Origin of the sequence: Polyangium sp. 15x6 (assembly GCF_029960785.1) — a bacterium.
GTDB lineage: Bacteria > Myxococcota_A > Polyangia > Polyangiales > Polyangiaceae > Polyangium.
Window position 1 is genome coordinate 1 of the sequence record NZ_JASBQE010000069.1, and the last position, 57,671, is coordinate 57,671.

The 57,671-nt window shown below is 69.5% G+C and carries 46 protein-coding genes (1 of these 46 running past the window's edge); 17 read left to right on the plus strand and 29 right to left on the minus strand.

Annotated features, from left to right (window positions below):
• Nucleotides 1-135 precede the first annotated feature (135 nt).
• The 13 genes from QHF83_RS36315 to QHF83_RS36375 form a co-directional block, all read right to left on the minus strand.
• Nucleotides 136-1,623, minus strand: coding sequence for a hypothetical protein (locus tag QHF83_RS36315; RefSeq protein ID WP_282422624.1), 1,488 nt, complete (start codon nt 1,621-1,623; stop codon nt 136-138).
• Entirely contained in the window at nt 1,620-3,107 is a 1,488-nt protein-coding gene (locus QHF83_RS36320; protein ID WP_282422625.1) for a di-heme oxidoredictase family protein, read from the minus strand. Before QHF83_RS36320 ends, QHF83_RS36315 begins: the two co-directional genes overlap by 4 nt.
• Nucleotides 3,104-4,579, minus strand: a complete 1,476-nt coding sequence (locus tag QHF83_RS36325; RefSeq protein ID WP_282422626.1) for a di-heme oxidoredictase family protein — start codon at nt 4,577-4,579, stop codon at nt 3,104-3,106. Before QHF83_RS36325 ends, QHF83_RS36320 begins: the two co-directional genes overlap by 4 nt.
• A gap of 17 nt (nt 4,580-4,596) precedes the next feature.
• Complete coding sequence (locus QHF83_RS36330; RefSeq protein WP_282422627.1) at nt 4,597-5,619, minus strand: DUF4215 domain-containing protein; 1,023 nt, start codon at nt 5,617-5,619, stop codon at nt 4,597-4,599.
• Between the two features lie 295 nt (nt 5,620-5,914).
• On the minus strand, nt 5,915-7,936 hold the full coding sequence (locus tag QHF83_RS36335; RefSeq protein WP_282422628.1) for a serine/threonine-protein kinase: 2,022 nt from the start codon (nt 7,934-7,936) through the stop codon (nt 5,915-5,917).
• Between the two features lie 96 nt (nt 7,937-8,032).
• Nucleotides 8,033-8,599 (minus strand): hypothetical protein, encoded by a 567-nt coding sequence (locus QHF83_RS36340; protein ID WP_282422629.1) that lies wholly within the window; start codon nt 8,597-8,599, stop codon nt 8,033-8,035.
• Entirely contained in the window at nt 8,596-9,162 is a 567-nt protein-coding gene (locus QHF83_RS36345; protein WP_282422630.1) for a hypothetical protein, read from the minus strand. The genes QHF83_RS36340 and QHF83_RS36345 overlap by 4 nt, the downstream gene beginning before the upstream one ends.
• Nucleotides 9,162-11,267: a DUF3570 domain-containing protein gene (locus QHF83_RS36350; protein WP_282422631.1), complete on the minus strand. Its 2,106-nt coding sequence runs from the start codon at nt 11,265-11,267 to the stop codon at nt 9,162-9,164. Before QHF83_RS36350 ends, QHF83_RS36345 begins: the two co-directional genes overlap by 1 nt.
• The gene (locus tag QHF83_RS36355) at nt 11,246-11,779 is read right to left on the minus strand and encodes a hypothetical protein (protein WP_282422632.1); all 534 of its coding nucleotides are present in this window, start codon (nt 11,777-11,779) and stop codon (nt 11,246-11,248) included. Before QHF83_RS36355 ends, QHF83_RS36350 begins: the two co-directional genes overlap by 22 nt.
• Nucleotides 11,780-11,837: 58 nt before the next feature.
• The gene (locus QHF83_RS36360) at nt 11,838-12,281 is read right to left on the minus strand and encodes a thioredoxin family protein (protein WP_282422633.1); all 444 of its coding nucleotides are present in this window, start codon (nt 12,279-12,281) and stop codon (nt 11,838-11,840) included.
• A 152-nt stretch (nt 12,282-12,433) separates the two neighbouring features.
• Complete coding sequence (locus tag QHF83_RS36365; protein ID WP_282422634.1) at nt 12,434-13,720, minus strand: zinc-ribbon domain-containing protein; 1,287 nt, start codon at nt 13,718-13,720, stop codon at nt 12,434-12,436.
• 294 nt (nt 13,721-14,014) lie between these two features.
• Complete coding sequence (locus tag QHF83_RS36370) at nt 14,015-15,823, minus strand: sigma-54 dependent transcriptional regulator (RefSeq protein ID WP_282422635.1); 1,809 nt, start codon at nt 15,821-15,823, stop codon at nt 14,015-14,017.
• A gap of 220 nt (nt 15,824-16,043) precedes the next feature.
• A complete protein-coding gene (locus QHF83_RS36375) occupies nt 16,044-17,849 on the minus strand; it encodes a hypothetical protein (protein ID WP_282422636.1) in 1,806 nt (601 codons plus the stop codon).
• Nucleotides 17,850-17,938: 89 nt separating this feature from the next.
• Here QHF83_RS36375 and QHF83_RS36380 point away from each other — a divergent pair, with 89 nt between their 5' ends.
• The gene (locus QHF83_RS36380; RefSeq protein WP_282422637.1) at nt 17,939-19,525 is read left to right on the plus strand and encodes a hypothetical protein; all 1,587 of its coding nucleotides are present in this window, start codon (nt 17,939-17,941) and stop codon (nt 19,523-19,525) included.
• A gap of 19 nt (nt 19,526-19,544) precedes the next feature.
• On the opposite strand, the gene QHF83_RS36385 is transcribed toward QHF83_RS36380, so the two are convergent.
• Nucleotides 19,545-21,713, minus strand: a complete 2,169-nt coding sequence (locus tag QHF83_RS36385) for a PilZ domain-containing protein (protein ID WP_282422638.1) — start codon at nt 21,711-21,713, stop codon at nt 19,545-19,547.
• Between the two features lie 337 nt (nt 21,714-22,050).
• On the opposite strand from QHF83_RS36385, the gene QHF83_RS36390 reads away from it, so the two are divergent.
• The 4 genes from QHF83_RS36390 (at nt 22,051) to mfd (ending at nt 27,707) form a co-directional block, all read left to right on the plus strand.
• Nucleotides 22,051-22,419 carry a DUF2325 domain-containing protein gene (locus tag QHF83_RS36390; RefSeq protein WP_282422639.1) on the plus strand — a complete coding sequence of 123 codons (369 nt, stop codon included), beginning with the start codon at nt 22,051-22,053 and terminating at the stop codon, nt 22,417-22,419.
• Between the two features lie 33 nt (nt 22,420-22,452).
• A complete protein-coding gene (locus QHF83_RS36395; RefSeq protein WP_282422640.1) occupies nt 22,453-22,833 on the plus strand; it encodes a hypothetical protein in 381 nt (126 codons plus the stop codon).
• A gap of 111 nt (nt 22,834-22,944) precedes the next feature.
• A complete protein-coding gene (locus QHF83_RS36400) occupies nt 22,945-23,922 on the plus strand; it encodes a hypothetical protein (protein ID WP_282422641.1) in 978 nt (325 codons plus the stop codon).
• Nucleotides 23,923-23,957: 35 nt separating this feature from the next.
• Nucleotides 23,958-27,707, plus strand: coding sequence for a transcription-repair coupling factor (gene mfd / locus QHF83_RS36405; RefSeq protein WP_282422642.1), 3,750 nt, complete (start codon nt 23,958-23,960; stop codon nt 27,705-27,707).
• 6 nt (nt 27,708-27,713) lie between these two features.
• On the opposite strand, the gene QHF83_RS36410 is transcribed toward mfd, so the two are convergent.
• The 5 genes from QHF83_RS36410 to QHF83_RS36430 all read right to left on the minus strand — a co-directional run bounded on the left by QHF83_RS36410 (nt 27,714) and on the right by QHF83_RS36430 (nt 33,576).
• On the minus strand, nt 27,714-30,332 hold the full coding sequence (locus QHF83_RS36410) for a HEAT repeat domain-containing protein (protein ID WP_282422643.1): 2,619 nt from the start codon (nt 30,330-30,332) through the stop codon (nt 27,714-27,716).
• Between the two features lie 3 nt (nt 30,333-30,335).
• Nucleotides 30,336-30,785 (minus strand): hypothetical protein, encoded by a 450-nt coding sequence (locus QHF83_RS36415; protein ID WP_282422644.1) that lies wholly within the window; start codon nt 30,783-30,785, stop codon nt 30,336-30,338.
• Nucleotides 30,782-31,441 carry a hypothetical protein gene (locus QHF83_RS36420; RefSeq protein ID WP_282422645.1) on the minus strand — a complete coding sequence of 220 codons (660 nt, stop codon included), beginning with the start codon at nt 31,439-31,441 and terminating at the stop codon, nt 30,782-30,784. The genes QHF83_RS36415 and QHF83_RS36420 overlap by 4 nt, the downstream gene beginning before the upstream one ends.
• Nucleotides 31,438-32,508, minus strand: coding sequence for an amidohydrolase family protein (locus QHF83_RS36425; RefSeq protein ID WP_282422646.1), 1,071 nt, complete (start codon nt 32,506-32,508; stop codon nt 31,438-31,440). The genes QHF83_RS36420 and QHF83_RS36425 overlap by 4 nt, the downstream gene beginning before the upstream one ends.
• A gap of 72 nt (nt 32,509-32,580) precedes the next feature.
• Nucleotides 32,581-33,576 carry a beta-ketoacyl-ACP synthase III gene (locus QHF83_RS36430; protein WP_282422647.1) on the minus strand — a complete coding sequence of 332 codons (996 nt, stop codon included), beginning with the start codon at nt 33,574-33,576 and terminating at the stop codon, nt 32,581-32,583.
• Nucleotides 33,577-33,636: 60 nt separating this feature from the next.
• On the opposite strand from QHF83_RS36430, the gene QHF83_RS36435 reads away from it, so the two are divergent.
• Complete coding sequence (locus QHF83_RS36435; protein ID WP_282422648.1) at nt 33,637-34,347, plus strand: hypothetical protein; 711 nt, start codon at nt 33,637-33,639, stop codon at nt 34,345-34,347.
• A gap of 348 nt (nt 34,348-34,695) precedes the next feature.
• On the opposite strand, the gene QHF83_RS36440 is transcribed toward QHF83_RS36435, so the two are convergent.
• The 5 genes from QHF83_RS36440 to QHF83_RS36460 are packed head-to-tail and all read right to left on the minus strand — an operon-like array spanning nt 34,696 to nt 41,737.
• The gene (locus QHF83_RS36440) at nt 34,696-36,402 is read right to left on the minus strand and encodes a radical SAM protein (protein ID WP_282422649.1); all 1,707 of its coding nucleotides are present in this window, start codon (nt 36,400-36,402) and stop codon (nt 34,696-34,698) included.
• Nucleotides 36,399-38,213, minus strand: a complete 1,815-nt coding sequence (locus QHF83_RS36445) for a radical SAM protein (RefSeq protein WP_282422650.1) — start codon at nt 38,211-38,213, stop codon at nt 36,399-36,401. Before QHF83_RS36445 ends, QHF83_RS36440 begins: the two co-directional genes overlap by 4 nt.
• Before the next feature lie 29 nt (nt 38,214-38,242).
• Nucleotides 38,243-38,638 carry a hypothetical protein gene (locus QHF83_RS36450; RefSeq protein WP_282422651.1) on the minus strand — a complete coding sequence of 132 codons (396 nt, stop codon included), beginning with the start codon at nt 38,636-38,638 and terminating at the stop codon, nt 38,243-38,245.
• Nucleotides 38,639-38,688: 50 nt separating this feature from the next.
• On the minus strand, nt 38,689-40,893 hold the full coding sequence (locus QHF83_RS36455; RefSeq protein ID WP_282422652.1) for an NAD(P)/FAD-dependent oxidoreductase: 2,205 nt from the start codon (nt 40,891-40,893) through the stop codon (nt 38,689-38,691).
• Between the two features lie 22 nt (nt 40,894-40,915).
• Entirely contained in the window at nt 40,916-41,737 is an 822-nt protein-coding gene (locus QHF83_RS36460) for an MOSC domain-containing protein (RefSeq protein WP_282422653.1), read from the minus strand.
• Between the two features lie 92 nt (nt 41,738-41,829).
• On the opposite strand from QHF83_RS36460, the gene QHF83_RS36465 reads away from it, so the two are divergent.
• Both QHF83_RS36465 and QHF83_RS36470 read left to right on the plus strand, forming a co-directional pair.
• Nucleotides 41,830-42,828 (plus strand): COX15/CtaA family protein, encoded by a 999-nt coding sequence (locus QHF83_RS36465; RefSeq protein ID WP_282422654.1) that lies wholly within the window; start codon nt 41,830-41,832, stop codon nt 42,826-42,828.
• A 59-nt stretch (nt 42,829-42,887) separates the two neighbouring features.
• Entirely contained in the window at nt 42,888-43,466 is a 579-nt protein-coding gene (locus QHF83_RS36470; protein WP_282422655.1) for a hypothetical protein, read from the plus strand.
• Nucleotides 43,467-43,505: 39 nt separating this feature from the next.
• Here the strand turns inward: QHF83_RS36470 and QHF83_RS36475 are convergent, their stop codons facing one another.
• The 4 genes from QHF83_RS36475 to QHF83_RS36490 all read right to left on the minus strand — a co-directional run bounded on the left by QHF83_RS36475 (nt 43,506) and on the right by QHF83_RS36490 (nt 48,814).
• Nucleotides 43,506-44,234: a hypothetical protein gene (locus tag QHF83_RS36475; RefSeq protein WP_282422656.1), complete on the minus strand. Its 729-nt coding sequence runs from the start codon at nt 44,232-44,234 to the stop codon at nt 43,506-43,508.
• A 120-nt stretch (nt 44,235-44,354) separates the two neighbouring features.
• The gene (locus QHF83_RS36480; protein WP_282422657.1) at nt 44,355-45,527 is read right to left on the minus strand and encodes an ArsA-related P-loop ATPase; all 1,173 of its coding nucleotides are present in this window, start codon (nt 45,525-45,527) and stop codon (nt 44,355-44,357) included.
• A gap of 233 nt (nt 45,528-45,760) precedes the next feature.
• Nucleotides 45,761-47,215: a hypothetical protein gene (locus QHF83_RS36485; RefSeq protein WP_282422658.1), complete on the minus strand. Its 1,455-nt coding sequence runs from the start codon at nt 47,213-47,215 to the stop codon at nt 45,761-45,763.
• A 1,191-nt stretch (nt 47,216-48,406) separates the two neighbouring features.
• Nucleotides 48,407-48,814: a hypothetical protein gene (locus QHF83_RS36490; RefSeq protein ID WP_282422675.1), complete on the minus strand. Its 408-nt coding sequence runs from the start codon at nt 48,812-48,814 to the stop codon at nt 48,407-48,409.
• 137 nt (nt 48,815-48,951) lie between these two features.
• On the opposite strand from QHF83_RS36490, the gene QHF83_RS36495 reads away from it, so the two are divergent.
• From QHF83_RS36495 to QHF83_RS36515, 5 genes are all read left to right on the plus strand, one after another.
• Nucleotides 48,952-49,341: a hypothetical protein gene (locus QHF83_RS36495; RefSeq protein ID WP_282422659.1), complete on the plus strand. Its 390-nt coding sequence runs from the start codon at nt 48,952-48,954 to the stop codon at nt 49,339-49,341.
• Nucleotides 49,342-49,429: 88 nt separating this feature from the next.
• On the plus strand, nt 49,430-50,158 hold the full coding sequence (locus QHF83_RS36500; protein WP_282422676.1) for a CpsB/CapC family capsule biosynthesis tyrosine phosphatase: 729 nt from the start codon (nt 49,430-49,432) through the stop codon (nt 50,156-50,158).
• A 14-nt stretch (nt 50,159-50,172) separates the two neighbouring features.
• Nucleotides 50,173-51,474, plus strand: coding sequence for a nucleotide sugar dehydrogenase (locus tag QHF83_RS36505; protein WP_282422660.1), 1,302 nt, complete (start codon nt 50,173-50,175; stop codon nt 51,472-51,474).
• 109 nt (nt 51,475-51,583) lie between these two features.
• Nucleotides 51,584-53,089: an XRE family transcriptional regulator gene (locus QHF83_RS36510; protein WP_282422661.1), complete on the plus strand. Its 1,506-nt coding sequence runs from the start codon at nt 51,584-51,586 to the stop codon at nt 53,087-53,089.
• A gap of 28 nt (nt 53,090-53,117) precedes the next feature.
• On the plus strand, nt 53,118-53,690 hold the full coding sequence (locus QHF83_RS36515) for a hypothetical protein (RefSeq protein ID WP_282422662.1): 573 nt from the start codon (nt 53,118-53,120) through the stop codon (nt 53,688-53,690).
• A 297-nt stretch (nt 53,691-53,987) separates the two neighbouring features.
• Here QHF83_RS36515 and QHF83_RS36520 read toward each other — a convergent pair whose 3' ends face one another.
• Nucleotides 53,988-54,710 (minus strand): hypothetical protein, encoded by a 723-nt coding sequence (locus QHF83_RS36520; protein WP_282422663.1) that lies wholly within the window; start codon nt 54,708-54,710, stop codon nt 53,988-53,990.
• Between the two features lie 54 nt (nt 54,711-54,764).
• Here QHF83_RS36520 and QHF83_RS36525 point away from each other — a divergent pair, with 54 nt between their 5' ends.
• From QHF83_RS36525 to QHF83_RS36540, 4 genes are all read left to right on the plus strand, one after another.
• Entirely contained in the window at nt 54,765-55,001 is a 237-nt protein-coding gene (locus QHF83_RS36525; protein ID WP_282422664.1) for a hypothetical protein, read from the plus strand.
• Nucleotides 54,998-55,123 (plus strand): hypothetical protein, encoded by a 126-nt coding sequence (locus QHF83_RS36530; RefSeq protein WP_282422665.1) that lies wholly within the window; start codon nt 54,998-55,000, stop codon nt 55,121-55,123. Before QHF83_RS36525 ends, QHF83_RS36530 begins: the two co-directional genes overlap by 4 nt.
• Before the next feature lie 309 nt (nt 55,124-55,432).
• On the plus strand, nt 55,433-57,217 hold the full coding sequence (locus QHF83_RS36535) for a tetratricopeptide repeat protein (protein WP_282422666.1): 1,785 nt from the start codon (nt 55,433-55,435) through the stop codon (nt 57,215-57,217).
• On the plus strand, nt 57,210-57,671 hold the 5' portion of the coding sequence (locus tag QHF83_RS36540) for a response regulator (RefSeq protein WP_282422667.1). Its footprint extends 36 nt past the window's final position; 462 of the gene's 498 nt are visible here — the first part of the coding sequence; it begins with the start codon at nt 57,210-57,212; the stop codon falls past the right edge of the window. The genes QHF83_RS36535 and QHF83_RS36540 overlap by 8 nt, the downstream gene beginning before the upstream one ends.

Below are 57,671 nucleotides of genomic sequence, written 5' to 3' on the forward strand. Positions count from 1 at the left end.
GTTCGATGAACTGCGCATCGCGCAGTTCATCGACCCCGAGTCCAGCGCTTGCGCTGGTCCGGGTCCAGGGGTGGACAACCCCTGGTCGGGGTCCGGGGTGAAACCCCGGCGCGACGCTGCAGCAGCACCACCCTCTCAGGGTGCGAGCGTCGCGAACAGGACGCGGCCGACGGTCGGCTCGCCCTGGATCCACACGACCGCGGCGCGATCCTTCGGTCCGCCGATGGCCACCTGCGGCGAGAGCGCATGATCTCCCGCGGGCGAGAGGACCTCGATGAGCCCGAAGCCTGCTGCGCTGCCACGCCGCGCCGCCACGCGGAAGTGATCGCCCACCTCCTCGCTCCATGCCACGATCACCCCGCCATCTCGGCCGACGGCGAGCACCGGCGTGATCGCCTGCGTCGCACCTTCGGTCGAGAGCACGAGGGGCCGATCGCCCGGATGAATCCACGTCCCGTCGGGCGCGCGCTCCGCGAGGTGCACCGCGGCCCCTGTGCCCGTGTCCTCGGACCAGGTGACGTACAGGTGACCGAGCGGATCGAACGCTGCGCGCGCATCTCGACACTTGCCCTCGGGTTGCGAGAACGTATCTGCGAGGTCTGCGGGCTGCGTCCACGCGCCGTTCGCGTCGCGCGACGCGAGGTACACTGCGACGCCGCCTTGCCCCGTCTCCTGCGTCCACACCACGACGCTGCGACCGTCCTCGGCGAGGGCGGGCTTCGGGTTGCAGATGGGATCGTTGTCGACGGGCGCGCCTGGGGCCGAGAGATAATCGTCCACGCCTGGCCGGGAAAACGCGCCTTCCGCGCCGTTCCGTTCGCTCATGAACGCCATCAGCTGGCTGCCGGCCGACTGGTACCAGGACACGAGCGCGTCGCCGCGCCCGTTCACCGTCACCTGCGGCGCGTTCGAAAAAAAAGAGGGCGGCGAGAGCACGTCGTCCTCCGCGGACGGCCCTTCCCACGCCTCGCCCGGGCCCTTCCGGCGCGCGAGCGCGACGCCGTAATGGGAACCGTCGTACCACTGGTTCCACACCTGCAGGATCTCGCCCGACGGCCGCGCCGCGAGCCGCGGCTCGTACGCCTTTTCCCCGGAGGACACACGATCCGCGACGGACATCGGATCCGTCCATGTCCCGTCCGGCGCGCGTTCGCTCCGGTAGACGTCGCCCTCGGCGCCCGTGATCGACTGACGCCACGACACGACCGCGTCGCCCGCTTCGCCGCCGATGACGACGCCCATGCCGGCGAAACCGGGCAGCACGGCGCTCGGCTTGCGCAGGGACAAACCTGCGTCCGTCTCCTCGGCGACGACGACCACGTCCGCGCCGGGCACGGTCGCCTCGTCCCACACGAAGAGCCCGCGACCGCGCCCGTCGATCGACGCGTACACGCGGCGCGCCCCGGGGCCGCCGATCACCTGCGAAGCCGCGGGGTACGTCCAGGTGCGGACGCGACAAACGCCCCCGTCGGCCACGCTCCAGGCAGGACAGCAACCGCCTTCGGGCAAGGCGCGCGTGGGGCCGCACGTGCAGGCGACGGGGTCGTCACAGGTGACTTCGACCTCGCCGCATCCGAGTGCGCCGAAGCCGAGGAGGAGCAGAACAGCGTGGAGACGTGTCATGGAACGGAGAGCCGACGAGCCCGGGTGAGCGACGTGAGAAAGACGCGGAGATCGGCGCGCTCGGACTCCGAGAGCGCGGCGAACGCGTCGCGCGCGGCCTGCGCCTCGCCGCCGTGGAGCAGGATCGCGTCCTCGAGGGTCGGCGCGCGCGCGTCGTGCAGGTACGGGCGGCTCCGCGCGATCCCCCAGAGCGGGCGCGTGAGGAACGTGCCCGGACGAACCCCCCGATCCGCCTGCTTCTCGGCGAGCGCGGGGCCCATGTCGTGCCGCTTGAGATCGCTGTAGAGGTAGACCCGCAGCGGGCCTCCGTCGATCGGCGGCGCGATGCGCGGGACGGCCGCGTCCTTTTCGAGATCGACGCGAACGGGAGCGCCGCCCTCGCGGCTCGGGAGCGAATACACGGCGCTCTCCAGCGTGAGCGCGGGGATGTGGCAGCTCGCGCAGCCGAGCGCCTGGAAACGCGCCTCGCCCGCGCCGAGGCGCACGATGTGATCCTGATCCTCGGGCGGATCCGCGATCGGCACCTCCTGCATGGCGAGGAAGAGCGCGAGCGCGGTCACCTGGCCCTCGCGGATCTCGTCCTTGACGCCGTCGCCGTCGGGGTCCGTCCCGCCAAACGCGCCGATGCGCGCGGGCTCGGCGTGCGCGACGAGCCATGTCGATTGCATGCCGTGGTGGACGTTGAGCTCGTCCTCGACGACGTCGCGCAGCGACGCGAAATGCCCCTTCCAGCCGAAGGGTTTGACCACGAGATCGGTGTCGACGCCGAGGAGGCTCGTTCCGTCGATGCCGCCGTCGGGCCGCGCTTCGAGCTCGCCGAACGCGACGCCTTTGGCCACGAGCTGGCTACGCGCGGGTTTGCCCTCGGCCTTCGCCTTCGCGACGAGCGCGTCACGCGCGCGGGCGAGCTCGGCGCTCATCTCGCGGGCGAGGAGCTCGACGAGGCCCGCGCCGACGAGCGAGGGCGGGTTGCGCGCGAGCGCGCTCGATTGTCGATCGCCGTCGCCGGCGAGGTACGTGTTGTCCGCGCCGTCGCCCGCGCCGCCGGGGCCGCCGCGCCAGTGGCACGAATCGCACCGCATGGCGTCGGGGCCGCCGCGGCGACCCTCGTGAAACCGCGTGAGGTGCGGTCGATCCTTGCCGCCGTAGCCCATCTCGGGCGTGAACGTGGCGTGGAAGATCTGCGCGCCGAGCTGGAAGATTTCCTCGGGCGAATGGACGCCCGCTTCGAGGTCGGATTGCTCGATGCGGATCGAGCGCGCGAGGTGGCCGGGATCCGCGGCGTCGAGGAACCGATGCTCGCGCCTGCGCGCGTCACGCGCGAGGGCATCATACGCCTGGCGCTCGAGGTCTGGATCGAGGTTTGTCGTGTACACCCCGAGCGCGCGCGCCGAGCCTTTCTGCGCCGTGGGCACGGGCGCCGGATCGAGCGCGCATGCCGCGAGCGTGGTGACCACGAGCGAGAAGACGAGCGCGCGTTTCATTGCAGCACGTGGACCTTCGGCTCCCGCGTGAGCGAGAGCAAAAAGACGTGGAGGTCCTTCTGGTCCTCGGGATCGAGCGCGCGGAACGCGTCCCGCGCGGCCGCGGCCTCGCCGCCGTGGGCGAGGATGGCCTCGGGGATCGTCGCGGCGCGGCCGTCGTGCAGGTACGGCGCGGTCTCGGCGAGTCCCCAGAGCGGGCGCGTGAGGAAGACGCTGCGCGGAATGTCGAAGGCGCCGTCGTGCGGATCGGCGAGCTCTTCGCCCATGTCGTGCCGCCTGAGATCGCTGTAGAGCTTCACGAGGCTCGTGCCGCGCGGCTTTTCGCCGTCGCGCATCAGATTCAGCTCGACCGGAGGACCACCCGTCGTATCGGGCCACTCGTCCCATCGCACGTTCGCGAGCGGCAGCTCCGGATGATGGCAGCTCGCGCAGCCTGCTTCCTCGAACACGGCCATGCCGTTCGACCAGCGCGCGCGCAGGCCCGGATCGTGCGGCGGCAGGATCACCGGCGTCTCCAGCATCGCCATGTACACCGCGGTCGCCGTCAGGATCCCCTCCTCGATCTCGCGTTGCACGCCGTCGTTATCGGGATCCCACCAGTTCGGCCCCGCGCCGAGGTGCGGCACGTCGGGCTCGACCTGCCAACCGAGCGCGAGCACGTGCGACTGGACGCCGAAATGAATCCGCGCGGCGTCCTCGGTGAAGCGCCGGAGCCGCGCGATCTCGCCCTTCCAGCCGAAGGGTTTGACCACGAGATCCCGATCCACGCCGACGACCGCCGACGTATCGAGCGAGCCGTCCGGATGCGCCGTGAGGCTGCCGAACGAGACGCCCTTCGATTCGAGCGGCACGGTCACGTCGGCGCCGGTATCCGCGGCCTTCGCGAGCGCGTTGGTGCGGGTTTGTCCGAGCTCGAAGGTCATCTCGGCGCCGAGGGCCTGGACGAACCCGAGGCCGAGCACGTGCGGCGCGTTTCGCTGGTTCGCCGAGGAAGCCCGGTCGCCGTCGCCGAGGAGGAATGCGTTCTGCGTGGGAGCGCCCGCGCCGTCGGGCCCGCCGACGGAGTGGCAACCCGCGCACGAATACGTGTCGAGCCCGCCGCGCACGCCCGAATGCACGCGGGAGAGCCCGGGCAAAGGTCGATCGCCGAAGCCGTCCTCGCCGCGGAACTCGTGCGCGAAGAGCGCATCACCGAAGGCGAAGAGCCGTTCGAGATCGTAGGCGCCGAGATCGATGTTCGTCTGCAGCGCGAAGATATGCTCGCGATCCTCGCCCTTCTCGGCGGCCTCGAGGAACTCCTCGACGCGCTCGAGCGTGGCGAGCGAGAGGGCGGCGCCGACGCCCTCGTCGAGATCGGCGGAGGAAGGGGCATCTCCGTGGGGCCAGGGAATGGGCTCCTCGCCCCCGGCGGCCAAAAGGCCGGCCGCCAGGGGGAGGACGAGCGCGAATCCGAAACGGCGGAAGGCGCTCATGACCCGTTTTCCATTCGTCAGGGTTTCTGGCAGACGGGGAAGCAGCACGGGATGTAGCGCTGCACGCCGCCGCAATCGAGGCCGGGGCCGGCGAAGCCGTCCGCGGGATCGCCGCTGAAGCCCGGGTTCGCATCGAGCGTGAACGCGCCCGCGATCGTGCCGGCCGTGTTCGTGACGGTCACGAACTCGCCGTCGTCGATGTGGTTCGTCATGTACGTCCAGTTGTTGCAGCGGCCGCCCGCGCCCACCGGATAGGACGTGCCGCCGATGGTCGTCATCGTGGTACGATTGACCCACGCCGTGATCATGCCGCCGGCCGGGACCTTCGCGGTGATCTTGGCGACGTCGACCGGGTGCGCGGCCTGGTTGTTGAAGATCTCGGCGAGCTGCTCGTAGTCGCAGACGCCCGCCGCGCCGATGGCCTGGCACATCTTCGTGCCGGCCTCGTAACCGAGGCTGCCCATGTAGCTCCACTGCGAGGCGATCGGCGCCGCGGTGAAGTCGTTGAAAATGAGCTTGCCGGCGCAGGGATCGACCGGGGCGTCGGGGCCGGCGTCCGGGAGCTTGCAGTCGTCGGGGCACATGTCGCCGACCTCGTTCTGGCCGTCGTCACAGTCCTCGCCCGACTGGACGATCTTGTCGCCGCAGTACGGGTTCTTGCACTTGTCCGAGCACTCGTCGTCGGGCACGCAGTTGCCGTCGTCGCACTCCTCGCCCGGATCGATGGTGCCATTGCCGCAGACGACCGCCGTGGAGCCGCCTTCCACGCACGTCACAGGGCCGCCGCCGCCGCTGCCGCTGCCGCCGGGGCCGCTCGACCCGCAATCACAGGCCTCGTAGCCATTGCCGGCCGCGTTGCAGACCTGCACGCCCTCGAGCCCGCCGGCGCAGATGCACGCGGCGGTGGATCCGGGAATACAGCCAGCAGGGCCGCCGCCCGAGTTCGAGTTGTCTCCGCCGCTGCATGCCTGGGCGAAAAACGCCGCCAGGCCGAGCGCGGTCAACGGTACGAGAATCGATTTGATAAAGCTATTACGCATGCTCCACTCCCGATGCTTCTCCCCACGACGCCGTCACGCGATGGACCAGCCTCTTAGTTAAACAAGGGCGGTTCGGTGGGTCAACACATAAATGTCGCTGAAAACCCGTTCGAGAAGCGCTCGCCGAACGGCGATTCGCGTACATTCATTCGCAGTCGAAAGGCGCACGCGCACGCGGCACGAATATGCAAATTACCGCAATGCGTCGTGAGACAGCCGACGCACCCGGGGGTCGTACGCGCGAGGTTGGTGCAATGGGCGGGCAGCGCGTCAATCGCGGCTGCCCTGCAAGACTTCACTGGAGCTTGAACATCGCCATCGCGGTCTCGCCGCTCTTGATGGCCACGCTCCTCGATTTCGTGGCGCCGCTCGCAGGCTTGCAGCTCACCGAATAGGTGCCCGGCGAGAGCGAGAGCTTGAGCGTCGACGTGGTGCCCTTGGAGGCGCCGTTCACCGAAAACGCACACGTGCCGCCGACCGCGACCGCGACGAGCGTGCCGTTGCCGCCGGCCGCAGGCGCAGCCGTCGGCGTCGCCGTGGCCGTCGCCGTGGGAGGCGCCTTCGCCGTGCTCGTGGCCGTCGCCGTGGATTTCGGGGTCGCGCCGCTGTTCGGCGTCGTGCCAAAAGGCGCAGTGCCGCCGCCTGCATTGCCGCCCGCCGCCGGCTTGCCGGTATTCGGATCGCCGGCCGGAGGCGTGTTCACCGCGACGGGATCCTCCGCCGGCGGAGGCGTGGTCTCGGTCGTGGCCGGCGGCGGCGCCGTGGCGGCCGGCGCGGCCGTCGTCGTCTGCGGCGGCGCGACGGCCACCGGGCCCGCGCTGTCCGCCGTGGTCCCCTCCCCGCCCTTCTTGTCGCCCCCGACGAGCAGGAGCACGAGGATCACGGGCACGAGCACGGCCGCGGCCGCAAGGCCGCCGAAGAGGATACGTCGATCCTTTTTCGGGGCGAACGGGTTTGGCTCGACCACCCCGGCGGCCGGGCCCGTGCCCGGCGGCGAGATCACGGCCCCGGACGGCGTCGTCGGATCGGGGCGTCCCGCGGCCCACGTATTCTGCGCCGGGCGCGCCCCCGCATCGGGAGCGCCCGAAGGGCCGAGCACCGAGGGCCCCATCCCGCTCGCCGCGCCCCCGAAGACGGGGCCTCCGCCGGCGGGATTCGGGAAAGGAACCGTGCCCGGCGTTCCCGCCTTCGCGTCCTTGGGCGGGCCGGGCGGCTGCGGGACGAAATCGCCGGCGAGGAACATGGTCCGTTCCATTTCGCCAAGCGCCGCGGCCGAGCTCTGGATACGCGTGACGGACTCCTCGTCCTCGATGTCGAGCTCGGTGATCTGGCCACCCCCGGACGCGCGCGGGGGCGGCGTGGGCGCGGGCAAGGGCGGCGGCGGGACGGAGCCGGTCTTCTTGCGTTGCTTGGCCGCGTGGGTGATCGCGCCGATGCGATCGATGATCACCTGCCCCTCGGCCGTGACGTACGGCCGGAGCGCATGCGCGAAGCCGTGCACGTTGGCGAAGCGGCCATCGACGTCCTTGGCCAGCGCCCAGCCGAGGATCTGATCGATCTCGGGCGGCAGATCGCGGCGGAGCTGCGTCGCGGGGCGCGGCTCCTCTTTCGTGATCTGGAGCATCAACATCGCCATCTCGCCCTCGAAGGGCGGGCGCGCCGTGAGCAGGAAGTAGAGGATCGCGCCGAGCGACCAGACGTCGGCCCGCACGTCGATGCTCTTCGCTTTCCGCACGATCTCCGGCGAGGAGTAGGGCGAGAGGCCGAGCATCGTCGTGGCCGTCATCTCGCCCGCCATCGGCGCGGCGACGTCGCGCATGAGCTTCGCGGTGCCGAAGTCGATGACCTTGAGGAAAGGCGCGCCGCCGACGCGCGTGGTCACGAAGAGGTGCTGCGGCTGGAGCTCGCGGAAGATGATGCCGTGCCCGTGCGTCTCGGCGACCGCCTCCGCCGCCTGCAGGATGAGCAAGCAGGCCTCCTGCAAGGGCAAGGGGCCGCGGGTCTTGACGTGCGTGGCGAGGTCCGTGCCTTCGAGGAACTGCCGGACGAGGTAAAACGTGCCGTCCTGCTGGGTGCCGACGTCGATGATGCGCGCGACGTGCTCGGATTCGAGCTTGGCGAGCGTGCGGGCCTCGCGCCGGAATCGCTCGAGCTCCTTGTCGTCGGTCTGGCCGGCAAGCAAGAGGCGGATCGCGACCCGCTGGTCGAACTCGGTGTTGAAGGCCTCGACGAGGACCCCGTGCCCCCGGCCGAGAATGGTCCGGATGCGGTACTTCCCGGCCACGAGGCCGCCCGGGCGAATTTCGTCAGGTCGCATGTTTCGGATCGTGGCGGCGTCGAGGAAAGCCGCGGGGGCATTCTGGCACGTCTCGGGTCTCGGGTGGTACTTCCCGCGATCGCTTCGCGGGATCCCCTACTTCAAGGGCTCGATCGCCGCCGTGCAGGAGGCCGCCACGGTGGCGGCGTCCTTGAAGCCGAGCCAACCGAGGATGCAAAGATCCCCGGGATCCTGCTCGTTCACGATCTTGCCGCCCTTGTGCCGCTCGAGCCCCCGCGCCTTGTTGACGAGCAGGAGCTTGTCGGCCGTGGAGCCGAGATCGTCGACGACCTGCTGCATGGCCGCGGGATCGAGGTTGCACACGGCCGCGTAGTTCGACTCGAGCTCGAGCTGCGTCGTCGCGGCGCCGCCGGAGACGTTGTTCTCCACCGGATGGCGCAGGCCGAGCTGGCCGTAGATGCGCATCGGGCGCGTCGGCTGGCCGTGGCAATCGAGGGTGCCGCAGCGGCGCTCGAGATACGGCGAGACGCTCGCCGTGAAGACGGCCGGGTTCGGACACCCGTACGCTTCGAGCCCCGCCTCGCCCACGCAGCTCGAAGCCCCGAAGCCGAGGCCGAAGAGCCCCGTCGCGAGGACGCCGAGCGCCGCGAGGGAGCGCCGGCCGAGCGCCGCCCGGAGCCGTTCACGCACGTTCCTCTTCACGGCGCACCTCCACCACAGATGGGATCCGTGTCTCCGTCATCGACGAGCACCACGCCGGCCGAGTCTTTGCCGGCGCCATTTCCGGGCCTGTCGTCCGAGGGCAGCTTGTGGCACGCGGCGCACGAGCCCTCGCGGCCGATGATCGAGTTCATGCTGCGCTGGCCGGCCCTCACCTTGAGCGGGAAGGTGAGGTCGGCCCATTTGTCCTTCTCGATGTAGAAGTTGCCGGCCGCGTTCGTGCACGCGAAGCGCGAGGGCCCCGCCGAGTCGAAGATCTCGACCTTCACGTTGGGCGCGGCCGCGAGGGCGCCCATCGAGGTCTCCTTGTACACGGTGCCGGCGATCGCGAACGCAGGCGCGTCGCCCCCGTACGTGGAGTGGCAGGACAAACACGGCTGACCCGGCCGGTGCAGCGCGCTCGGCGACCCGGTCTCCGCGGGCAAACCGTCGATGACCTCCTGCGGGATGGGGTCGTTGCCGTTGCAACCAAGGGCGCCCAGAGAGGACAGGGCGACGGCGAACGAGAGCGCGGCGACGAACCGCCCGCTCGATACGGGGACCATCAATCGACCTCCAGCTCCAGGGTCACGGCGGTGAACAGGCCGAACCGGTTGAAGACGTAGATGTGGTCGAAGTACTGGTTGTAGAGGCCCTCGACCTGGAGCTGCGCCGAGAGCACGCGGGCGAGCGCGTACCTCGCGTTGGCGCCGAGCGTGAAGCCCATGAGCGCGCCGAGCTCGCGATCACTCGTGCGGTACTCGGGGACGCTCCACCCAGTCGCGGTCTGCGTGGCGACATAGGCGCGGTTCCAGAAGTCGACCGACGACTGGATGTTGAAGCGCAGGTGGCTGCCGAGGCGCAGGTCGTCGTTGACGTCGAAGAAGAAGCGCGCGTCCGTGGTGCTCGCCATCTGCCCCCACGTGTCGACGTAGAGGCGTTCGTCGCCGCGGATCGTGGCCTTCTCGAAGCGCTTGGCCGCGCGCCCGACGAGCGCGAAGCGGCTGCGCTCGGTGGGGAGCTGCTCGAGCGGCGCGAAGGGCAAGCGGTTCTGGCTGACGACCTCTCGCGTCGCGCCGAGCGGGATGCGCGAGGCGATCGCCTGCGAGAACATCGGGATGTGGCGGTACGGCTTCGAGGTGTCGCCGAAGACGAGCTCCGCCGTGCCACCGACGACGACGATCGTGCTCGGATCGATCACGAGCGAGACGCCCGCGTCGATCGTGTGCCGCAGGATGTCCTCGCGGAAGACCTCGAACGGCGTGCCCGCGCGGCTCAAGGCGTCGAAGCCGATGTTGTACGCGAGCGTCGGCGTGACCATCTTGCTCTTGAGGTCGGTGCTCACCGCGACGCCCACGCTGCGCGCGAGGTAGTCCGGCTCGACCGAGACCGCGCCGTTCAAGCCGATCTTCGCGGGGCCGACCTTGAAGTCACCGGAGAGCGATCCCGCGTAACGCCGCTCGTTCCACCGCCGCGACGCCGTGGCCACGATGTCGGGCGACGCGGTGCTGACGACGTCGACGATGAAGCTGCCGCCGACCTGCCAGCCCGCGGTCGGGTTCTCGCCGGAGATGTACGCGGCGGGCGACACGACCGTGGTGTTCAGCGTGTCGGTGTAGAACATCGTCTCGACGCCGGCCTTCAGCGTGAAGCCGCGGCCCTTGCCGCCGGTGTCGATACAGCGCTGCATGTCGGCCGGCGTGCGCGCGGCCTGCATGCACTGGAAGACGGCGCTGTTGTTGCCGCCCGCGTTGCCCTGATCGACGTTCACGGTGATCTGCTCGCCGCGATCGAAGGCCTCGGTCGACTTGTACTGCGCGGGGAATTTGCCGCGTTTGCCCTTGGCCTCGATCGTGGCCTTGCCGGGGTTGTGCGGGATCGGCTGCTTGACCTTGTCGGCCGGGACGACGACGCCGTCGATCTTGACCTCGACCTCGCTCCACGAGCTCGGGATCTGCAGCGTGATCGTGGGCGTGTCGATCTGGAGTTTTTCGAGGAGCGCCTTCGCCTCTTCCCCGACGGCCGCGTTGTTCTCTTCCTCGGCGTACTTCGCCGCGATCTGCGCGTCCGCGGCAGCTTCGAGCAAGAGGCCGCCGGCGTCCTGGCACTTCGCGAGCATGAGTTTGCCCGCGGCGAACTCGCTCGACGTCGCCATCTCGGCGATGAGCGTCTGCATGCACCCGCTCCAGTCCTTCTGGGCGAGCGCCGCCTGCGCCGTGGTGACCGACGCCATCTGCTGCTTCGTGGGCGGCTGGCGCGAAGGACCGAGCACCTGCCGCGCCTCGGCGAAGGTCTTCTCGAGGTCCTTCGTGGCCCACTGTTTGTCGAGCTTGACGTTCGCGTCTTCCTTGAGGGCCGACTCGAACGCCTTCTTCGCCGCGTCGAGCTTCTTCTTGCCCGCGCCCTGGATGACGCCGATCGCCATCTGGATCTCGGCGCGCACGCTCGGCTCGCAGGCCTTGCCCTTGCACGCCTTGAGCGCCGCATCGAGCCTGCCGAGGGCCTTGTCGTACTTGCCCTCGACGAACTCGTTCATCGCCTCGGCGACCGCGACGAGGCCGTCAGCGTCCTTGTCCCCCGCGTACGAAGGCCCGGCGTCCGTGAGCCCGACGAGCGCGAAGACGGCCGTCGGCAGCAGGAACGCGCGGATCAGTTGTCGGGCGCGCCGCACTTGATCCACTCCTCGATGGTCGTGTACTCGGTCTGGTTGAGCCGCGCGTCGTCGACGGTGTCGTCGGGATCGACCTTCGGCATGAGCGAGCCGCAGTTCGGCGGCTTCGTGACCCCCATCTCGACACGAAGGTTGCACAGCATCTTCGAGTTTTCCGCTGCTTCACACGCGATGTAGGGCCCGTTCGCCACGGTGAGCCCGAGGAGCTCGGTGCGGAGCGTCTCCGCGTTGCCCGCGGTCAGCGAGATCGTGCCCGCGCCCATGCCGTGACACTGGGCGTCCGCGCACTTGCCCTTGGCCTCGAGGATCGGGACCACGTCGTTCGCGAAGCTCACGGCGCACATGGAGTCGCCCGTGCAGGTCACGCCGCCGGACGACGAGGAAGCCCCCGCGCCTCCCACGACCTCTGCCGGATCGCCGTAAGGCGGGATCTCCTCGGTGGCGCATCCGGCGACCGCCATGGGGAGCGCCGCGAGCGCGGCGAGAAGGAGGATGGATGAGCGATCGAGCATGTTACCGGGCAGGCTCGCCATCATACCCGGGCCCGTGAAAGAGGGACAAGCTCTCCTGTCAGGGATCGGCCGCGGCTCTCCCGATCGCCGCGAGGACCTCCTCCACGGTGCACAGGCCCGAGAGGCGCGCGGCCTCGTGACCCTGCGCGTCGAACACGATCGTCGTCGGCAGGGTGCGCAGGCCGTAGTGCGCGAACCGGAGCTCGGTGTCGGGGGTGTCGGCCGAAAGATCGAGGCGCAACGCCACGATCGGCGTGCGCTGGAGCAGGATGCGCGGATCGGACCAGACTTCCCGCGCCATCGCGATCGAGGCTGCGGACCAGTCGGCCGAGAGGAACACGAGCAGAGGCAAGCCCTCCCGCGCGGCGCGGGCGCGTGCTCGTGTTTCGTCCGTCTCCCACACGAGCGGCCTCGGACGCGACGACGTCGTCGTTTCGCTCTGCCCCGCATCACCGACGGCGACGACGGCGGGCGCGTCGCCGGGGATCGCCACGACGGGCATGGGCTCGGGCGCGCGCGCGGCGCACGCGGCGAGGCATGCCCATACGACGAGGACAAACGCGCGTGGATCGTGTGAGGGTTTGGAAGGACGAACGAGGGGGATTGGGGCGGGGCTCCGCGAGATCGAGCTTCGGGAGCCCCCTCCCGGGAGGTTCACTTGCCCTTGGCAGAGCAGCGCATGGCGCACATGAGATCGCCGGGCGCGCAGCCGCAGGAGCTCGGCTTCGGCGCGGTCTTCGCGGTGGACGCGGGCGCCGTGCCGCCGCCGGTCGTGGTCCCGGTGCCGGCCTTCGTCGTCGCGCCGCCGCCCGCTTTCGTCGTCGCGCCGCCGCCCGCTTTCGTCGTCGCGCCCTTGTTCGCGACCGCGGACGCGCTGGCCGCGGGCGCTTCGGTCTCGGCGACCGAAGGCGTCGGCGCGGGCGGCGCGGTCTCGAGCGGAGGCGGCGTGGTCGCAGGCGCGGTCGACTGCGCCGTCGGTTGCTCCGGCGGCGGATCCCCCTTCATGACCATGAACGCGCCGACGATCGCGCCGACCGCGACGAGCGCGCCGAGGCCGATGAAGAGCGGCGTGCGGTTCTTCTGCGGCTTGGTCTCCTCGGGAATCGGGATCGGCGCTGCAGCGGGCGCCGTGACGGGCGGCGCCGCGAGCTCGAACAGGCCGCCGGAGTCGCCGAGCAAGCTCGCCGCCGCGCTCGCGGCCGGAGGCGACGCCGCGCCTGCGGCGAGCGCCTTCAGGTCGATGAGGCCCGAGTCGTCGGAGTTCGTCGACTTCGACGGCGTCGACGCGAGCGCGCCGAGGCTGCTGAGGCTGCTCGCGGCCGACGACGACGAGGTGGCGGCCCGGTTCGTCAGCGCGCTGAGCGAGAAGAGCGCGGACTGCTCTTCCTTGCCGGCGCCGATGCGCACGGGCGCAGGCGCCGCGCGGGGCGAGGAGCCGCCGATGCCCGAGGCGCTCGTCGACACGTCGGAGGCGCCGTCGGAGCCGAAGAGATCGCGCGCTCCGCCGCGGGCCCCGTCCTTCTTGACGGCGGCTCGCGCGGGCTCGGGCGCAGGCTGCGGCGCGCTCGCGCCTTGCGCGGCCGCGTTGAGCGCGTCCACGATCGCCTGCACCTGCCCGAGGGGCTGCCAGTCGCCCATGCCATCGGCCCAGACGTAGGTGTCTGCGGTGATGACGGAGCTGTTGTAGGCTTGGACGATCTCTTGCAGCGACATCGTTCGCTGATCGCCTTCGGCCACGTTGATCTGGTACGCCCCGCCGTCCGCCGCCGCCTCTTCGGCGCCCGCGGCCGAGGCGGCGTCGGCGTTCGTCGTGGTCGCCCCGCTGCTGTTGACGAGGATCGTCGCGCCGCACTTACGGCACTTGATCTTGACGGTCTTGCCTTGGACCTTCTCGTCCGAAACCGTGTACTTCGACTGGCAAGATTGGCAGGTGATCTTCATGTCGCGTCTGGTTCGGAGGGTCGACTGTTTACCTGGAGTCGGTCTTCGGTCGAAGACTTTACCAGGGCGCCCTGTCGTTTCGGACCTTTCCTGACGTATCAGCCACGAGGAAGACTCGAATCTGCCAAAAATTCGTCTTCACGTGCAATTTCTTGAGACCAGATCCAAAAAAGCGCTTGCAAGCGTGTCGAAAGCGACCCCCGTCGGGAAGCGGGATCGCAGGACAGCGGACGAACCCGACCGGCGAGGCGCCTCGCCGCCGGGTCGGTTCACGCGAGATCATCGAAGAAGGGATCAGGAGAGACAGCGGCTCGCGTCGAGATCGGTCGCGGCGCTGGGAACGCTCGGCGCTTCTTCCGAGGCGGGCGCGGGCGCTTCCTCGGCGCTGTCCTGCGGGCTCTCGGCCTCCTGCGTCTCGGGGGCCTCGTGGCTGCCCACGTGCTCGCCGTACGCCTGGAGCTTCGAGTAGAGGCCGCGACGGCTGATGCCGAGCACGCGCGCCGCGCGCTGCTTGTTGCCACGCACGGCCTCGAGCGTCAGCAGGATCAACTTGCGCTCGGCGTCGGCGAGGCGCGTGCCCACGGGCAAACGCAGCACGAGCGGGTGCTCGCCACGATCGGCGCCCTCGCGAGCCTCGAGATCGTGCGCAGGCGGCGTCGACGCGCGGAGCGGCGTCTGCGCGAACGAAGCGGACGCGGACGGCGGCGGCGGCTCGGCGAGCGAAGGCGGCGACTCGCGCCCCTCGACCTCCGTGATCGCCGGCGGCGGCGTGGTCGTGATCGGCGCAGGCGGCGCGTGGTGCTCCGGCTCCGGGTGCGGCGGGCTCGCCTGGACCTGGAGGTCGTGGTGCGAGCGCCGGCCCGTGCGCCGCTCGATGCGGCCCTGGCCGATCTGGACCTCTTCCGGCGCGACGAGCTCGCCCGCGGCGAAGAGCGCCGTCTGCTCGACGACGTTCCGGAGCTCGCGCACGTTGCCCGGCCAGTCGTGCACGTAGAGCCTCTGGATCGCGCCCTCGGCGAAACGACGCGCGGGCGTGCCGTAGCGCTTCGCGAACTTCACGAGGAAGCGCTCGGCGATCGGCAGGATGTCCTCCACGCGCTCGCGCAGCGGGGGCAGCGTGATCGTGAAGACGTTGAGGCGGTAGTAGAGGTCCTCGCGGAAGACGTTCTCGTCCACGAGATCGAGCAGGTCCTTGTTCGTCGCCGCGACGATCCGGACGTCGGCTTCGATCTCCTTGCGGCCGCCGACGCGCGTGAAGCGGTAGGTCTCGAGGACGCGCAAGAGGCTCACCTGCACGGCGCTGTCCATCGTGCCGACCTCGTCGAGGAACACGGTGCCGCCCGTCGCCGCCTCGAACTTGCCCTCGGCCGAGGAGAAGGCGCCGGTGAAGGAGCCCTTCTCGTGGCCGAAGAGCTCGCTGCCGATGAGCTCGCGCGGGATCGCGCCCGTGTGCACGGGGATGAACGGGCCGTTCTTGCGCGGGCTGCGGTTGTGGATCGCGCGCGCCACGAGCTCCTTGCCCGTGCCGCTCTCGCCCACGATGAGCACCGGCGCCATCGTCGAAGCCACCCGGTCGATCCGGGCGAAGACCTCGCGCATGCCGCGCGATCCGCCGACCATGCCCTCGAACACGAGCGGCCCGGCTGCAGCGTCGTCGTCCTCGCCCTCGGCCTCGCGGACGTTGTCCGAGGACAAGAGCTCGCGCACGAGCGACACGAGCCGCGCTGGATCGAGCGGTTTTTGCAGGTAGTCGGCCGCGCCGAGCTTCAGCGCGTCGACCGCGCTCGACACCGATCCCGACCCCGTCACGACCACGACCGCGGGCGCGGGCGTGGCTGCCTTGGTCGTCTCATCCTCCGTCGGAGGCGTGAGCCGACGCATGAGATCCATGCCGGTCATCCCGGGGAGGTTGAGATCGGTCACGAGCACGTCCGCGGGCGTCCGATGCTGGATCTCGAGGGCCTGCTCGCCGCTCGAAGCGACGAGGACGTCGAGCCCCTCGTGGCGGAGCACGGCCTCCAGGATCGCAGCCTGATCGGGCTCGTCCTCGACGAGCAAGACACGCCCCGTATGGTGCCCGGCCGCCCGGTGCGCGCGGAGCATCGATCCCCTCGCATGCACTGAAGCGCTCGCTCCCAAGCTTTTCCTCCCCGGAGGTTCTCCGCGCGATCTACGCGGCGCCTCCACGCTTTCGGTGAAGGAACTCTAGCGAAGAGGTTCGCTCACGCCACCCACCGGGATCAATTCAGGATCCCCCTCGTTTGGGTATCGCGATACCCCGAGGTGCGTGTCAGGTACGGCCTGGACGCTCGTACGGAATGCCTCAGGGCGACCGCGCGCCGGGCATGTCTTTGCGACGGTAGATGCACCACGCGAAGCCCGCGTCGAGCGGCACTTTACCCGCGATTTCGTAGGCCGGCAGGAAGCGTCGATCACGATAGATCACCTGCGATCCCGGGACGGACGGGTGCTTGCAGTCGATGTTCGAGGAGATGAGCAGGAAGTAGAGCGAGCGCTTGTCGAAGAAGCGATCGAGGAAGCCGGGGCCGAGCTTGCGCGTGTAGCCGCCCTCGAGCTTGCTGATGACCGGATCGACGAGGCCCAGCAGATCGAGGATGGGGTAGTCCGTCGCGTACCCGACGTACCCGATGTCGCCGATCGCGATCTCGCCAGGCTGGCCGTTCTCGAGGAACCACTTCGCCGTGCCGCCCGCGGCCATCGTCCAGAAGCGCTCCTCCTTCTCGAGGATCTGCCGCTGCGCGCTCTGCATGTTCCCGACCCGCAAGGAGAAAGCGATGCTCAGGAACGCGGCGAGCGCGAGGTTCGCCGCGCGGCTCTTGCGGTCGACGATCGCGCGCGTCGAGACGCAGATGAGCAGGAACGCGAACGGCTCGAAGGGCGCCATGAAGCGGAAGAACGGCATCCAGTCGCCGCCGACGAGGACGACGTAGACGAGCACGAAGATCGCGATCGCAGAGGCCGCGAGCAGATCGCGGCGGCGCCACACGAGGCCGATCGCGATCGCGAAGATCCCGAGGTAGAGCACGGGGCCGGCGTGGTTGACGTAGTTCCGGACGTAGTCGGCGCCGCCGTCGATCTGCGCGGACCAGTTGCCCGTCTTCGCCGAGAACGTGTTCGGCACGAAGGAGCCGTAATACGCGCGGCGGAAGGCGAGGTGCGTCCCGACGGGCAGGACGAACGCCGCGCCGCGCAGGAGGTTCTGCTTGCCGAAGAAGCCGCCCGGCGCGGTGATCACGCGGGCCGCGGCGTTGTTCGTGCCGAACGCATCACGGCCGAACAGGAGCACGAGCATGAGCAGCCCGACGAAGGCAGGCGCCTCGGGCCGCGTGATGCCGGCGAGGCCGAACACGAGGCCCGACCAGGGGAAACGGAACGTCGCCTTGGACGAACTCTTTTCCTCGGGATCGATCTCGCGGAGGAAGAGCCACGTGCCCGCGAGCAGGAGGAAGACGAAGAACGCGGTCTCGAGGCCGAAGACCGCGTACCCCGAGAAGACGACGGTGGTCGCGGCGAGCCACGTCGCGACGCAAGGCGCCGCCGCGAAGGGCCGCAGCCGATCGGAGAGGCGGTACATCATCACGAGCGCGCCGACGGCGGAGCCCGCGCCGAGCACCTTCGCCGTGACGTCGGGATCGAGGCCGATCTTGATCGCGCCGGCGAGGATCACGGTCCAGAGGAAGTTCGTGTACCCCTCGATGCGCTCGCCGGCGTTGTAGACGAGGCCGAGGCCACGCGCGAGGTTCCGCGCGTAGCGATAGGAGATGTACGCGTCGTCGATGGTGAACGAGAGGACGCGCCACGCGTTCGCGAGCATCACGATCGCCGGAAGGACGAGGCCGAGCACGAGGTGCACGGACCGCGGCAACGGCGCGCCGGCGACCCAGTCGCGGAACGTCGCCGCGGGCGGGCGTTTCCAAGGGGGATCGGCGGCGTCGGGGTCGGGATCGTCGGGATCGTCGTCCGATTCCGGTTCTTCCGCATCGGCCTCGGCTTCCGCGTCCGCCTCCGCCTCCGCCTCCGCTTCGGCTTCTGTTTCCGCGCCCGCTTCCGCGTCCGCCTCCGCTTCCGCGTCGCTTCCTCGTTCCTGGCCCTCGGACGTCCTCTTCACGGCAACGGCCATAACACCGTAGGGCCCGGTGTTGGCAAGCGTCGCCGTGCTTTCCGCCGCGACGAAGGCCAGGTATGGGCCGCTCCGCGATGTCGACCCGCGAAAACGGCCCTGTCGCCGCCTTGCCCGAGCCCCCCCCGCCGAGCGCGCTCGCCTCTCTCCGCGCCTGGCTCGGCGGCGCGCCGCTCTCTCCCCGTGCGCATCTCGTGCTCGGACTCGTCTTGCCGATGGCGCTCGTCGTCGCGAACGCCTACCGCGTCGCGAGCTTCACGATCGACGACGCCTTCATCTCCTTCCGCTACGCGCGGAACTTCGCGGAGGGCCACGGGCTCGTCTACAACCTCGGCGAGCGCGTCGAGGGGTACACGAACTTCCTCTGGACCGTGCTGCTCGGCGTCTTCGCGACGCTCGGCGCGCGCCCCGAGATCACGGCGAAGATCCTCGGCGTCGTCTGCGCGTGCGCCTCGCTCGTCCCCGTCTACCGGATCGCGCAGAGGCTCGCGCCGCTCGGATGGTCGCCGTGCCTCGCGACCTGGCTCTGCGCGTCGAGCTTCCTCCAGTCGGGCTACGCCGTCTTCGGCCTCGAGACGCCGCTCTTCGTCCTGCTGATCCTCCTCGGCACCGATCGTTTCCTCGTCGAGGAGCACGACGACGCGGACGTCTTCCCCTGGTCGGGCCCGCTCTTCGCGCTCGCGGCCCTCACGCGCCCCGAGGCGCCGCTCTTCTTGCTCCTGCTCTACGTCTGGCATCCGGATCGACCCTTCTCTCGCCGGAGCCTCACGCGCCTCGCGACCTTCGCCGTCCCCGTGCTCGCGCACCTCGCGTTCCGCCGCTTCTACTACGGCGGCTTCTTCCCCAACACGCTCACCGCGAAGACGGGCGACGTGAACCAGCAGCTCCACGGCGGCGTCGACTACCTCAGGCGCTACGTGATGCACACGGGTCCAGCGATCTGGCTCGGGGTCGCCGCGATCGCGATCTTCATCGTCCGCAAACGACGGGACGGGATCGCCATCGCATCCATCGCCGTCACCTTCGCCCTCTACGTGCTCTTCGTCGGCGGCGACTGGATGCCCTACTATCGCTTCCTCGCGCCCGCCGAGCCCTTCGCCTTCCTGCTCGTCGATGCCGCCGCGCGCACCATCGCCGAACGCAAGGAGCGCGCTGCGGCGCTCGCGGTCGCGCTGTTCGGGATCGTCGCCGGCGGCGCGCGCGTGGGCTCGCTCCGGCAGGCGCAGCGCGACATCCTCGACAAGGACAAGGCTTTCTGGGACGACGCCGCCGGCCGCACCGCAGCGTGGCTCTCGTCGCACGAAAAACCCGGCCCCGTGGCCATCGCCGACATCGGGTACGTCGGCTACGCGACGGGCTTCCCCATCGTGGACATGCTCGGCCTGCTCGCGCCCGAGATCGCGCGCCTCCCAGGCGGCTACACGAACAAGACGGGCGCCGGGTACGTCGACGCGATCTTCGCGCGGAACCCCCGCTACGTGGTGATCATCTCCTCGACCGTCGACTGCAAGAGCCCGACGGTCCCCTCGTCCCGCGCGCTCCACGCGAGCAGCGAGCTGCGCACGGGGTTCGTCGTGGCCGAGCCGATCAAGCTCCGCGGCGGCGGAGCCTGGTGCATCTACGAAAGAAAAAGCGGCGCCGAAACCCGTCCGGCGCCGCGCTGATCTCTAGAAACTCGTTCGCTCAGGGCTTCTTGGTCGTCTTCTTCTTGTCGGCGACCTTCTTCTTGAGCGCGCCCTTCTTCTTCTTGTCGCCCGCCTTCGCCACCGTCTTCTTCGCGTCGGTGCCGAGCGAGATCACGAGCCGATCACCCTTCGCCTTCGCGACATAGGCCGGCACGCCGTCCTTGAACTGAAGGCTGATCTCCGCGCCCGCGGGGTTGTTCACCACGTTGACCGAGGCGATCCGCTTGTCCTTGCGGGCGAGCTCCGTCGCCGACGACAGCGCGCGCCGGCCGGGCAGCGAGACCGTGAAGCCCATCGCGCCCGCCGCGCCGTTCACCGTCTCGATCTCCCCGTCCATCTTCAGCTTCAGCACGATCGGGCTCCGCACGTTGCCCTTGCCGAACTGCTTGCCGTCGCCTTGTGTCTCCGCCGCCTCCGAATCGCCCTCGCCGTCCCCTTCGTCCGCCGCTGCGCCGGCCTGCGCGGCGTCGCCCTCCGGCGCGGCCGGCGGCGTCTGCGCGATCGTTCCATCGGGCTGCGTCGGCATCGCCGGCACCGGCTCCGTCGTCGAGAGCGGCGTCGCCCCGAAGAGCGGCACGTTCACGCTCGGCACCGTGTTCGGATCACCGACCACCGTGTTCGCCGCCGTCGGCGCGGGCAGCGCCGCGGCCGATCCCGCCGCGTTCGCCTCCATCCCTTGCGGATCGGCTGGCGCCGCGCGCGACGCCCCGAGCAGCCGGAGCCCGCCCACCACGACGAGCACCGCCGCGAGCCCGAGCGCGCTTCCCATCAGCGCCGCCTTCCGGCTCGACGGAGCCTTCGGCGCCGCCTCGGTCGTCTCCGTCTCTTCCTTGTCGCGCACGAGCTTCTTGCCCGCCGCGCGCAGCGCGCCCGTCGGCGGCGCGGCGGTCGTCCGCCGCGTCGCTTGACCTTCCGTCGCCTCGGCCGCCTCCTCGCCGCGCCGCTTCCGGATCGCCGCGAACAGCCCCGACATCGCGCCCTTCGCGCGCTCTCCGATCCCGCCCACGGCCGGAGCGATCGCGCCGAACGCGGCCTTCGTCGCGCCCTTCGCCTTCTCGGTCGCGCCGCGCAGCGCCGCGCCGAAATCCTTCTTCGCGCCGCCGACCGCCGGCGAGTCCAGCGACGGATCGTTCGCTTCGGCCGCCTCGTCGCTCTCCTCCTCGCCAGCCGTGCGCAGCGACGCCGCATCGGCCGACGCGCTCGGCCGCGTGGCCGGCGGCTTCGATCGCATCTCCTGCGTACGCGCGCGGGAGGGCACCGCAGGCGACGACAGGAGCTCGGCGCGCGCCTCCTTCTCCTTCGACTCGCCTCCCGCGCTCACCTCGGTCTTCCCGGCTGGGGCCGGACCCACACCGGGCGTCGTGCGCTTGATCAGCGCCCCGAGCCCGAGGGACGACGCCTCCTTGCTCGGCTCCTTCTCCGGCGCCTTCGTCGCGGCCGCCTTCTCCGGCTCCTTCGCCGGGGCCGCCTTCTTCGACTCCTTCGCCTCGCCGAACCGGAGCGACACCACGAGCTGCGGCACCTTCGTCGCCGGATCGACCTCCACCTTCACGGTGTCGACCATCGCGGCGCGCTTGTCGCCGTGGTCCATGTCCTCCAGCTCGAGCGACCGACCCACCTTGAGGAACTCCAGGTTCGATCCTACGAGCACCTCACCGCCCGTCGCTTCTCGCACCCGCGCCTTCATCGGCGAACCGAGCCCGTCGATGTGCAGCCGCACGCGCGTCCCGGGGATCCCCATCGGGCCGAGCCCGCTGTTCCCCTCGACCGAACCGCCGAGCTCCTGGCACAGGCTGCGCAGCGTCGCCTCTGCGTCGGGGCTGTCGAAGCCCACGAAGCGCAGACCGAACTCGCCTCCGCGCGGCGCTTCGCGGCGCCAGATCACCTCGCCGTCGGCGACCACCTCGCCCGCGTCGCCTTCGAACCGGCACACGAGCCGATCGCCGATCTGCGGGAGGTAGGCCGTACGCAGGCGCATGCCTTCGGGCGAGACGTCGATCGACTCGGCTTCGAAGCCGCCGCTCCCCTTGGCCTCGCCCACGGCCACCAGCGCCTCGAAGTGAACCCGGTGGTGGCCCGCGCGCCGGTCCGGCGTCCCGGACGTGGCCGTCGTGTTTGCTCGGCCGTTCGTGCCTTCGGCGGAGTCCTCTGCGCCTCGCATGCTCATGACAGTCCTCCAAGCGTAGGGACAGACCCGTCCCCGCCGCGCCCCGCGCGACTCTCTCGCTTTCGCCCCGACTAAGTCACCGCGAAGACGAGGGCCAAGTTTGCGGGTCGGGGAAGAAACGGCCCCGGCGGGGGTTGTCCGGAGGAGCGGACGAAACCGGCGCCCTCGAGGGGACGCAGGGGTCTCGTCCAGGCTCCGCCATCGCGGACTTTTTTCCGCGATGACGACGGAAAGGCCTGGACAGTTCCGCTACGGCACCTTAGATCATCCGTTATAGCGGACAGGCGGCTACCGGCGGCATGGATGTGCTCGCGGGCTTGGCCGTCGAGGAGGCCCCATGCGCATTGGTTGGATCGGGGGAGTCGAGCGTTACGAGGTGCAGCTGGAGCGGCTCGCGAAGGCGGCCGGGCACGAGCTCGAATATCACCGGGGCGACGTGCGAGGCCGCGGGGCGCAGTCGCTCGAGGGGCTCGTGGAGCGCTGCCAGCTCATCGTGATCGTCACGGAGACGAACAGCCATGGCGCCGTCCAGCTCGCGCGCAAGCTCGCCCGCCAGCGCGGCCGGGGGACGCTCCTTCTGCGCAAGAGCGGCATCGCCCGCTTCGCGCGCTTGCTCGAGGCCATCGACCAGGCGACGGCGCAGGGCCTGTTCCACGCGGACGGCTCGATGGGCTCGGGCTACGAAGCGGCGCTGCTCGGGGCGTGAGCCGATCCGCCTGAAACGTGACAAGCTTGCCAGGTGAGTGACGAGCCCGATCCGCCCGAGCGGCCCCTGGCCACGAGCGACGCGCCGGAGCCGAAGGCCGACGACGTGGTGATGATCCACAGCCCGATGTCCGACGGGCAGGGCTACCACGTGCTCCGGCTGCGCGAGGGCAACGTGGAGCTCGGCGCGATCCGCAACATGCGCGAGGGCGCGCCGGTGCACGGCGACGTCGTGAAGCTGTCGCCGCGCAAGGAGCACGAGCGGCTCTACGACGTGGAAGTGCTCGTGAAGGGCCCGAACGCGCCGGAGCCGCCCCGATCCGGCCCGGCGCAGGTGGCGACGGACGCGTACAGGGCGAACTGGGACGCGATTTTCGGTGCGGGACGCGGCAGCGGCGGCGAGACGCTGAATTGAGCCTCGTGCGATTGCGGTGACCGCGTGGCCATTGCATCGGCCCGTCCGCCACGCCGACGAGGCTTTGCTTCCGCTTGACCCCTCGCCGCGCCCCGGCTTCCCTCGGCGCGCATGGATCCCCTCGCGCCCATCGCCGGCCTCTCGCTGGAGCAATACGCCGAGCTTCGCGCCCTCTGCGCGGATCACCCCGACGACGCCGACGCCTGCGCGCGCGTCGTGCAATCGAAGAACGTCTCCCGCGAGGACTGGCTCGCCGCGCATGCGGGCTGGCTCGCGCGGCTCGAGGATCCCGCGCTCGGCGGCGCCGTCGCCGTGCGGTTCGTCCCGGCCTACCAGGCCGCGCTCGGCCGCGCCAAGGGCTCTGCTCCCACGCTCTCGTTCGAGGAGTACGTCGAGCTCTCCGCGCAGATCATGCACGCGGGCCTCTCGTCCACGCTCGCGCGGCAAGACCTGGATCTCTTTCGCTACACGCAGATCGCGTTCCACTGGAACGCCGGCATGTCCCGCGACATGCAGACGTTCGTCGCGTACGTGTGCGCGGTCGAGCAGGAGCTCTTGCGCCTGCACCGCGGCGGCGAGCGGCGGCCGATTCCCACGCTCGCCACGCTGATCGGCACACAAGCCACGGCCTTCGCACAGCCGGCCGAGCCCCCGGCGGCCCCGACAAACGAAGCCGCGCCCGCGCCCGAGCCCGCGCCCGCGCCCGAGCCCGCTGCCGCGCCCGCTCCCGCATCCGTTCCCGCGCCCGCTGCCGCTCCCGAGCCCGCTGCCGCTCCCGAGCCCGCTGCCGCTTCGGCTCCCACGCCCGCTCCCGCGCAACAGCCGAAGAGCCTGGAGCAAGAGGCCGCGGAGGCGGCCAAGGCCGTCGGCGGCGCGCTCAAGAACGGGTTCGACAAGCTCGGTCATGCGCTCGATTCGTTCGGCAAGAGCCTGTCCAAACCGGGCGTCGGATCGGCCGTGCTCGTCGCGTGGTCGGACGGAAACAAGTACCCGGGGACGGTCGCGCAAATCGCGCAAGGTCAGTACTTCGTCACGATGAGCAACGGCGAGCAGTATTGGGTGGCCGAGCAGTACATCTCGGCGCCGTAGTCCCCGTACGCTTCGTGCTACACCCGCGGCGAACGATGCCCGCGACCGAAAAGGCAACCAGGGGCGCAGAGCTCCGCGCTCCGCTCGGCGAGATCGCCGGCGTCGACGCGCTCGACGTCGAGCTCGATCGCCCCGACGCGGCGCCGCTCGAACCCCTCCCCTCGTACGAGCTCCCGCTCGATCGGCCGATCACCACCTCGCGTGATCTCGCCGCGCGCGTCCTCGGACCGAAGGGTCCCACGATCCACGTCGTCTCCGTCGCAGGCGGCGCCACCGCGCTCGTCCTTCGTGCGCTCGCGAGAGCCACGCGCCGGAAGATCATCGCCGTCACCGCGGATCTCGAAGCCGCCCGCGCCCTCCACGCCGACGCTTCGTTCCTGCTCGCCGGCGCAGACGCCGAGGAGCCCGACGCCGGGAAAACCACGCTCGGCGAGGTCCTGCTCTTCCCGCCGAACGAATCGAGCCCCTACGCCGACGTGAACCCCGATCGCCGCGGCGCCGAGGCCCGCCTCGCCGCGCTCTTCCACCTCGCCGTGGATCTGCCGTGGCGCGCGCTCGTCTGTCCCGTCTCCGCCCTCGCCCGCAGGGTCGTCCCACAGCCGGAGATCCTCGAGCACGCCGAGCTCGTCGTCACCGAGCAGGAGATCGAGCGCGACGCCTTGATCCGCAGGCTCGCGCAGGCCGGCTACGTCCGGAGCCCCCTCGTCGAGGACCCCGGCACCTTCGCCGTGCGTGGCGCTCTCCTCGACGTCTGGCCGCCGAACGCGAGTTTCCCCGCGCGCATCGAGTTTTACGGCGACCTCGTCATGGGGATCAAATCGTTCGATCCCGAAGGACAGAAGACGATCGCCGACATCAAGGAGGTCTGGCTCCCGCAGGCGCGCGAGGCCGTGCTCACGCCCGAGAACGAGGCCCGCGCCCGCGAGCGCGTCCGGGCCGCTTGCGACGCGGTCGATCTGCCGTCGGTGAAGGCCCGCGCCCTCGTCGACGACGTCACGAGCGGTCGCACGTTCTTCGGAGCCGAAGGGTTTCTCCCGGCGTACCTCGACCTCGCGCCGCTCGCCTCGTATCTCCCGGACGACGCGATCGTCGTGCTCGAAGATCCCGCGGCGATCACGCGCTCCCTGCGCGACGAGCTCGGCCGCGCCATGGCCGATCTCGCCCACAAGTCGCGCGACGCCCACTTCCCGCTCGACGCGTTCTACGAGACCGAGGGCGGCATCGCTTCGTGGATCGAGGGCCGCACGCACGTCGCGCTGCATCGGACCGGCATCGCGGGCGACGCGCCGGATCCTGCTTCCCTCGAACGATTCGAGGTCGCGCCCGAGACTGCGCCAACGCTCGCGACCTTCGATCAGGGCGACCTCGAGCGCGCCATCAAGGCCGCGCGTGCGTCCCGTGGCAAGACCGGCGCGCTCGATCCGCTCGTGCGCCGCATCCTCGCCTGGCAGGAGCACGGCATGCGGGTCCTCGTCGCGGCGCGCGCGGAGACGCAGGTCGAGCGCCTCGTCACGCTCCTCCGCCACCAAGGCGTCCGCGTCCGCGCCCGCCTCGGCACGTTCGATCCCTCGATCCTCGACGAACAGGATCCCGAGGCGACGCGCACCGCGCTCGTCGTGCGAGGCGGGCTCGCGCGGGGCGTCGTCGCGCCGGCCGAGCTCGTCGCGCTCGTCACCGAGGAAGAGATCTTCGGCGCCCGTGCGCATCGCCGCGCCGCGCGAGGGGGCAAGGACTCGAAGGCCACGGCGCGCCCCTTCCTCGAGGACCTGCGCAACCTCTCCGTCGGCGACTACGTGGTGCACGCCGATCACGGGATCGGCCGCTACCACGGGCTCGTGCACAAGCAGGTCGGCGGCATGGTCGTCGACCTCATCACGGTCGAGTACGCGGGCGGCGACAAACTCTACCTGCCCGTCTATCGCCTCAACCAGATCCAGAAGTTCCAGGGCGGCGAGGGCACGCCCAAGCTCGACCGGCTCGGCGGACAAACGTTCGCCAAGACGAAGGCAAAAGTCGAGAAGAGCCTACGCAAGATGGCCGACGAGCTGCTTCGCCTCTACGCCGAGCGAAGGAGCGCCATCGGCGAGCCCACGGCTTCGCCCGACGATGACTACGCCGCGTTCGAGGCGACGTTCCCCTTCGACGAGACGCCCGATCAAGCCCGCGCGATCGCCGAGGTCTCGGGCGATCTCGAAGCCGCGCGCCCGATGGATCGGCTCGTCTGCGGCGACGTCGGCTTCGGCAAGACCGAGGTCGCGATCCGCGCGGCGTTCCGCGTCGCCGCCTCGGGCCGCCAGGTCGCCGTCCTCTGCCCGACGACCGTGCTCGCGCAGCAGCACTACCTGAACTTCAAGGCCCGCATGAGCCCGTACGCGCTCGAGGTCCGGGCCATGTCGCGCTTCCAGTCGAACAAGGAGCAGGACGAGGTCGCGCGGGGCCTGCGCGACGGCAAGGTCGACGTCGTCATCGGCACGCATCGTTTGCTCTCCAAGGATGTCCACTTCAAGAAGCTCGGCCTGCTCGTGGTGGACGAGGAGCAGCGGTTCGGCGTGACGCACAAGGAGCGCATCAAGGCGCTGAAGACGAACGTCGACGTCCTCACGCTCACGGCGACGCCGATCCCGCGCACGCTCCAGATGGCCGTCACGGGCCTGCGCGACATGTCCATCATCACCACGCCGCCCGCGGAGCGCCGTGCGATCCGGACCATCGTCACGCGCCACGATGAGAACGTCCTGCGCGAGGCCGTCGAGCGCGAGCTCGGCCGGGGCGGGCAGGTGTTTTACGTGTACAACCGCGTCGAGGGCCTCTACGAGCGGGCCGCGCGGCTCCAGGAGCTCGTCCCCTCGGCGCGCATCACCATCGCGCACGGGCAGATGAGCGAGACCGCGCTGGAGCAGGCGATGCTCGACTTCGTGGAGGGTCGCTACGACATCCTCTGCTCGACCGCGATCATCGAGAGCGGCCTCGACATCCCGCGCGCGAACACGATGATCGTCGATCGGGCCGACATGTTCGGCCTCTCGCAGCTCTACCAGCTCCGCGGCCGCGTGGGCCGCTCGAAGGAGCGCGCGTACTGCTACCTCGTCGTGCCGCCCGCGAACGCGATGACCGACGAGTCACGCTCGCGCATCGAGGCGCTCGAACGTCACACCGAGCTCGGCTCGGGCTTCCAGATCGCCTCGCTCGACCTGGAGCTGCGCGGCTCGGGCGACATCCTCGGCGCCGAGCAGAGCGGCAACGTGGCGCAGGTCGGCTTCGAGCTCTTCTGCCAGATGCTCGACGAGGCCGTGCACGAGCTGCGCGGCGATCCCGTGGTGCACGAGGTCGACCCCGAGCTCGCCTTCGACGCCGATGCGCTCCTGCCCGAGGACTACGTGTCCGACGTCGGCGTGCGCCTGTCCTTCTACAAGCGGCTCGCGAGCGCATCGAGCCCGGACGAGGTGCAGGATCTCGCGAACGAGATGGAGGATCGCTTCGGCTCGCCGCCGATCGAGGCGCGAAGGCTCGTGCACCTGATGAGCCTCAAGACCGAGCTCCGAAAGCTCCGCGCGCTCGCGTGCGAGGCGACGGCGAAGGGCGTGACCTTGCACCTGCGCGACGACACGCCGCTCGATCCGGCGAAGGTGATGAAGCTCGTGCAGCCGAAGGGATCGCCGTACAAGCTCTCGCCGGACATGCGTTTGTCGAGAAGAACGCGGGACACGGAGCAGTTCGCGAGCGGGCTCGAAGCGACGGACAAACTGCTCGCGGAGCTCGCTTCGTGCATGAAGGCGGGGGCGTAACCCGCGTCAGGAGGACGCGTCTTCGTCGCCCTCGTCGTCTTCGTCCTCGTCCTCCCAGTCGTCCTCGTCCTCTTCGTCCTCGCCTCCGTCGACCCAGTACTTCGCGGCCTCGTTCGGCGCGCGGAGGAGATGGAGCATGAAGTCGCGCGTGTCCTCGACTTGCACCCGCGGCAGGAGCTCTTCGAATAACGCCTCCATGCCCTCCGGGTGCCGGAGCCACAAGGGATCGTGGAGCTCCCGCGTGGCTCGTGGATCGGGCGAGAGCAGACACGATGCGACGTGATGCCGGTAGCTCGCGAGCGGCACCTCTTCGTCGATGAGCGCGGCGCACAGCGCGGCGCGCTCGTAGTCCGGGGCCCGCTCCAGGATCCCGGAGAGGCGCGCGTCGTCCCCCGCGAGGACCTTCTGCCAAACCAGCACCTGCGCCGCCTCGGCCGCCGCCGCGCCGCCTCGCCCGGTCGAGGCGAGCGCGCGCGTGAGCGCTTCGATCATCGGCGCGGGCGAGGCCTTGCGGACGAGCCTCGCGGCGACGGCGAAGAGCGGTGCCTCGGGCTGCGCGAGCGCGGACAGGATCCACGCATCCTCGAGGAGGTTGGCCTGCACGAGCACATGCGCGGCGCGATACACCGGGCCGTAGGCCTCGGGATCGCCGTCATGGCCGGACAGAGCGGCCCTCGCGACATCCAGCACTTCCGGCGCCTTTCGCTCCGAGCCGAGGTACATCAGCCGATCGAAAAGATCGAAGCGCCTCTGCTGGAACGCCTCCCCCGCCGCCGCTGCGATCCGCGCGCCGAACCCCGGGGTCTCGGGCACCTCGCGCAGCACGATCGACGCCCATCGCGATGCATCCGCGTTCGACCGCGCCCCCTCGCTCCGTGGATCCGTGGCGTCCTCCGACGTCGTCAGGATCGACCAGACCCGCTCCATGCAGTCCTCCGGCGCCCCCACGACCGAGAGCGCGAGGAGCGGCGCCGGCGCGTTGTCCCACAGGGGCGACGCGAGCGCCGCGCACGCGATGCTCCGCAGCCTCTCGCGCTGCCCCGGGTCGAGCATGCCTTCCCGCGCCGCGCTGGTGAGCGCGTCGAGCCAGCCGCGGGTGACCCCCGCGAGGGCAGCTGGCTCCGCGAGGCTCGCGAGCCCGTCGAACGCGAGCGCGCCGAAGCGCCGGAGCAGCAGCTTGGCCCAGTCGGCCTCCGCCAGATTGCCCAGCGTCGGGTGCTTGTAGAGCCTCCCGGACGTGCGCAGCGTGAAGAGAAGCAGCGCGAGGGACTCACGCTGGGACGGAGAGAGCTGCGCGGGCGGCGCGCTGCCCTCGGGCGCATCGGCCAAGAGCGCGTCCACCATCACGAAGCGCGCTTCCTCCGAGGCGCCGCGGAGCACGGTCAGGCACGCGAAAAACCGCTCGCTCGGCGGGCCGTCGAGCAGGGACACCGGCACCCCGGCGAGCGGCGACGCGGAGAGCTCGCTCCCGAACCGCTTGAACCAAATGGCCTTCGCGCGCTCCACGAAGACGTGCTCGGAGAGCCCTGCCGCCTGGAGAAGCCGCGGGCGCGCGAGCTCCTCCGGCAAGAGCCCGAGCGCGTCGATGGCCGCGTATTTCTGAAGGCCGATCGGGTCGACGAGCGCGCGATCGATCCGGTGGATGGCCCTCTCGGGATATCCGGCGGCGAGCGCCTTCAGCGCCCAATCGATGTCGAGCCCCGGGCGCTCCCGGAAGATGTGCGCGCCACCTCCCTCGACGATGATTTCGAGCGGCTTCCACCCTTCCGGCGGGGACGCCGCCCGGAGCACGTCGAGCAGCGTCTTCTCGTAAGCGTCGATGCGCTCGTACGCGCTCATTCCGTGGTTGCTGTCGAGCGGGTGGCGCACGGCGTCCTCGAGCAGCCAGAGGACGTCCTCGTCGCGCTGCGTCCATCCGGCCATCTGCGCGAGGATGAAGAGCGCGTAATACCGAAGGCGCGCGTGGCGCGTCCGGAGGGCGCGCCGCAGCGCGGGTATCGCCGCCGGGAACTCGTCGAGCGAGAGCCATCGGATCGCGAGCGCGCGGACCTCCCAGGACCGCGTCGTGTCGGCGATCTCCGCGAGCCGCGCACCGAGCTCGGGGTAACGTCCTCCGAGCTCCGTCTCGGCCACGGTGCGATCCAGGACGAACGCGAGGCTCTTGTTGCCGGTGCGCGCGGCCTCGACGATCAGCTCGATCACCTCGGGATGGCGATCCGGGAGGGGCAGCCACGCGAGCTGGAACATCTCGGTCTTGCTGATCGGCGTACGGTCGATGTGGCGAGCGAGCAGCCGCAGCAAGCGCACGGCCTCCAGGGGATGCTGGGACATGCCGAGGATCTCGAAGCCGATTCGCCGCGCGAAACGCAAAAGCCGCTTCGTGGCGGCCGCCTGTGCGGGCGGAGACGCGAGCCCCCACGCCTTGCGCACGTCCATCGCGAGCTCCTCGCAGGCGCTCGCCGCGTGCTCGGCGAAGTCGGGTGATGCCGCCGGGTCGAGGTTCGGCGCCGGAGGGGCGTCGGTCGGCTCGGGCGACGGCTCGGGCGGCGGCGCCACGCGCCAGGCGAAGCGCGAGGCCAGCGCGGGATCGAGCACGTCACGCTTCGGCTTGGGGGCGTCGGACATCTCTCAAGGATACAACGACTCCGGCCCCCCACACGGCGCGTGGAGCGTGAGCGAAAACGAAAGCGTATGCGCCGGGAACCCCGCGACCTTCACGAGCCCCGCGGGCTCCTCGGTTTGTCCGGGCGCGCAAAGGACGCCGTCTCCATCGCTGTCGAGCCATCCATACACGACGAGCCCGTCCCCCTCGTCGAGCGGATAAAGCACCGTCTCGCGCACGGGCCCCACGCCGAGGGCCGTGCGCGTCTCGAAGACGCCGAGCGGATGTTCGAGATCCCCCTCGCCGAACGTCGTCGCCACGTGGAATTCGAGGTGCACTTTCCCCGTGCTCGGCGCGCCGTTTGGCACGGCGACCTGCCCGTCGAGCTCGATCTCGTAGAGGCGCGTCTCCTCGTTGATGCACCCGGCCAGCGCGAACACGAGAGCTCCGGCAAACGCGAGATGAGCCCGGCTCATCGATCCCCTCCGAAATGCAAGCCCAGGTGCACACCCGGCAACGCGATCGTCTCCGGCGCGCCCACCCAGCCGTAATTGATTCCCAGATCGAGCCCGATCTCGCGCGAAATCGCGAACCCGAGCCCGAGCGTCGCCCAGGGCGTCCACTCGTGCCGCACCGACCAGCTCGTCTCCGTGCCCGAGGCGCGCTCGATCGTCAGGAGATCCAGCAGGAACGCGTGGCGCGTGCCGATCACGAGGTACGGGACGAACCGGCGCACCGGAAGGGCCAAGCGAAACCTGAGCTCGCCGTTCGGGCCGCGCCGGTATTCCTCGCTGCGCTGGAAAAGCCAGCCGCCGAGAAACTCGCCCGTCAGGCGCAGGTGTTTTCCGTCGGCGATACGCACGCCGATCCCCAGCATCGGGCGATACCGACGACCGACGACCGATTCGAGCTCGCTTTGCAGCGTGATCCGGTCCGACAAACCCACTTGCGCGCGCAGGAACGAAAACGGCCAGCCGCCCTGCGCCGACAGGACGTACGCGCCTTTCGCGGGGCTGCCGCCCACGGCGTCGAGTGCGGCGTGCTCGGGGAACGGCGTCCTCGGCTCCGCGGCGGCGGCCTCGGACGCACCGAGAATCGCAGCACCGAACACGATGGCAACACGCATCTTCATTCGGCCGCCTCCGCGGGAATCGTCACGCCGAACACGCGCGCAAAGTTCCCCGCGAGGACGTCGGACGCTTCTTGCTCCGTGTATCCGACCTCCTTCATCGCGGCGACCGTTCGTTCGAGGTATCCCTTCACGAACCCCGGGCTCTGCGGCCCGTCGCTGCCATGGATGATCCGGTCCGTGAGCCCGGCCTCCCGCATGCGGCGCATCGCTTCTCTCAGATTTTCGCCCGTCGGATCCGACGACGCGGATCCGAGCGCCGACGGTTCGAGAAACACGTTGGGGTACGTCCTGGCCAGCCGAATGCACGTATCCAGGCCCGCGTGACGCTTCTCGATGAAATCGTAGCCGAGGTGCCCGAGGATGAATTTCGCGCCGGAGAACTGCTGGATCGCCATCTCCAGATACGTCGGATCCGTGTAGGCCGGCTCCTGCGACGTCCCGGGGAACGGGCTCGTCCCCGTGTGCAGGTAGAGCGGTTTGCCCATCGAGGCCGAGATCTCGTAAATCGGGAAGAACGCAGGATCATCCATGCGGAAATGCTGGTGCGCGTGGGCGATCTTGATCCCGACGAACCCCGGCCGCGAGAGCGTGCTCTTCAATTGCTCGAGCTCCGCGTCGCGATCCGTCGTCCACCGGTCGACGCGCAAAGACGCGAGGCCGAAGAAACGATCCGGGGCGAAGGCGAGATCCTCGGCGACGAGCTCGTTCGAGGCAATTCCCACGGTGCGCGGGGCATAGATGGCAAAGAGGCCCGCGCCCCAGATTCCCGCGTCGTCGATCTCGCCGAGGATGCTCTCCGGCAGGAGCGAGCCTTTCGCCGCGGCCTCGGCGTCGAGCCCGATCGGAAACGGGAAACGCGAGGCCAGGAATTTTCGCGTGTCCTCGGGGACGTGATCCCAGTCGCCGGGGTGCAAATGCATGTCGACGACCGGCAAGCGCTTGCCGTTCCAGTCGACGCCGCGCGGCGGCGCGCCGCAGCCGATGTCGAGCGAGGCGAGCGCGGCCAACGAAGCGGCCGAGGCGAACGCGAGCGGGGTCCACCGAGCCCGGATGCGGCGCGATTTCACGGGCGCAAGGGATTCCAGAAACCTCGCCGCGTCAAGGATGCCCGCGGTCCTGTGTTTTTTCCGAACCCGCGTTCACATCCGCACCATCGAGGCCGCCCACGTGACGCCGGCCCCGAGCGCGCAAAGCAGCACGTTTTGCCCGGGTTTCACGCGGCCATCCCGCACGGCCTCGTCGAGCGCGATCGGAATCGAGGCCGCGCCCGTGTTGCCCACGTCGGCGAGGTTCTCGATGAACTTGCCCCGCGAATACCCGAGCCGCTCGGCGATGCGATCCACGATCCTGCGGTTCGCCTGCTGCGGGATCACCCAGTCGAGTTTGTCCGAGAGCAGGCCCGCCGCTTTCAGCGCCTCCATGCTCATGACCTGGAGCTTCTTCACGCTGACCTGGAAGAGGTCGTGCCCCTCCATCTGCACCTTGTTCCGCTTCGCCGCGAGCCGCTCCGGGGTCATCGGCTCGCCCGTGCCGCCGCCCGGGATCGAAAGGAGCGAGGCCATCGTGCCGTCCGCGCCGAGACGCATCGAGAGGATGCCGCGGCCATCGTCGCCCGCCGCGCCGACGATCACCGCGCCCGCGCCGTCGCCGAAGAGCGCCGCCGTCGTGCGATCCTCGGGATCCACGCGGCGCGAGAGCATGTCCGCGCCAACGACGAGCGCCGTCCGCGTCGCGCCCGAGGCGATCGACTGTTCGGCGACGGCGAGCGCGTAGAGGAAGCCCGCGTGCGAGGCCGCGAGGTCGAAGGAAGGGACGAGCTCGGTGCCGAGCTTCTGCTGCACCGTGGCCGCGGTGGCCGGCATGGGGCTGTCGCCGCTCACGGTCGCCACGATGATGAGGTCGAGGTCCGCAGGCGAGAGCCGCGCCGCATCGAGCGCCGCGCGCGCGGCGGCCGTGGCCATGTCGCTCGTGGTCTCGCCCTCGGCCGCGATGTGACGGCGCTCGACGCCGACGTGCTCCTTGAGCCACGCATCCGAGGTCGCTACGCGCGCGGCGATCTCGTCGTTCGTGACGACACGGGCAGGCAGGTAGCGTCCAGTGCCGAGAATCCGGGCGCGCGGGGGGCTCGCTCTCATGGCGCGGAGGGTAACAGAAGGTTTGAGAAGCGGGGCGGAGGAAGGTAGAGTCCGCGCGCCATGGCCGAGAACGAACGCGAAGAGGACAAAGACCAGGTCGAGGGCGAGGACGAGGGCGAAGGCGAGCCCGAGGCCGAAGCGAAGGCGGAGGCGCCGAAGGCCGAGGCGAAGGCGCCTGCAGCCGCGAAGGCCACGCCCGCGAAGGCGCCCGCGAAGAAGCAGCCGAAGGCCAGCAAGGCCGCGCCGAGGCGCGCGCCGCCGCCGAGCTCGGCGTCGCTCGGCAAGAGCATGGTGCTCTTCGTGGTCGTCGTGGGCACGCTGGCGGCAGGCTTCGCGCTGCTCGGTCAGGAGCGCGGCGGCGGCGGACCGCGCGGGCCCTCCTGGAAGCCCGGCCAGACCGTGGACGTCGAGATCACGCTGGTGGCGGGCGACAAACGCGAGCTCAACTGCGCAGCGACGGACGAGGTCGCAGGCAGGCACTGCAGCTTCGAGTCGCCGACGAAGGTCTGGGGCAAGGGCGATCCCGGTGACGACAAGAAGACGCTCCGGCCCTACACCTCGACGGACAACGTGCAGTTCGTCGCGGCCGGCCTCTGGAGCGAGCCCGCGCTCTCGGGCAACCTGCCGACCACGCGCTTCAGCGTGAAGTGCAAGTACACGGTGGAAGGCAAGCTCAAGAGCCCGACCTTCCACTGGGAGAGCGGCTGGGAAGGCCAGCCCCGCGGCGAGATGCTCGCGGGTGTGCTCACTGGCTGCACGCTCGTTCCCTGAAGTTCATTGCAAGCCGCCGCGCCGGGGCGCTGCCCCGGGCCCCGCGGGGGCTGTTCGCCCCTCGACCCGAACCAGGGCAAGCCCTGGACCTCAGGGGGAAGAACTGCGCGATGCGCAGTTCTTCCCACAGGCCGGTGACAAGACCGCAAAGGTGCGTTCCACGCTGGCGACGGGCACGTTGCCCGTTGAAGCGTCGTCGTTGGTCTTGACCTGGCCTGTTCGATGAACTGCGCATCGCGCAGTTCATCGACCCCGGGTCCAGCGCTTGCGCTGGTCCGGGTCCAGGGGTGGACAACCCCTGGTGGGGCCTGGGGCAAAGCCCCAGCGAAGCGGCTTCGACTCGAGACGCTACCCCATCGGCGTGAGCGCCTCGAACCCGTGGGCGCGAACCCAGTTCACGTGCACGCCGCGGCACGAGGCGTTCTCGCGGCAGTCCTTGCAGCGGAGCGCCTTCGTGTAGAACCCGTCGGCCACGTACCGCTTCGTGAACGCTGTCATGTCGATGCGCGCGTCCGTGCCGAGCATCGCGAGATCCAGCGTCCGCGCCGCTGGCCGCACGGGCCTGCCCACGACGCACGCGGGCACGTTCTCCACCGCGACCGGATGGGGGTACGTCGCGAAAAACGATTTCGTGTCGACGTCGTTCGTGTGGGCGTCCGAGACGAGGTCGTAGTTTTGCTGGACGAGTACGAGCGCCTTCGGCGGGGGATCGAGCCTGCGGATCACGGGCTCCGTCGCCTTCGTGAGGAAGACGCGGACCTCGAAGGAGCGGGCGATCTCGAGCAGCGGCTCGATCGCGGCGGGATCGCCCGTGTAACAAGCCACGAGCTTCTTGCCGAAGACGAGCCCCTCCGGCGAGAGCGCACCGGACAAACCGTCGTAGGACGCGAGCTCGAGCTCGATCGCCTCCGGCGCCGCCTTCGCCGCGAGCGCTGAGGCCTCTTCCAGGTTCGCCGCCACGATCCGCGCTGCGTGCGCTTCCGGCAGCTTGCCTGCGCGCGGCGGATCGCCTGCGTAACGCAGCACGTCGACCTCGTCGGCCTTGCGCGCGTCGATCACCTCGTCGAGCGTGTCGCAGAGGCTCTGCAGGTAGCAGTATTTGCACCTCTCGGGCTCGCGGCACATCAGCTTCTTGCCGAGCGAGAGGTACCGATCGAACTCCTCGCGCCGCCCGCGGACCTCGTCATTGAGCTTGTACGGATCCTGGATCAGGTCCTCGAACCCTTCCGCGTAGGGCGGCGGAAAGCGGTTCAGCCAGATGTGGATGTCGGGCCTGCGCGCGTAGGCGAAGGTCTTCTGGAGATGTTCGAGGTTCCCGTCGAGGTCGTAGAAGAGATGATGCCGCGCATCGCTCCACGCGTTTCCGAACGGGATCACGTGCAGCAGATCGAACTCCTTCACGCCCCAGCCGATGAACGTCTCCAGCATCTCCGGCAGGTGCCGGACGTTCTGCTTGTTGATGACGATGTCGACGTTGACGATGAACCGCGTTGACGCGAGCGCGGCCTTGAGCCCCGCGACCTCCTCGACGAACGCGCCGGGCGTGCCGACGAGCGCGTCGTGCAGCTTCGCCGTGTGACCGTGCAGCGAGAAGGTGATCTCGTGCAGACCGTTGTCCGCGGCCTTCTCGAGGAACTCGGGGTAGCGGAACATGCGGCCGTTCGTCACGGTCTGGATCTTCCGGTAGCCGGCGAGGCGCCCGAGCTTCACGAAGTCGAGGAAGTTCGGGTGCATCGTGGGCTCGCCGCCCGAGAGGATCAGCCGATCGGCGCCGCGCCGCCGGCCCTCGACGATCTGCACCTTGATGTCCTGCGTCGCCCGCATCGTGCCGTCGTGCGCATTCGAATCGAGGCAAAACGTGCAGTGGTTGTTGCAATCGTAGGAGAGGCGCACCCAGTTGCGCTTCTCGTGCGCGGCCGCCTCGTGCGCGAGCGTCTTGCCAGAGCCCTCCGCGTCGCCGAGCAAGGCCTCGTTCTGGAAGTCGGCGAAAGACGTCTCGACGGCGTCGGCCGAGAGGACGGGGAGCCTGCGGGGGGACGGTGCAGAAGCAGTCACGACGGCATTTCTCCCGTGCGCTCGTAGCGCAACATCCACTGATTGCTGGTCTCGCGGCCGACGTCGCGGCGCTCGACGAGGCGTAACGGTTTGCCTTCGAGGCGCCGCGCGGTCCGGGCCGCGTCGTCGTTGCGGTAATGCTCGAAGTGGTTCCCCGGCGCGCTCTCCGCGCGCGCGGCGTGCGCGCGGCTGCGGACGAGGCCGAAGGCGACGTTGTCCACGAGCGTGAGCGTGCCGCCGGGGCGGAGCCGCGCGATCGCTGCGCCGAACGCGCGCGCCGGATCCTCGAGATGGTTCACGCTGCGGAGCGCGAGCACGTGGTCGAACGTCCCGAGCTCCTCGCCGAGCTCCTCCGCGCGGCCCTCGACGAACCGCGCGAACGGGTGGCGCGACGCGAGGACGGCGAGCCGCTGCGGATCGGGATCGACCCCGACGTACGTGATGTGCCCTTCCGCCGCGCGACGCGCGAGCGCTTCGAGGTACGGGCCTTCGCCGCAGCCGAGATCGAGGACGCGGCCCGAGAGGTTCGCGAGGAGCTCCAGCACGGCGCGATCGTCGCGCGTGAAGACGTCGGCGGGCACGGGCTCCCATGCGCCCGTGCAGCGAGGCCGCTCGGGGCACGCTCCGCACTCGGCTGCGGGGCGCAACTTCCGTAAGTCCTTCGCGAAGTCATCGGGCGCGAGCTTGGTGGAGACGTCGAGGTAGATCTGACCCGCGCTCTCCTTCGCGGCGACGAGCTCCTCGTCGGAGAAGTCGCGCGTCTCGGTGCGGAAGAGGCGCATGCGGTCCTTGAGGCGCAAAAACAAGGTGCGGCCGCGATCGTACGGGCTCGGACCGTCTCCGCGGACCGGGCAGGGCGCGCCGGGCGGGCGCGCGAGATCGCGCTCGGGCACGAAGTTGTACGAGTTCGCCCGCGGGCGATCCGTGACGGGCCGGAGCGCGCTCGCGCCGTGGATCTCGTGGTAGCCGCGATAGAGGCCTGGGCACGCGCCGCGGAGCGCGCAGTCGCCGCAGACCTCCTCGGGCTGGATCTTGGCCACGTCGTCGACGGGGACGAAGTCGTCCTCGTCGGCCTCGATCATCGTCGAATAGCGGTGCGTCTTCAGGTCGTCGTAGAGATGCTCGAGGCCGGGGAGCAGGCAAAACGGGAGGCCGTCGTGCGCGAACCGCGGGCCGCGCTCGTTCCGCCGCGAGAGCCCGTACTCGATCGCCTCCTTCACGCGCGCCGCGCAGGCGGAGACGTCGGGGACGATGACGTCGAAGGCCCGGTTCGCCGCGCCCTTCGGCTGCGTCATCGAGAACTTGATGCACAGGTCCGGAAACGGGAGCAGCCGATCGACGAGGCCCTTCAAGTGCTTCAGGTTCGCCGTGGTGATGACGCAGTTGATCGTGAGATCGGGGATGCGTCCGTGCAGGTTCTCGATGGCCTGCATGGCCTTGTGAAAGGTGTCGGCGCGGACGACGGAGCCGTGCACCTTGGGCTCGCCGCCGTGCAGGGACATGTAGACGTAGCGGAGGCGGCACTCACCCACGAGCTCGTCGACGACGTTCCGGTACGAGAGCATGAGCCCGTTCGTGACGAGGCCGAAATCGAGGCCGTGCGCGGCGATGCGGCGCGCCCAGCGCGAGAGCTCGGGCCGCATCGTGGGTTCGCCGCCGGAGAGGACGACCATGGAGGCGCCGATGCGCTTGGCGCGGTCGATCTTCCAGTCGACGCGCTCGGTGGTGTCGTCGAGGTGGCGGATGTCGGCCGTGTGGCAGAACGTGCAGTTCTCGTTGCACGCGTAGCCGACTTTGATCAGCGCCTTCACGACGGCGCGATCTTAGTACGAAGGAGGCCCTAGACCGCGGCCGAAAAGAGCTTACCGGGGTGCTTGCGCTCGAAATAAGCGGTGATCGCGCGTCCGAGGGACTCGATCACGACGGCGGCGATGCCCGCCCGGACCACGAATCCGGCCGGGCCGGGGACGAAGGCGGCGACACGCGTGGCCACGAACTTGAGGCCCGCGCCCATGACCTCGAGGCTGCCGCCCGCGGCGAGGCTCTTCAGGTTGCTCACGGGCTCGTCGTAGACGCCGCCGATGAAGTTGATCATGTGGACCTCGAGGGCGGCGAGGCCCGCCGTCGTGGAGATCGGCAGCGGGAGCGCCGCGAAGGCCGCGCCGCCGACCGCATACCGATGCACCCAGCGCATCGCTTCTTCCCTGCACGTGATCGCCATGCCTCGAAGCTGCACCAGCCCGAGCCGTTTTGCACGCTCGGGACGGTCGCATTCGTGCAGGAAGATCAGCCGCTCGGCGCGGCTTCCGTGATGCCCGTCGCCGCAGGGAGAGCCTCTCCATCCTCCGTGACCCCGAGCCGTCCCGAGATCTCGAAGGTGTAATCCGCCGGCGTGAGCGCGCGGAGCGCCGCCTCGGCAGCCGCGAAGGCCGCGGGCAACGTCGCCGCCGGGCGCGTCGCGTCCCAGATCGCGGCGCAGGCCCTTTCGACGAGACTTCGAACCTCGGGCACCTCGGTGAGGAGGCGGCCATCACGCGCGCGCTCGGGCCGGAGCCAGACGTCGCAGAAGCGCGTGCGCAGGATGGGGACGTCCACGAGCTCCGGCGGCAAGCGCGCTTCGAGGAGGAGGTAGACGCGCGGAACAGGGCTCTCCGGTGCCTTCGCGCGGAAGACGAGGGTCATCGGCGGCTCGGCCACGCCGCCGCCGCGGAAGGCGCGGGAAGGCGTCGCCGTGATCTCGGCCGGCAGCGCGTCGGGCGCGCGGAGCGCCTTCCGGAGCCGCGCGCGCACGCGGCGCAGGAGCAGGGGTTCCGCGGGATCGTCCGCGGCCGCGACGAGGCCCACGAGCGTCTGTTCGAGCTTGGCGAGGACCGCGGGATCGTGCGGACGCACCGGGTACGGCACGAGCGTGACGAGCAGCCGACCAGCCCGACGCGGCGCGACCCCCGCGAACGCCTCACCCGCGGCGCGACCTTCCTCGACGAGCACGAGCCCGAGCGGCAATCGCCCGGCGTCGACGAGATCCAGCACGAAATAACTCTTCCGCGGCCGATCCGTGATGCTGCGGGGCTCGTGCCGCACGAGCCGGAGCCGCAGGCCTTCGGCCCGCACGCTCACGAGCTGCGCCGCCCCGCCCTCGCCAACACGCCACACGAGCGGCGGCGACACGAGCCGCGAGCGCGACCGCGCCGACGGGAGCTCCGGCGAGAACGTTTTTTTCGGTTCTTCGGCCGGAATCCGCGCTCGCTCCCCGAGCTCGGCGCGCACCTGCGCGGCCGGATCGTGCGGCGCGTCCACCGCCGCGTTCCGCAAGAGGCCCGCCGTGATGAACAGAAACGCGAGCTCCGGCGCCACGGCCTCGCCGACGCGCAGGATTTGCTTTGACGTCCAAAAGATCGAGTCCCGGCGCCCCGCGGCCTTGTAAAAAGCCTTCACCTGCGTGAGCAGCTCGCGGTACGTCGCGCCGTACGTCTCCTCGAAGAACCGGCGCAAGAACGGCTCGTGGCGCGGCTCGTCGAGCGCGCTGTGCACGCACGCCGCGGCCCAGAAGCCGCTCGTCATCGCGAGGTGCACGCCCGTCGAGAGGATCGGATCGATGAAGCAGGCCGCGTCCCCCGCGAGCAAGATCCCCGGCCCGGAGAGGCGACGCGCGCGGTACGACCAGTCCTTCGCCCCCGTCACGTCCGTCACGCGCCGCGCGTTCGCGAGAAGCGGCCACGCCGCCTCCGACGCACGCAGCACCTGCTCGTACCAGGCCTTCGCCCCGAGCTTCTCGCGCTCCGCCCGCGTCGCCGCCGAGGTCACGACCCCCACGCTCGTCCGCTTGCCCAGCGGGATCACCCAGATCCAGCCCTCGGGCACGCTCGTCGTCAGGATGTGCGACTGCTTGTGGCCCGGCAGCCGCTCGGCGTCCTCCCAGTAGGCCCAGATCGCCACGTTCTTGAGGCCCCGCACGACCCGCCGCAGATCCGCGTTCCGCGCCACGAGCGCGCTCTGCCCCGACGCGTCCACGACGAACCGCGCCCGCTCGTCGCGCTCCTCGCCGCCCGGCCCTCGCACGCGCACCCCGACGGCGCGGCCCTTCTCGAAGATCACGCGCGTCACCGCGTGTCCCTCGCGCACCGTGGCCCCTGCCTTCTCGGCGTTGCGCAGGAGGATCTCGTCGAAGCGCCCTCGATCCACGAAGTACGCGTACGGGTGCACGTCGAGCTCGCGAAAATCGATCTCCCACGGCGTGCGATCGCGGCCCCAGACGAAGGTTTGTCCCTCCTTGCGCTCGAACCCCGCGCTCTCCACGGCCTCGCGCGCGCCGAGCGCGTCGAGGTACGGCAGGACGCCCGGCAAGAGCGACTCGCCGATGTGCTCGCGCGGGAAGCGCTCCCGCTCGAGCAAGAGGACCCGCCGCCCTTCCCGGCCGAGGTAGGTCGCGACGGACGAGCCCGCGGGCCCGCCGCCGATCACGATCGCATCCCAAGATGCCGTGCTCTGCATGCTTCTTCGTTTCCTCGGCGCCTCAGCCGGCCACGTCGTACGAGTGCGCGCCCAGGGTCACGGCGTCACCCACGCGGATCTCGCCCTCGCCCTCGGGGACCAGGTTCCAGCCGAAATACACGCGGTTCGCCCGCGCCCGGAACGTCGCCAGCGTCGCCAGCGGATCCTTGCCGCGCACGCCCGTCGCCTGGTCCACGGTGATCACGTTGCAGCGGCTGCACGGCTTGCGCAGGTGGAAGACCACCGAGCCGATGGACAGGCTCGTCCACGCGTCCTCGGCCCAGGGCGGCGCCCCGCGGACCACGAGGTTCGGCCGGAACCGATCCATCGGCACGGCGTCGCGCAGGCGCGCGTTCAGGTCCGCGAGCGAGCCTTCCGACGTGAGCAGATACGGAAACCCGTCGGCGAAGGCGACCCGCTCCTTGCGGCGCGCGTAACGGCCGTCCACGCGCCGCGCGGCGTCCTCGGGCATGTACACGAGCTCCGCGCGCTGTCCGAGGTAGTCGCTCAGGTACGCCGCGGCCTCGTCGCCGACGAAGACGGCGCGGCATTTGTCGCTCCAGACCCGGACGCGCCGATCCGTCGGCCCTTCGGGGCGGAGCGGCAGGCGAAGCGGCCCGTGATCCTTTGCGTGGAGGACGAGCGTCTCGCCTTCGATCGCCGTCTCGATGAGCGCCATCTGCGGCAGCTCCCGCTGCGTGAGGAACTCGCCGTCCGGGTCGACGATCATGAACCGCCGGTCGTGCTCGATCCCGAGGCTCAGTGCCCGAGCCCGGTCGAGGGCGATGCCGCGGGCGCCCTTGACGGGGTACACGAAGAGTCCGCTCAGGGTGATGGTGCTCATGGGGCCATGGGAGGCATAAAGCGGCCCCGCTCGCGCGTCGAGAGGATGAAAGGCGCTCGCCTGAACGCCACGCCGGCCCTAGAACGGGGGGCATGTCGCAAGGTCGATTCCGCCGTGTTGCGTGGGCGACGCTCGCCGTCACCCTCGGCGTCATCCTCTGGGGCGCCTACGTCCGCGCCACGAGCTCCGGCGCGGGCTGCGGGAGCCACTGGCCCACCTGCAACGGCGAGGTCATTCCCCGCGCGCCCACCGTGAAGACTCTGATCGAGTTCACGCATCGGGTGACCTCGGGGATCGCCTTCCTGCTCACGTTGCTCCAGCTCGTGTGGGCCTTCCGCGCCTTCCCGCGCCGGCATGCGGTGCGGTTCGGAGCGGCGTGGTCGATGTTCTTCATGGTGACGGAGGCGGCCGTCGGCGCGGGCATCGTCCTCTTCGAGCGGGTCGCGGGCGACGCGTCGATCGCGCGTGGCTACTGGATGAGCGCGCACCTCATCAACACGTTCCTCCTCGTCGCGTCGATGACGCTCACCGTGCTCTGGGCCTCGGGTGGCCCCTTGCCGCGTCGCTCCTCGGGCGCGCCGACCTACGTGCTCGGCGGCGGCCTCCTCGGCGTCGTGCTCGTCGGCGTGACCGGCGCGATCGCGGCCCTCGGCGACACGCTCTTCCCCGCGAAGACCCTGAGCGAAGGCCTCGCCGCGGACGTGTCGCAGACCGCGCACGCCTTCGTGCAGCTCCGCGTCTACCACCCGATCGTGGCCGGCGTGGTCGCGGCGTACCTCCTCTTCGCGACGGGGTTCGTCGCGTCGCAACGCCCGAACCTCCTCAAGCCTGCGCGGCTCGTATCGGCGCTCGTGATCGTGCAGATCGGCGCGGGCTTTTTGAACCTCTTCCTCCTCGCGCCCGTGGCGATGCAGCTCGTGCACCTCTTGCTCGCCGATCTCGTGTGGATGGCGCTCGTCGTGCTCACGGCGTGGTCACTCGGAGAGGCACCCGCGTCCGCGTCGTCCGAGGCTTCGGGCTCGACCACGCCGCTGCCGTGGTACGGCGCCCCGGACGAGTTCGCACGCCCGAAAGAGACGCCTCCGCGGTAGGATGTCCCCATCGAAGCGCGCGAACGGCGCGTGGCTCAGGCTTGGAAGGGAGACAGACGATGAGGCTTGGTTTGTATGCGCTCGGGCTCGCGGCGCTCGGCTCTTTGTTCGTGACCGTGGCGGGGTGCAGCGACGACACGGGCGGCTCGGGCGGCGCCGGCGGCTCGGGCAACGGTTCGTCTTCGAGCTCCTCGGGCAGCGGCGGCGCGGGCGGCGCCGGCGGCGGGTCCTCGAGCTCCGCCGGCGGCGGCTCGTCGAGCTCGTCCGGCCCGGGCGGCGGCTCGTCGAGCTCCTCCGGCAGCGGCGGCAGCGGCAGCTACTCGGTCTGCAGCGACTGCACGAGCAACACCACGGGCGCGTACGTGAACGAGTGCAAGGCGCTCGCGGACGCTTGTACCGCCGATGCGGACTGCAAGGCCCTCGCCGACTGCTCCTACGACAAGTGCGTGCTCAGCACCGAGGGCGGCTGCTGCACGCTCAAGTGTGCGCAGGACCTCGCCACGCCCCAGGCGGCCCTCAACAAGTTCAAGGCCCTCGACTCCTGCGTCTTCTGCCAGACGTGCAAGACGATCTGCATGAGCGACGGCGCGCCCGAGTACTGCGCCGTCGTCGAGGCCGCGAACCCGAACTGCCCCTGAACCGACGCATCAGAGGGGGCCCCTCGGCCCCCTCCCCGCTCACGGGATCCACGACTCCGTGAGGCATTCTCCCGCGACGCACTGCTCGTACGCTTCGAGCAGCTTCCGCCCCTCGACCGCGTCCGCCGAATCGTCACAGGCGGTGCAGTCCGCGATCGTCCCGCAGAACTTCACGCAATCGCGGTACGTCGAGCACCGCGCATCGGCTTCGCACGCCTTCATGTAGCCCGTGCAATCGCCGTTGTTCATGAACGTCCGGCAGAGATCGTAGTCCTGCGGGTAAAACGCGCAGGGCGGTGAGCACTTCACCTCCTGCGCGCAGTTCACCACCGCGATGTGCTGATCTTTCCCGCCCGCGAAGCGCTCCTGGCAGTACACGAAGCACGCGCTTTCGTCCGGCGATCCCGTGGCGCTGAGGTTCGCGCACAACGTCTCGATGCACGCCTCGATGCCGCGGCACTCGGGCCCGCACGCCTTCTCGACCTGCCCGCACGCCCCCTCCAGGCACTCGTCGCACTGGCTCCACGGCCCGTCTTCGGCGCTCGGCCCGGGGCCGGGGCCGAAGCCGCCGTCCGGCTCGACGACGCCGCCGTCCCCCGAGCCGCCCGGCACGACGCAGACGTTGGCGATGCAGCGCAGCGGCACCGCGCAGTCGTCGGTCTTCGTGCAGCTATCGCCGGGGAAGCCGGGGCGCGGCTCGAGAGCCGTATCCTCGGTGCACCCGGCCGCGCCCGAGATCCACGCGAGCACGAGCGGCACGCCGAACAACGAAAGAAACGCCCAACGTGTACGCGAACGAGAAAGCTCCCCGGCCGCCTTGCCGCCTCGATCCATGCCCCGACCATGCCACGAGGACGCGCCGGGCGGAACGGGGATGAGGGTCGCGCCCTACGGCGCGAGGACCTCGGCGATCCGCGAGAGCCGCTCCAGATCGTGGATGTCGTACGGGAACGCCGGCACGTGCGCGAGCAAGCTCCCGCCCGAGGCCTCGTCCTCCAGCGCCGCCTCGAGCCCCACGAGATGCAGCGCGTCGAGCTTGCCCATGCGGCTCTCGTCCTCCGCCGCGCGCCGGAGCCGCGTCGGCGCATCCGGCCCGAGCGAGATCGCGCTCTTCGCCAGCGCCGCCTCCACCTCCGCCGCGTCCGGCACGCGCCCGTACGCCGGGTGCACGCGGTTCACCACGAACGCGTCGCGCCGCATGTCCTGCTCACGCAGCCGATCGGCGAAGAACATCACCTCCCGCACTGCGAGCGGGTCCGGCGTCGTCACGAGCACGTACGCCACGTCGGGCCCCCGCAGCGCCGCGCTCACCGCGTCGGCGCGCTTCTTCCACCCGCCGAAGACCGAGTTGATCTCCGCGATGAACGCCGCCATCTGCTCCAGAAACCCGCTGCCCGACACCTTCCCGATGCCCCGCACGATCGCGGCCGCGCTCTTCGCGAGCACGTTGAGCGAGAACTTCCCCGAGCTCTGCACGGCTTGCACGAGCCACCGCGTCGCGGCGCTGTCGATCGCGCCGACGAGCCGCTCCGGCGCGTCGAGGAAATCGAGCGCGTTCGGCGTCGGCGGCGTGTCGAGCAGGATGAGGTCGTAGCTCGGATCGCCCTTCGTCGCGTAGAGCTTCTCCATCGCCATGTACTCCTGGGTACCGGCGAGCGACGTGGAGATGTACTTGTAGAGGACGTTGTTCAGGATGCGATCGCGCTGCTCGGCGGAGGGCGCGAGCTGCGTGACGAGCGAGTCGAACGTGCTCTTCGTGTCCAGCATCATCACGGTCATCGAGCCCGTGACCGGCACGCCGGCCTGCGCGAAGAGGGCCGGATCGATCGTCTGCGCCTCGGTCTTCATCTCCTCGATGCCGAGGCTCTGCGAGAGCCGCCGCGCCGGGTCGATCGTCAAGCAGAGGACACGCTTGCCTCGACGCGCCGCCGCGAGGCCGAGGGCAGCCGTCGTGGTCGTCTTGCCGACCCCGCCGCAACCGACGACGAGGAGGACCCGCCGGGAATCGAGGAGCTTGCCGAGCCCGCCGGGCGTGGACGAACTTGTTTCCGAGGCTGCCACGGCCGGCCCTTTAGCACGATGGGGGCGGAAGCGGGAGCGGGAGCGGGAGTGGGTTCTGGCGATCCCGCTCGGGAACGGCGAGCGTACCGTCGTGCTCGGCCTCTTCAACCGGGCGGATGGGCACCCAGCCGCGGCGGGCGCGGCGTCGGCGTTCTTTAGCGCGGTGAAGGACGACCAAGGATGGGGACCCGGTCATCGGGTCCCCGTCCAGGTCAGCGACAGCCGGTTTCAGCTCACGGCTTGTGGAGCGCGGCCTCCGCCGTAGCGAGAACCTGAGTCACGACCTCCGCCTCGGAGGCGGTGGCCACGGTCGCGTCGAGGGCCGGCGCGAGCGCATCGACCGCGGCGTCGAACTTCGCGAACGCCTTGATCACGGCCTCCATCGCGGCGGTGGCCTCCGCGGACCCCGCGCCCTTGGCGGCGGCCTCCACGTACGCCGCGAGCGCCGCCTTCAGATCCAGGTCGAGCGTCGCGCTCGCGGCGAGCACGGCTTCGACGGTCGCGAGCAGCGCCGCCTGCGCCTCGGCCTTCGTGGAGATCAGGGCCGCGAGCGCGCCCTCGACCTGCGCGGTGCCGTTGAGCTTCGCCAAGAAATCGGCCTTCGCCTTGACGATCGCCTCCACGTCGGCCGCCGCGACCACGTCTGCCGTGAACTTCGTGCAGATCCCGACGAACACGTCGATCGTGGCTTGCGCTGCGCCGCTCAGCTCCACCAGCGCGAGCACCGCCTGCGCGGTCGCCTGCGCCTCCACCTCCGCGGCCGCGTGGACGGTCGCGAAGAGGAGCGCATCGACGTTCGCGCTCGCCTCGAGGGCCACGCTGAGCGTGGCCTGAAACACCAGGCTCGCCGCCGCCTGCGCCTGCGCGTAGAGCTCCGCCGAGATCCCGAGCTTGGCCTCCAGGGCGGCCTGGAGCTCCGCCTGGAACTCCGCCGCCGCCTCGGCGGCCGACGCCCCGGCGTCCAGCGCCGCGTTCAGGGCTGCGGCGGCGTGGTACGTGATTTCCGCCAGCGCCTCCGCCGTGATGTCGATGCCCGCGTTCGCGAACGCCTGGAGCTGCGCCTTCTCCGCCGCCAGCGTGGCCTCGGCCATCGCGCTGATCGCCGCCTCGGCGCTGAGGCCCGCCTGGATCTGAGCGACGAGCTCCGCGGCCAGGTCCCCGTTGACGAACGCGTGGAGCTGCGCCGCGACCAGGGCCTCGAGGTTGCCTTTGGCGGCGAGGGCGATGGCCACCGCGGCCTCGACCGAGCTCTCGATCGTGAGGGGCGCCGCGGTCACGATCTCGCCCTTGGTATCCGCCGCCGCCTCGAGGAACGAGGAGGCGAGCACCTCGCCCGACTCGGTGACGGCCTGCACGATGAGCAGCTCGGCGCCCACCGGGACCTCCGCGGAGTACTTGCCGGCCGCGTCGACCGTCGCCTCGGCGATCGCCTCGAGTTTCCCGTCGGCGGTAATCTTGGAGATGACCACCTCTGCTGTCTTCGCGAGCGTGCCCTTACCGCCGAAACCGAGCGTGGTGAAGTCTGCGCCGACATCCTTCACCTGCCCCTCGACGACGGAGAGGGCTTGGTTCGTCGAGTTGGTATTGGTGTCATCGACGTTGTTGCCCGGTGTTTGCTCGGAAGAGCACCCCAGCGCCATGCCGCACACCATGACCAGTACGCTCAACTTCGAAGTTATCGTCTTCATAAGTGCTCCCGTGTCGTTGCGGTGAAACCTCGAGCCGCTCCTCATCGCGTCTGCGATGAGCTCGAGCGGCGTTCAGGTTATGGTTCATTCGCTCTTGGTCTTATGGCCCCGCGTTGACTTCGTGGTCCTCCCGGCCCGGCTTTCGTGCCAAACCTCATCAGCACATCAGCACGCGCCATGCCGCCAATCTGGAGCAACGTCCGGAGCAGATTCAGGGCCTTATTGCCTGCGATCGCGAGCCTCGAGGGAATGGAAGCGCCGGGCTGTTGACAGTGGCGCCAATCGCCGCGCGCGTCCCCACGACAATCGATATGGGAGGTGGGAGGTCATTGCCGACACCATCGGGCCTGATTTTGATTTGGCCCCCAGAAGGGGAGGACACTTCTCCTTTGGCGCTCGGTCCCCCCGAGCTCGGCTCGCCTTTGCGGGGGCCTCAGACAAGGGCCCCACCGAGCGCGGCCGGAGAAGGGTCTTCCCCTCCGGCTACGCTTGAGCAAGCATGGCGCTACGCGAGCGAGCGCGGCGCTACTCGAGCAAGCATGGCGCTACGCTCGAGCAAGCATGGCGCTATGCTCGAGCAAGCGTGGCGAATGCCCCGAGCAGGAGCAGGCGGTTTCTTGACGGTCTTGATTGCAATACCCCTGGCAAGCGCGCAAGTCTCTTCGGATAGGGTAGGACACACCTTGTCCGAATCTACACGCTGGGGTTGTGGTTCACATAACCGGTTGTTGGTCGACCATCGACATCGGGGGGACCGACCCTTCGCCCCAGCGGGGTCGATGCTTGGCCATGTGTTGGCCGATCATCCGCCTCGCGGTGACCGATCATCCGCCCCGCGGTGGCCAACGATGCCCACGACTTTCGTCTCACCAAGCCGAGCGAAGAAGAATTCCGTGCTCCCGAAACCGAGGAGCATCCGCACATGGAAAACAGGTCGGCGACAAGCTCTTGACGAACGAAGAGCATACCCAGCCGCTCACGCAGCTGAAGGCGTACGAGATCACGCTCACCGTCGATGAGCGCCGGCGGACGCTGAAGCAACGCAGGGGTGCGGAGCCGCATATCCAGCGGGTGATCGCCTTACTACGGCGTGCTGTCGTCCATGCGGGAACGAATGCCCGATCTGGTCACCGAGCTCCAGACGGTGGTGGACTTCATGGCCACCGGGAGCGGGAGCGGGCGCCCCCCAGCTCAGGCCGCCCGCAAGATCCGCCGGCAACCTGCCGCCGCGCGGGCGACGTAGGCCGACCGGTCCTCCCCGCCCCCGCGAACCGCGAGCAGCGCCTCGGCCGTGCCGAGCGGCAGCGCGCTCACGAGGACCTCGCGCGAGAGCGTGGCGATCCGCGTGCCGACGGCCGCGGTCGTGGGCAAACCGGGCTCGGCGAGCAGGGGCGCGTAGGCGGCGAGCTCCTCGCACACGGGCCATGAGCCGGCGCCTGCGACGAGGCAGCCTCGATCGTCGACGAGCACGAGGGCCTCGAGCTTCCCCTCGCTTCGCGCGACCGAGAGCTGGTAGTGCAGCGCCGTGATCGGGTCGTCGCTCCGCCGCCTGCGGCGCTCGGCCCCGAGCGACGGCGGCGGGGCCTCGTTGGGATCCATCCTCGACAAGAGAGAACCTCCTTCGCCGCAAATGCTCGCCCGGACGCGCCCGCGGGGTCCACTTTCCGGCGAGATCCCGTTCCTGTATGCTCCGCCCCCGGCGTGATCGTCACGCGTTCGAACGGAGGCGGTTTTCCATGGGACTCATCGAGAAGCGGCTCATCAAGGAAGCGAAGGAGTCCTGGCTTCCGGACGAGCAAAAAGCCATCCAGGACGCCGCCGGCGCGCCCGTCGTCGTGGATGTCGACTGGGCGACCTTCGAGACCGACGAGGCCGCGCTGAAGTACGTCCAGCACCTCGGCGTCCGCCTGCTCGCCAACGCCTTCCGCGTCATCTGCGTCGACGACCTCGGCAAGGAGGCCGTCCGCGAGGGCGTCAAGCGCGTCGTCGTCACGAACCTGAAAGAGGGCGCCGCCTCCGTCGACCTGAAGGACGGCGTCGTCACCCTCGCATGTGTGTTCGGCAAGGGCTCCGACGGCTGCATCAGGGATCTCGACATCGCCAAGACCCTCACACGCCTCCTGTAAAAACCCCGGACTCCCCGCCACGCCGTCCGTGACGGCGCACCATCGGCCGCGCCCCCGCTCAAAAGCTGCTAGGTTCGCGCCGCGCGTGATGACGGGTTACATCGACCTGCACTGCCACTGGGTCGTCGGCATCGACGACGGCGTCCGGACCGTCGCGGACAGCCGCGCCCTGCTCACGGGCCTCGCGGGCGCGGGGTTCGGCAAGGTCGTGGCCACGCCGCACATGCGCCCCGGGATGTTCGACAACACGAAGAGCGACCTCGCGCGCGCCTACGAGGCCACGCGAAACGCCCTCGCGGACACGCCCGGCTTGCCCGAGCTCGCGCTCTCCTCGGAGCACTTCTTCGACGACGTCGTCTACGAGCGCCTCATGCGGGGCGACGCGCTCCCCTACCCCGGCGAACGCGCCGTCCTGGTCGAGCTCTCCCCGCGCGCCTTCCCCGCGCGCCTCGCTTCGCGCTTCGCCGACCTCCGCCGCAAGAAAAAGCTCCGCCCCGTCCTCGCGCACCCCGAGCGGTACGAGCCCGTCTGGGACGACCGCACCGTGCTCGATCCGTTGCTCGACGGCGGCGTCGTCCTTCTGCTCGACGTCGCCTCGCTCGTCGGCAAGTACGGCCGGGCGACGCGCAAGTGCGCGGAGGCGCTCCTTTCAGAGGGGTACTACTACGCGGCGTGCAGCGACGCCCATGGCCCGCGGGACGTCGAGGACGTGGCTGCGGGCATCGAACACCTCCATCGAGCGCTCGGCGCGGCGGAGGCACGCGACATGCTGATCGAAGGACCGCTTTCCATCCTGGAGGGCCGGGTCGACTCGTGAAAGGGACACCCATCGTGCAGGAGCTTCTCAAGAAGATCGAGGATCGTAGCGCGCACATCGTCGTCGTGGGCATCGGCTACGTCGGGCTGCCGCTCGTCGTGGAGTTCGCCCGGGCCGGCTTCTCCGTCACCGGCTACGACAAGGATCGCGAGAAGGTTCGGCTGCTCGGCCAAGGCGAATCGTACATCGGCGACATCCCGTCCTCGGCGCTCGCGCCGCACGTCGCGGCGGGCCGCCTGCGCGCCACGACCGACCCCGACGTCCTCGGCTCGGCCGACGCGATCGTCGTCTGCGTCCCGACGCCGCTCAACAAGACCAAAGACCCCGACATGCGCTTCATCCTGTCGGCGAGCGACGAGATCGCGGAGCACCAGCACCCGAACATGCTCATCGTGCTGGAGTCGACGACGTACCCCGGCACGACGCGCGAGGTCCTCGTCCCCAAGCTCACGGCGGGCAAGTACGAGCTCGGCAAGGACGTCTTCATCGCCTTCAGCCCCGAGCGCGTGGACCCGGGCAACAAGTCGTACGGCACGCGCAACACGCCGAAGGTGCTCGGCGGCGCGACGCCCGGCTGCCTCGAGGTCGCGATGGCGCTCTACGGCAAGATCATCGAGACGGTGGTGCCGGTATCGAGCACGGACGCGGCCGAAATGGTGAAGCTGCTCGAGAACACGTTCCGCGCGGTGAACATCGGCCTCGTGAACGAGGTCGCGCTGATGAGCCGCAAGCTCGGCATCGACGTCTGGGAGGTCATCCGGGCGGCAGCCACAAAACCGTTCGGCTTCATGCCGTTCTTCCCGGGCCCGGGGCTCGGCGGGCACTGCATTCCGATCGACCCGCTGTATCTGTCGTGGCGGATGCGGACGTTGAAGTACCAGGCGCGGTTCATCGAGCTCGCCGACACGATCAACAGCGCGATGCCCGAATACGTGGTGCACCTCGTGCAGCAAGCGCTCAATGGGGCGCGGAAGGCGGCGAATGGCTCGAAGATCCTGGTGAGCGGCGTCGCGTACAAGCGTGACGTGGCGGATTATCGCGAGTCACCGGCGTTCGACATCATCCACCAGCTCCAGGGCCTCGGCGCCGAGGTGCGGTATCACGACCCGTACGTGCCCGAATGCGATGAAGGCGGCATCGTGATGCGGTCGGAGCCGAGCAGCGTGGCGTATGGCGAATACGATGCAGTGGTGATCGTGACGGATCACGCGTCGGTCGATTATGGGCGGATGCTGCGGGAAGCGAAGCTCGTGGTCGATACGCGGGATGCGCTCCGCAAGGTCGAGGGCGATAAGACGAAGGTCGTGCGGTTGTAGAGGGAGAGACCCGAGCCTTTCGCGGCGCCGCGAAAGCCGGCACGGGCGCCCTGCTCTCCTTCGGCTCCTGCCCTCTCTGGTGGATGGTTCGCCAGCACCCGTGCTACCCATGTCCTCAACACCCGCGATGCTCTCCATCCCCGCGATCGTCCGTGACGCCAGGCAGACGGCCAAGCTCTCGGAGCACGCCATGGCGCGCTTTCTTGGCCTCTCGCCTGCCGAGCTCCGTCGCATCGAGGACGGCAGGGACGAGCTCTCCCCCGCCCTGCTCGACCGCTACGCGCAGACCTTCGGCCTGTCCCTGAAACGCTTCCTCGCCGGTGAAGCCCGCCACGCGCCCATGGCCTTGCTCCTTCGCTCCATCTACACACCCAGCCTCGACGAGCTTGCGAGCGCCGAGGCGCACCGCGTCCTCGGGGAGTTCGTCCGCACGGCCCGCGACATCGCTGACCTGCGCGACCTTCTCCACGAACCTCGTGACAGCTCCCTCCTGAATACCCTCAAAGCGCGACCCATCGACGCCTCGCCCCCGCCGCATGGCGCCGAGCGCCTCGCACAATCCCTCCGCACGCACCTCGGCCTGGGCCTCGATCCCATTCCCTCCATGATGGAACTGCTCGAGCGCCGGCTCGGCGTCGATATCCTCTGGGTCAGCCCCGACGAGCTCGATCGCGACATCGACGGAGCCTCGGCGCGCGGACCCGCGCCCGCCATTCTCGTCAACCTCGTCGGCGGCGCCGAACTCTTTTGGCGCACCCGCATGACGCTCGCCCACGAGTTGTGCCATCTCGTCTTTGACCGCAACGTGCTCAGCGCTGGCCGCCCGCGCGGGTTCGTCCTCTTCAGTCCGAGGCCCCCCGCGGGTGACGAGGAGGGGACCCCGCGAAGGTCCTATCGTCGCTTTCATCTATTCGACGATTTCGAGAGTATCGAACGCCGTGCCAGCGCGTTCGCCGCGTATTTCCTCGCCCCGCCCGAAGGCGTCCGGCAGCTCGTGGGCCGCATGGACGCGACCTCGGAAGAAGCCATCGTCGCCGTGAGTCATCATTACGGCGTCGGCCGGGAGACGGCGATCAACGTACTGAACAACGTGTATCGACTCCCCCGAGACGCGCGCCGCGCCATGCTCACGCGCAAATACGTGCCTCCCACGCCTTCGCCGGATCACCCGGACGTCCACCGCGGCGCCACCGGGCTGCGCGCCGGCGCGCTCCAGGATCTCGCCCTGCGCGCCCTCGCGCGCGGCCACATCGATTCCGTGACCGCGCGCGACTATCTCGGCCTCGGGCTCACCGATCCTCTCCCTTCCCACCCCGCGCTCGACGAGGCCCAGCGCGCGCCGCTGCGCTCGGCCGAGGACAAGGCCCGCATGCGCGTCGATCGATACCTGCAACGAACGCCGGGGGCCGAGCATCTCCACGCGGCAGCCGTGACCCGTGATCCGGATGGCTTCCGCGTGGACGTCATCGAGGTGTCCGACCAGAGCTCTCTCCGGAGCGCGGGGTTCGTTCGACTCACGCGGGGCTTCGAAGTATCTGCGAGCCACATCGATCGCGCCGCACCATCGTCCCGACGTGGCGTGCGCGGCAAGCGTAGCCGCGCTTCTTCGTCGTGACGCGGGGCGCGGGCATCCTCTCGACGACATGGCACGTGCGAAGACCTCGCGGCGCAGCCCTTCCGCGCTTCATCAGGAGCAAACGGATGCCTACGGCTGCGTCGCTGCGTGCGTATGCATCCTCCGGCGATGGCTCGGGGACGACCCGGACCTAGACGCTTTACGCCGCCATCTGGAGGCGCTCTCCGTACCCGCGCTCCCCACGGCTGCGATAGCGACGGGCTGGAAGCACCGTTTCCTCGATTGGGACGAGCCGGAGGAGCGCTTGCTGCTCGACGCGTATCTGGAACAGGGCCTTTGGCTCATCGTCGACGTCTGGCCCGGTCCCATGACGATGCATAACGAACGCCACCCACCGGCCGTGGTATCGCGCTTCGGTCACCTCATGCGTAGAGCCCGCGAGGATATCGATAGGCGCGAAGATCTGAGCCGCCGCATCCCTCAAAGGCCGCACCACGCGATCGTGCTGGTGGAGAGCTTCCCCGGAGGCTATCGCTATCTGGATCCCTGGTATCCGCGCGAAGGTCAGCCCTTCACCATCCAACGCAGCGAGTTCGCCTTGGTCTGGACGGGACAGGTCGTCATCCCGCAAAAACCCTGAACGTCGCTGGCGCCTACGATTGCCCGTTGTCGGCGCATTCGTGAGCCCCTCCTCGCACACCGTCCCGAACCACGCGCCTCCCCCGTAGCCACACCCCCTCCGCGAGCGCCCCGCCCCGCACCGTGGCGTATGGCGAATACGACGCGGTCGTGATCGTGACGGATCACGCGTCGGTCGATGATGCGCGGATGCTGCGGGAGGCGAAGCTCGTCGTCGATACGCGGGATGCGCTCCGGAAGATCGAGGGCGACAAGTCCAAGGTCGTGCGGTTGCAGAACATCGAGGCCCTCCGGGCCCTCACGGCGGGCAGCCGTGCTGTTCGACGTGCCACTTCCCACCCGAGCAACGCGCGCTCGTCCCGCAGCAGGTCGTCCCGCAGGACGCGCCCTCGGGCGCGCAGCGCTCGCCTTCGGCGAAACCAGCTCCACATCCGCCGGAGGTCAATTCTTCGCAGCGCCACACGAACTTGGGCGGTGGCACCTGCCGGGGCACGCCGCTGCACGGCTGCGGCGGCACGTCGACGTTGTAGCTGCACGCCGTGGCTCCGGAATAGAGGCAAATAGGGCTTTTCTCGAGCGGCGTCTTCGGAGGGTGGTCCCGCTTCGGCTCCGGGGCGCAAGCGCCGTCCCGATGCGCGTCCGTGCACGCCAAGCGTAGGGCCACGCGCCACGTCCCGAGGTGGCAATCGTATACGTTCCCGCACCCCAGGGACGAGGCATACGTACAGAGCAGACCGGCGGTATCGCAGGCGCGCTTCTCCGTGGGCTCCGCGGCGGGGCAGCCCTTTTCGACCGGCACCGGCGTATCCGCGCGCTCCCTCTTCTCGGTGGATGCAGAGGCGATAGGCCCGTCCGAGCGCTGAGGCGCAGGCGCGTCCGAGCGCTGAGGCGCAGGCGCGTCCGAGCGCTGAGGCGCAGGCGCGTCCGAGCGCTGAGGCGCAGGCGCGCCCGAAGCGCAAGCGAAGGCGCCCGCGGAGAGCGCGACGAGCACGTGGAGAGAAACGCGTGCCAAGCGGCGCATGAACGCACGCTACCAGAGGACCACCGCGTCCTCAAAGGACCGTGATGCCCGGATTTGCGCGGGGCGCTCCCTCAGACGACGCTCGAGGACAAGCACCTCTTCGAGCTCCTCCGACGCGCGTACATCGACGCCCGGTACGACAAGAGTTATCGCGTCACGGTGGAGGAACTCGCCGCCCTGGGCGAGCGGGTGCGGGCGCTCGCGGCCGTGGTGGAGCGGGGATGTCAGGAGAAAGTCGCCGGTCTACGAGCGTCGGCGGGCTGGCGTACGGCGAATAGGATGCGGTGGTGATCGTGACGGATCACGCGTCGATCGATTATGCGCGGATCCTCAAGGAGGCGAAGCTCGTGGTCGATACGCGGGATGCGCTCCGAAAGGTCGAGGGCGACAAGACGAAGGTCGTGCGGCTGTAGACGTACGACCGCTCTTGTCTCCCTGCGGCAGCCTCATTGACCGTGCAAGCTCGAGTCCGGTAGCAAGCGATCACATCGACTCCTTGCCTGCATAACTCACACAGTGGTATCTTTCGCCACGTGGGAGTGTCTGGGGCAGCCAACCGTGCAGCCGCAAGTGCGGCTTCCGTACATGGAGATGCCGATGCACCTAAGAGCGGGCGGCTCTGGGTGCACGGCCGCTTGGTGACCAACGCGACGGAGCGAGCAGCAGCGCTCAAGCGCGTCTCCCCGCCGACGTCAGCAGAGCCCACGCCGACCCAGGCTCTCATGCCGGACGAACGTTCCGCCGGGGTGGCACCAGCGGCAAGCCGGTCGGCCAAGCTCCGGCCGGCCAGCGCGTCCCTGGAGGCACCGGCGACAGGAAATGTCACGGCAATCGACCGGACCATGGGGGTTACCCCCGACCGCCTGGCAGCTCAGTCGAATGACGAGGTCGGTGCAGAGGCCCTCCTGGGCACCGCCGGCAGGTTGTTCGGCAAGCTCCAGGTGCGGGAGGCAATCGAGATATATCAAAGCATTGTCAATGTCGAAGCGACTCGTGCCGAAGCCAATAACGGCCTCGGTTGGTGTTACCTGCATCTCCGTGAGTTCAACGAGTCCATTCGATACTTCGAGACGGCTCTCGACGCACGGCCCGAGTTCGGACGGGCGCTCTACGGTGCAGGGCTTGCGCTCCTGGAGCTCGGGCGTCTGGTCGCAGCGGCATCCTACGCACGTCGTCTGGCAGGAGTTCCGGGCGACGAGCACCGCGCCCGGGGGCTTTACGTCCTTGGACTCGTCGATCGCGCGCGGGGCGCGTGGGACGAAGCGGTCGCCAATCTGGAAGAGAGCCTCCGAACGTATCCGCATCGCCGCCGCGGACAGCCGGGCTGGAGCGAGATTCGCCATCGATACGAGCTCGCGCTCTGCTACAGGGAGCTGAATCGTCCCGAGCAAGCTCTGGAGCATCTTCGCTGGGCTGCGCAGCATGAGCGCAAACCTGGGCGTATTGCGCTCGATCTTGCGAAGCTATATCTCGAATTAGAGCGCTATGAAGAAGCAGAAAAGCGATTCCAGGCGGTTCTGAAACAAGACCCGGGCAATCGAGCGGCACGCGTCGGGCTCGGGCGCGTTTACATCGCGAGGCAGGATTACACGGCAGCGATCGAAAGCTTCCGCGAGGTGCTATCGTCGGCCAGCGATGACCTCGACGCGTTGAACGGTATGGCTGAGTCCTATAAAGGGCTCGGGGATCTCGATCGGGCGGCGCGGTACCTGGATCAGATTCGCCGACTTTACAGGACACCACAAGTGCTCTTGGAGCAGCGGCTGCGTTCCCTGGAGAACGAGCGCCAGATACGCGACGCCGAACTGCTCCGCATCCGCAACATCGCCGCGCTCAATATCATGGCCACGGGGATCGCACACGAGTTGCGCCAACCACTATCCGTCATCCGCTTGGCAGCACAGAATGCCCGACGGGATCTGGCCAGAGGCAACACGTCCTACATCGATGCCGACCTCGCCGACATCGACAAAGGTGTCGTGCGCCTCGACAAGATCATCGCGGTTCTCCGTGACGCGGGCTCCGACGAGCTGGCCACCGATGAAGTCTTCTTGCTCGATGAGGCGATTGATGCGGCGATGTCCTTGTTTCGTGCGCAACTCGCACATCGGGACATCGAGGTGCTCATCGAAAACACGGCCGACGTTCTGATTATCGGCAGCCGCGTCGCCCTTCAACAGGTGCTCGTCAACCTCATCAGTAATGCACGCGATGCAATGACCGACGCACGCGTCAAGAAGCTTACGATTGCGGCATCGGAAGAGCGTGGTCAGGTGCGAATCACTATCAGCGACACCGGATGTGGCATGTCCGAGGCCGTACGTGAGCGCGCACTCGATCCATTCTTCACCACCAAGCAGAACGGCGGTACGGGGCTTGGCCTCTACATCTGCTACAACCTGCTGCGTCGCATGAATGGATCTTTCAGAATCAGAGACACCTCGATTGGACGAGGAACGACATTCGAAATTCTGCTACGCAGTGCGAAAGGAGCTGTTCATGGGTGAGCCGAGAGTCCTTGTCGTAGAGGACGAGGGCGATGTCCGGAAACATGTTGTACGAGCCCTCGAACGCGAGGGGATGACGGTCGACGAAGCGGCCGATGGCGAGGAAGGTTGGGAGGTCTTTTCGCAGTTCTTGCACCCCGTCGTCGTCCTGGACCTTCGAATGCCGCGACGCGATGGTCTGGCGCTACTCCGACTCATACACGACAAGCGTCCCGAGACGCAGGTTATCATCCTCACCGGCCACGGCAGCAAGAACGACGCCATCCAGGCTTTGAACCTGCACGCGGCTGCATTTCTAGAGAAGCCGCCGGATCTCGATGCGATCCTCGAAGCCGTAAAGTCGGGCTGGGTCGAATACCAGGAGCGAACGGGGGTTCCCGTGATTGGCATCGGCGAAGTACCGGAGGCGCCTCCTGACCTCGACGAGGTGCGCGAAGCGCTCGCATGTATACCT

Excerpts from the sequence above, each read along its gene's own strand:
- QHF83_RS36315 (WP_282422624.1), bottom strand. The coding sequence starts at position 1,623 with ATGACACGTCTCCACGCTGTTCTGCTCCTCCTCGGCTTCGGCGCACTC.
- QHF83_RS36320 (WP_282422625.1), bottom strand. The coding sequence starts at position 3,107 with ATGAAACGCGCGCTCGTCTTCTCGCTCGTGGTCACCACGCTCGCGGCA.
- QHF83_RS36325 (WP_282422626.1), bottom strand. The coding sequence starts at position 4,579 with ATGAGCGCCTTCCGCCGTTTCGGATTCGCGCTCGTCCTCCCCCTGGCG.
- QHF83_RS36330 (WP_282422627.1), bottom strand. The coding sequence starts at position 5,619 with ATGCGTAATAGCTTTATCAAATCGATTCTCGTACCGTTGACCGCGCTC.
- QHF83_RS36335 (WP_282422628.1), bottom strand. The coding sequence starts at position 7,936 with ATGCGACCTGACGAAATTCGCCCGGGCGGCCTCGTGGCCGGGAAGTAC.
- QHF83_RS36345 (WP_282422630.1), bottom strand. The coding sequence starts at position 9,162 with ATGGTCCCCGTATCGAGCGGGCGGTTCGTCGCCGCGCTCTCGTTCGCC.
- QHF83_RS36355 (WP_282422632.1), bottom strand. The coding sequence starts at position 11,779 with ATGCTCGATCGCTCATCCATCCTCCTTCTCGCCGCGCTCGCGGCGCTC.
- QHF83_RS36360 (WP_282422633.1), bottom strand. The coding sequence starts at position 12,281 with ATGCCCGTCGTGGCGATCCCCGGCGACGCGCCCGCCGTCGTCGCCGTC.
- QHF83_RS36365 (WP_282422634.1), bottom strand. The coding sequence starts at position 13,720 with ATGAAGATCACCTGCCAATCTTGCCAGTCGAAGTACACGGTTTCGGAC.
- QHF83_RS36370 (WP_282422635.1), bottom strand. The coding sequence starts at position 15,823 with ATGCTCCGCGCGCACCGGGCGGCCGGGCACCATACGGGGCGTGTCTTG.
- QHF83_RS36380 (WP_282422637.1), top strand. The coding sequence starts at position 17,939 with ATGTCGACCCGCGAAAACGGCCCTGTCGCCGCCTTGCCCGAGCCCCCC.
- QHF83_RS36385 (WP_282422638.1), bottom strand. The coding sequence starts at position 21,713 with ATGAGCATGCGAGGCGCAGAGGACTCCGCCGAAGGCACGAACGGCCGA.
- QHF83_RS36390 (WP_282422639.1), top strand. The coding sequence starts at position 22,051 with ATGCGCATTGGTTGGATCGGGGGAGTCGAGCGTTACGAGGTGCAGCTG.
- QHF83_RS36400 (WP_282422641.1), top strand. The coding sequence starts at position 22,945 with ATGGATCCCCTCGCGCCCATCGCCGGCCTCTCGCTGGAGCAATACGCC.
- mfd (WP_282422642.1), top strand. The coding sequence starts at position 23,958 with ATGCCCGCGACCGAAAAGGCAACCAGGGGCGCAGAGCTCCGCGCTCCG.
- QHF83_RS36410 (WP_282422643.1), bottom strand. The coding sequence starts at position 30,332 with ATGTCCGACGCCCCCAAGCCGAAGCGTGACGTGCTCGATCCCGCGCTG.
- QHF83_RS36415 (WP_282422644.1), bottom strand. The coding sequence starts at position 30,785 with ATGAGCCGGGCTCATCTCGCGTTTGCCGGAGCTCTCGTGTTCGCGCTG.
- QHF83_RS36420 (WP_282422645.1), bottom strand. The coding sequence starts at position 31,441 with ATGAAGATGCGTGTTGCCATCGTGTTCGGTGCTGCGATTCTCGGTGCG.
- QHF83_RS36430 (WP_282422647.1), bottom strand. The coding sequence starts at position 33,576 with ATGAGAGCGAGCCCCCCGCGCGCCCGGATTCTCGGCACTGGACGCTAC.
- QHF83_RS36435 (WP_282422648.1), top strand. The coding sequence starts at position 33,637 with ATGGCCGAGAACGAACGCGAAGAGGACAAAGACCAGGTCGAGGGCGAG.
- QHF83_RS36455 (WP_282422652.1), bottom strand. The coding sequence starts at position 40,893 with ATGCAGAGCACGGCATCTTGGGATGCGATCGTGATCGGCGGCGGGCCC.
- QHF83_RS36460 (WP_282422653.1), bottom strand. The coding sequence starts at position 41,737 with ATGAGCACCATCACCCTGAGCGGACTCTTCGTGTACCCCGTCAAGGGC.
- QHF83_RS36465 (WP_282422654.1), top strand. The coding sequence starts at position 41,830 with ATGTCGCAAGGTCGATTCCGCCGTGTTGCGTGGGCGACGCTCGCCGTC.
- QHF83_RS36470 (WP_282422655.1), top strand. The coding sequence starts at position 42,888 with ATGAGGCTTGGTTTGTATGCGCTCGGGCTCGCGGCGCTCGGCTCTTTG.
- QHF83_RS36485 (WP_282422658.1), bottom strand. The coding sequence starts at position 47,215 with ATGAAGACGATAACTTCGAAGTTGAGCGTACTGGTCATGGTGTGCGGC.
- QHF83_RS36490 (WP_282422675.1), bottom strand. The coding sequence starts at position 48,814 with ATGGATCCCAACGAGGCCCCGCCGCCGTCGCTCGGGGCCGAGCGCCGC.
- QHF83_RS36495 (WP_282422659.1), top strand. The coding sequence starts at position 48,952 with ATGGGACTCATCGAGAAGCGGCTCATCAAGGAAGCGAAGGAGTCCTGG.
- QHF83_RS36500 (WP_282422676.1), top strand. The coding sequence starts at position 49,430 with ATGACGGGTTACATCGACCTGCACTGCCACTGGGTCGTCGGCATCGAC.
- QHF83_RS36510 (WP_282422661.1), top strand. The coding sequence starts at position 51,584 with ATGTCCTCAACACCCGCGATGCTCTCCATCCCCGCGATCGTCCGTGAC.
- QHF83_RS36515 (WP_282422662.1), top strand. The coding sequence starts at position 53,118 with ATGGCACGTGCGAAGACCTCGCGGCGCAGCCCTTCCGCGCTTCATCAG.
- QHF83_RS36520 (WP_282422663.1), bottom strand. The coding sequence starts at position 54,710 with ATGCGCCGCTTGGCACGCGTTTCTCTCCACGTGCTCGTCGCGCTCTCC.
- QHF83_RS36535 (WP_282422666.1), top strand. The coding sequence starts at position 55,433 with ATGCCGGACGAACGTTCCGCCGGGGTGGCACCAGCGGCAAGCCGGTCG.